The sequence below is a fragment of the Pseudomonas sp. ADAK2 TE3594 genome, assembly GCF_053628675.1.
The window spans coordinates 5,129,083-5,185,454 of sequence record NZ_JBRJGV010000001.1; the positions used below are offsets into that span (position 1 = coordinate 5,129,083).

The window sequence follows — 56,372 nt, forward strand, 5'->3', positions numbered from 1 at the left end:
TCAAGGCGATCAGTTCCGGGCGCTTGCTGTTGAGCGCCGGGGAAATTGCAGTGAGCATTGGCCCGACGCCGGCGAAAATCGAACGCGTGCTGATCATCGTCCATGGTCGATTGCGCAATGCGGAAACCTACCGCCAAACCGCCGAGCATGCAGCCGAGCAAGCCGGGCAAAGCGCGAACACGTTGGTACTCGCCCCGCAGTTTCTCAACGAAACCGACATTGCGAGCCATGCGGTGCCTGACAGTGTTTTACGCTGGCAAGGCAATGACTGGATGGCCGGTGGCTTATCCACCGCGCCATTTACGCTGAGCGCCTATGCGGCACTCGACGAAATCATTGCTCGCCTGGGTGATCGGCGACAGTTTCCGGACGTGAAGCAAATCGTCATCGCCGGTCACTCCGGCGGCGCTCAGGTGGTTCAGCGTTATGCCTTGCTGGGTCACCCTCAGCCAGCCCTCGACACGGAGGGTGTGAAAGTGCGCTATGTGATCGCCAACCCTTCGTCATACGCCTACTTCAATGAGCAACGACCCGTGGCGTTCAGTCACGCGGGGTGTCCGAATTTCAATCGCTGGAAGTACGGGCTGGCGGACCTGCCCGCCTATGCCAATGGGCAAACACCTGCGCAACTTGAAGAAAACTATGTCAAACGTGACATCGTTTATTTACTCGGGCAGCAGGACATCGACCCGAATCATCCAGCGCTGGACAAGAGTTGTGAGGCCAAAGCCCAGGGCGCTTCTCGATTGATTCGTGGGCGCAACTATTTCAATTATCTGAAACGGCGCCATCCGCAAGGGTTGAGTCAGCAGCTGATCGAAGTGCCTGGGGTTGGGCACAATGGAGATGGGATGTTTACCTCGCCCGAGGGGCAGAAGGTGTTGTTTGGTCAGTGAGTTTTTGTGGTGTCTGATCTGACGCTTTCGCGGGCAAGCCTCGCTCCTACAGGATGGCGGTGCGAGCAAGGAGCGTCACATCACCTGTAGGAGCGAGGCTTGCCCGCGAAGAGGCCCTCAAGCCGAAAGCATCTGCCGCAACGCCACGCAATCGGCAGCATGCCAATCAGTCAATTCCGGCCACGGATTATCCGGCAAATTCACCAGCACCGTCCGCGTCCCCGCCGCACGCCCGCAATCCAGATCGAAGCGGTAATCACCAACCATCACCATTTCGCTCGCCGGCACCTTCCAGGCTTCGGCCAGTTTCAGCAACCCACCAGGATGCGGCTTGGGCGGTGCCTCATCGCGGCCCAGTACATCCTCCACCGCAAAGCAGTCGGCCAGGCCAATGGCCTTCAGCGTGACATGCGCCAACTCGCGAGCATTGCGCGTGAGAATGCCCAGGCGATAACCGCGCCCGGCCAACTCACGTACCAATTCCACCGCGCCCGGCGCCGGTTTCGAACCCAACGCCAGATCCCGCTCGTGCTCCAGCAACCACGCGTGTTTGGCCGCGGCTTCATCGGCCGGCAGTGCCGCGAGGTGGGTGAGGATGTCGTCTTCGGCGGGAATCGCCAACGCCACGCGAATCGCCGCGAAGTCATGCACCGCTACCGTCAGGGTGCCGTCCATATCGAACACCCAATGCCGCACCTCAGCCAGGCTCATGCCCAATCCTTGCGATGGCGAATCAGGCCTTCCTGAGTGACCGAAGCCACCAGTTGCCCGGCACGGTTGAACACGCTGCCCCGGGAGAATCCGCGCGAATTGCCGGCCCACGGGCTGTCCATGGCGTACAGCAACCAGTCATCAGCGCGCAGGTCGGCATGGAACCACAATGCGTGATCGAGGCTGGCAACCTGCATGTCTTTCTGCCAGACCGATTTGCCGTGGGGCAGCATCGAGGTGGTCAGCAGACCGAAGTCCGAAGCGTAGGCCAGCAGGTATTTGTGCAGCGCCGGGGTATCAGCCAAGGCACCGTCGGCGCGGAACCAGACGTATTTGATGGGATCGGCAGGCTGCGGGTTGTAGGGGTCTTTTTCGGTCACCGGCCGGACTTCGATCGGTTTCGGGCACAGCAGTTTTTCGCGCATGTGTTCAGGGATCAGGTGCGCGCGCTGCTGGGTGAGTTCCAGCTCCGACGGCAAGTTTTCCGGGCCGACTACTTGCGGCATCTCAGTCTGGTGCTGGAAGCCTTCTTCGTCGTACTGGAACGAGGCGCTGCAGGTGAAAATCGGATGGCCCTTCTGGATCGCCGTCACCCGGCGCGTGCTGAAACTGCCGCCATCGCGCACCCGATCGACCTGATACACCACCGGCAATTTGGCATCGCCCGGGCGCAGGAAATAACCGTGCATCGAATGCACATGGCGCGCCGCCTCGACTGTCTGACTGGCCGCCGACAGGGACTGGCCGAGTACCTGGCCGCCGAACAACTGACGAAACCCCAGGTCCTGGCTGCGGCCACGGAACAGGTTTTCTTCAATCGGTTCCAGGGTCAGCAGGTCTACCAGATCTTCCAACACTTGGCTCATTCAGACTCTCCTCACACAACGCAATGCCGCGCAGTCTTGGCTGCGGCGGTCGATTCAGTTTATGGCCGGTTCAACATGAGGGCCATTGTAAACGTCCGCGCCTGCTTATCCATGCAAGGTTTGCAGCCATTGCTCACGGGTGATGCGGTACAACACATGCGGGCGCAGCGGATGATCGGCTGCAAGCCGCGGGTGCTCGAAGTCATCGCAAGGGGCATGGTGCATGCCGATCGCTTGCATGACTTTCTCGGAGGGCAGATTGGTCTTGGTGGTGAATGCCACGACCTCTTGCAGCGCTAACCGATCAAACCCGCAGCGCAGAGCGGTCCACGCCGCTTCGCCGGCATACCCCAGCCCCCAGTGCTCACGCGCCAGGCGCCAACCGATTTCGATGGCCGGCGTGAATGGCGCATCGAAGCCGACCACGCCGAGGCCGGTAAAACCAATAAAGGCGCCGGTGTCTTTACGTTCCAACGCCCAGAGGCCGAAACCATGCTCGGCAAAATGCCCGCGAATCCGCCCGATCAACGAGGCACTTTCCAGTCGACTCAAGGGTGCCGGAAAATAACGCATCACCTGTGGATCAGCGCACATCGCCGCAAACGCCGGCAAATCCTCATCACGCCACTGCCGTAACAACAGTCGTGCGCTTTCGAGTTCCAGTATCGGCTCCATCGTGCCTCTCCCCTCCCCTCGGTTTCCATGCCGCAAGTCTACATCGCTGGTAGGATCGTTCACTCATTCCTACATGCCTTCCTGTATAAATCAGCCATGCCCCTGCCATTGATCTACCACGAAGACTACAGTCCCGAGTTTCCGGCGGATCACCGTTTCCCCATGGACAAGTTTCGCCTGCTGCGCGATCACTTGGTGGACAGTGGCCTGGCCCGCGACACCGACCTGCTGCGCCCGGACCTCTGCCCGCCAGAGATTCTCGCCCTCGCCCATGACCCTGCGTATATCGAACGCTACATGGGCGGCGAATTGTCCCGCGAAGACCAGCGACGCCTCGGCTTGCCCTGGAGCGAAGCGCTGGCCCGGCGCACGGTGCGGGCGGTTGGTGGCTCGCTGCTGGCGGCAGAACAGGCACTGGAGCATGGTTTGGCCTGTCACCTGGCTGGCGGCACTCACCACGCGCATTACGATCATCCCGCCGGGTTCTGCATCTTCAATGACCTGGCGGTGATCAGCCATTACCTGCTGGAAAGTGGCCGAGTGAACCGGGTGCTGATCTTCGACTGTGATGTGCATCAGGGCGACGGGACTGCAAGGATTCTGCACAACACCCCAGAGGCGATAACCGTTTCCCTGCACTGCGAGAAGAATTTTCCTGCACGCAAAGCCGAAAGTGATTGGGACATTCCGTTGCCGATGGGCATGGGCGATGCCGATTACCTGAAAGTGGTGGACGACGCGCTCAACTATTTGCTGCCGCTCTACCAACCGGACCTGGTGCTGTACGACGCCGGCGTCGATGTGCATAAGGACGACGCCCTGGGTTATCTGAAGCTGACAGACGAAGGCGTCGCCGCTCGCGATGAAAGCGTGATGCGTCATTGCCTGGGCCGGGATATTCCGGTGGTCGGCGTGATCGGTGGCGGTTACAGCAAAGACCGCATGGCCTTGGCGCGCCGCCATGGAATCCTCCATCACAGCGCCCAACGGGTCTGGCAGTCATCAGGCTGTCACTGAGTTATGGATCTTTACCCACAATGCCTGTGGAACCGCCTGTGGATAACCTGAGTGAAAGGGCCTGCAGCCCATGCGGGGTATAGGCCACAGAGCGGTGGTTGTTTTTTAACCAGCGCTCGAATCCACCCTCAATCCTGTGGGAGCGGGCTTGCCCGCGATGAGGCCGGCACATTCAACATCTTTGTTGCCTGACAGCCCGCTCCCACAGTTATCGTGCACTGGTAGAATGCCCGGCTTCATTCCGCCAAACCGCAGCGCATTCCATGACCCAGCCCTCCACTTCCCTCCCCCCTCACGTCGCCATCATCGGCGGCGGCCCTGCTGGTTTGATGGCGGCTGAAGTGCTGAGCCAGGCCGGGATCAAAGTCGATCTGTACGACGGCATGCCTTCAGTGGGGCGAAAATTCCTCCTCGCCGGGGTTGGCGGCATGAACATCACCCATTCCGAGGCCTACCCGGCGTTTCTCTCACGCTATGCCGAACGGGCACCGCAGATTGCGCCCTTGTTGCGGGCCTTCGGCGCCGACACCTTGTGCCAATGGATTCATGACCTGGGCATCGAAACCTTTGTCGGCAGCTCCGGCCGGGTGTTTCCTACCGACATGAAAGCCGCGCCCCTGTTGCGGGCCTGGCTCAAACGCCTGCGCGATGCCGGCGTAGTTATCCACACCCGCCATCGCTGGCTCGGTTGGGATGACAACGGTGACTTGCGCATCGACAGCCTCGAAGGCGAAAAAACTGTTCAAGCCGACGCGACCCTGTTGGCCCTCGGTGGCGGCAGTTGGTCGCGCCTCGGTTCGGACGGTGCCTGGATGCTGCCGCTGGAACAGCGCGGTGTAGGACTGGCGCCGTTACAACCGAGCAATTGCGGCTTCGAGGTGCAGGCCTGGAGCGAATTGATGGTCAGCAAATTCGCCGGCAGCCCGCTGAAAAACATCGCCATTGGCCTCAATGACGATGTGCCGCGGCTCGGAGAGTGTGTGATCACTGCCACGGGGATTGAAGGCAGTTTGATCTACGCCCTGTCGGCGCCGATCCGTGAAGCGATCAATCAGCATGGTTCGGCAACCATTCATCTCGATCTGTTGCCGGGCAAGCCTGTGGATAAAATTCAGTCTGCGCTGAGCAAACCACGCGGCTCACGTTCCATGGCCAAACACCTGCACAGTCAGCTTGGGCTTGATGGGGTGAAAGCGGCGCTGTTGCGAGAGCTGACACCGGCCGACTGTTTTACCGATCCGGCGCTGCTGGCCAAAGCGATCAAGGCATTGCCGCTGATGTTGGTGAAAACCCGACCGTTGGACGAGGCCATCAGCAGCGCAGGGGGCGTGATGTTCGAGTCGATGGATGAACGTTTGATGCTCAAGCAACTACCTGGCGTGTTCTGCGCGGGAGAAATGCTCGATTGGGAAGCGCCGACCGGCGGCTATCTGCTGACCGCGTGTTTCGCCAGTGGGCGAGCGGCGGGGATGGGGATGGTGGAGTGGTTGCAGCGCAAAGGCTGAAGACCGCGGCGCGCCGATCGCGAGCAGGCTCGCTCCCACAGGTGACCGAGTTCTTTCATAGGAATACGGTCAATGTGGGAGCGAGCCTGCTCGCGATCGGCGACCTAACAGGCGCCGCAGATAATCAAGGCTTACGCTTACGTGGCCCGGTATTGAATACTGGCACTTTACGCACAGGCTTGATCGAAGGCTCCGGCGCCGAGGCATCACCGCTCTCGACCCATTTACCCAGGTTGCGCTTGCCACCACTGGAGGTCTTGGGCTTCTTCGGTTTTTTCGGCTTCTTGATCACCTGACCGCTGGCATCAGTATCCGGCACGCGGTGCTCAGGCTCGAAATCCTGCTCCATCTGGCGAGTCAACGTCTGACGGGTCAACGTCTCGATGGCCGACAGCAAATTCACCTCATCAGCACACACCAGCGAAATAGCCTGCCCGGTTGCGCCCGCACGGCCGGTACGACCGATGCGGTGGATGTAGTCCTCCGCCACGATCGGCAGGTCGAAATTGACCACCAATGGCAAATCTTCGATATCCAGGCCACGCGCTGCCACGTCGGTGGCGACAAGGATCTGCACTTCACTGGCCTTGAAACGATCCAGTGCCCGCTGACGGGTCGCCTGTGGTTTGTCGCCGTGGATGCCGTCGGCATTGATGCCCAGGCCCTGGAGTTTTTCCACCAACGCATCTACGCCGTTACGGGTCTTGGCGAACACCAGCACCTGCTTCCACTTGCCCTTGCGCATCAAGTGAACGAACAGCTCCGGCTTGCGCTTCTTGTCCACCGTCACCACCCATTGCTTGACGGTGTTGGCGGCGACGTTGCGCGGGCTGACTTCAATGCTCAGCGGGTCGTTGAGCATTTGTCCGGCCAGGGTGCGGATGGCGTCGGAGAAGGTCGCGGAGAACAACAGCGTCTGACGTTTCTTCGGCAGCGCTTTGTAGATATTCCCCAGCTCTTCGGAAAAGCCCAGATCGAGCATGCGATCGGCTTCGTCCAGCACCAGGGTTTGCAACTGGTTGAACTTGAGCGCGTTCTGACGGAACAGGTCGAGCAAGCGGCCCGGAGTCGCCACCAACAGGTCGACGCCTTTGCGCAGCTTCATCATTTGCGGGTTGATGCTGACACCGCCGTACACCGCGTACGTGCTCAACGGCAGGTTCTCGGCGTACTGGCGCACGGCTTCGTGAACCTGTTCGGCCAGCTCGCGGGTTGGCACCAGGATCAGTGCGCGCACGGAGTTGGCACTGACTTTCGGCCCTTCCATGGCCAGCAATTGCAGCAGCGGCAGGGCGAAACCGGCAGTTTTGCCAGTGCCGGTCTGGGCGGCGGCCATCAGGTCGCGACCGGCCAGCACCGCCGGAATGGCTTGCGCCTGGACCGGCGTAGGTGTCTGGTAGCCCAGCGTCTCGAGGGCGCGCAGCAAGGGTTCGATCAGGCCAAGGGTGGCGAAAGTCATGGGAGTACCGTAGGAAAATTCAGCGCGGGTTTTTCAAAACAAGTGTGCAAAACAAGATGCAATGGCGCGCAGTTTACCCTAATTCGCGCGGGATTCTGTCGGCAGCACTACGGCAGGTCGATCCGCACCTCGGCGCCACTGCGGCAACCCGATCAACACCACGGCGCTGATGATCACCGCCATGGCCAACGCTTCTTCGATACCAATGGTCTCGCCGACAAACACGATACCCAGCAACACCGCCACCGCCGGGTTGACGTAGGCATAACTGGTGGCCGCCGCCGGACGTACATGTTTCAACAAATACATGTAGGCGTTGAAGGCAATGATCGAACCGAAGACGGTCAGGTAGGCCAGCGCCGCCCAACCCTCAATCGGCGGCAGTTGCTCCAGATGCTCGCCACTCACCGCGCTGCCGATCAACAACACCACGCCGCCCACCAGCATTTCCACGGCACTCGCCATCGCGCCCTGCGGCAACGGCAAGTGTTTGCTCCACACCGAACCGAAAGCCCAAGACGCTGCCGCGAACACCAGCAACGCCGCGCCCAACGGGCTCGATTGCAGATTGGAACCGAGGTTGAGCATGGCGATACCGATCAGCCCGAGCACAATCCCGGCCCATTCGAGACGGGTATTTCGCGCGCCCCAGAAATATCCGCAGAGCAAGGTAAACAGCGGTACCGTTGCCACCGCCAATGCGGCAACACCGGAGGCCACGCCCGTGTGCTCGGCCACACTCACCGCGCCATTACCGCACGTCAGCAGCAGAATCCCGATGATCCCCGCCGCTTTCCATTGCGCCCACGTCGGTGCCGGTGCCCCGCGCCAGCGCAGGAACGCGTACATCAACGTACCCGCGATCACGAAGCGGATACCGGCGAGCAACAACGGTGGCCAGTACTGCACGCCGATTCGAATCACCAGGTAGGTCGACCCCCAAATCACGTACAGCGCAAAAAAAGCAGCGATCAGCGGTAAGGAAAAACGGCGTATGCCAGGCATGGGCAGCTCGAGAACAAGACAAAGAGAGCAGCTATTCTAGAAAGGCCAGCAGCGGAAAATAAGTTACAAAACCTGTTTATAGCGCCGGTACACTTTTCAAAACACGGAGTTCAGCGCTATAAACCGTGCTTTCGAAAGTCAGCCTTTTTTCAGGAACACCACGATGGACAAATACGACCGCATGCTCCTCAGCGCCCTGTTGGAAAACGGTCGTGCGTCCTACGCCGATCTGGCGCGCAAGGTAAACCTGTCCGCTCCGGCGGTGGCCGAGCGCGTCGCCAAACTTGAAGCCTGCGGGGTGATCACCGGCTACCAGGCGAAAGTCGACATGGCCAAACTCGGCCTACCGATCCAGTGCGTCATCGAACTGCGCCTGAACCAGCACGGCAACCAGAAAACCTACGACGAACTGATCAAAATCCCACAGCTCACCGAATGCCATCGCGTCACCGGCGACCCGTGCGTGATCATGCAAGCGGCAGTGGGCTCGATGCCGGAGCTTGAAGAGTTGATCAACCGGATCGCCACGTTCGGGTTCAGCAAAACCTCGATCGTGCTGTCGAGCGCCATCGAGAAGCGCGTGCCGTTGGGGCAGTTGGAAGGGAATGGAAAATCGTGATGCGGTGTCTGCTCTGACGCCTTCGCGGGCAAGCCTCGCTCCTACAGAACTGCACCTAACTTGTAGGAGCGAGGCTTGCCCGCGAAGAGGCCTGTAGAAACACTACAAAACCTTAAAACCCGCGATACCGCTTCAGATGCTCATTGATCTTCGCCGCCGGCACTTTCTGCAAGCTGCACAGCAGATCATGCGACAACTCACGCAACCCATGCTTGCGCCGCAACTCTTCAGCCAAGTGCGCCGTCAGGTTGGCCGCCATTTCGGCATCCGCCATGGCCCGGTGAGCCTTGCCGGTATTGGGCAAGCTGGCGAAAGTGGTGAGGGTGCCGAGTTTGTGGTTCGGCGCGGCGGGCATCAGGCGGCGGGCGAGTAACAGCGAGCAGGCAAAGTTCTGCAAGCGTGTGCGTTTGATTCGCCCGAGCTCGTAGTCCCAGAACTTCTGGTCGAACGCAGCGTTGTGCGCCAGCAGAGGCGTGATACCGACGAATTCATTGACCTCGTTCATCACCTGCTCGGCCGAGGGTGCGGTGCGCAGCATGGCGTTGCTGATGCCGGTGAGTTGTTCAATGAAGGCTGGCACTCGCACGCCGGCGTTCATCAGGCTTTGGTAACGCTCGACGATGCGCCCCTGTTCAAGAATCACCACGGCAATTTCCGTGGCCCGGCAGCTGCTGCTCGGGGAGATCCCGGTGGTTTCAAAGTCGATGACTGCTATGCGTTCCAAACCTGTTTCAACTCCGTAAAAATCAATTCTTGAGCAGCAATGCGCCTTCGATCGGCACGTAACGGCTGGCAGCGCGGATCAGCGAGTTGGCCGTGAGACCGGGCACGCCATAGGCCACCGCTTGCACCCCGTGCTTGCTGATGATGCGTTCCAGCAGCATGTCGAAATCACCGTCGCCGGAGGCCAGCACCACTTCATCGACATGGTCGGCGGCATCCATGATGTCGAGGGTGATGCCCACGTCCCAGTCGCCTTTGGCCGAACCGTCGCTGCGCTGGATGTAGGGCTTGAGCTTCACGATGAAGCCGAGATTGCGCAGGATCTGCTGAAACTGCTGCTGCTTGCTGTCGCCACGATCGATCGCATAAGCGTAGGCCTCGACGATCTGCCCCTGTTTGCTGACATCAGCCCACAGCGCGGCGTAGTTGAAGTGGCAACCATAAGCCTGACGCACGGTGTAATAGAGGTTCTGGACATCGGCGAACACTGCGATTTTTTTCACCGTACATCCTCTTTGGCGTGCCGAAGCGCGGACAGGATCAGGCACCGGGCCCGAAAAGTTGCCCAGTATGCCAGCCTGAAGGATTGTTCCGCGAATAATCGGCCATGTGGCGAGGGAGCAACCTCCCTCGCCACGGAGGTGTCAGACGAAGGAATCGTCGTCGCCACCGAAGAACGATGAGCTGTCATCGTTATAGTCGGCGTCGGCGAATCCGCCTTGATCGCTGGAATTGTCAGCCACGCGCTGATCGTCGCCCCAGCCATTGCCGCCGTCACTCTGATCGTTGACCTGAGCCGGTTCTTCCTTGATGACTTCAACCACTTCCGGCTGCTGATTGTGATGGAACAGGCTGCTGATGCCTTGCGCCAGCATGACGCCACCGGCCACGCCCGCGGCCGTTTTCAACGCGCCACCGAGGAAACCGCTGCCGGCAGGCTGTTGTGGTGCGTAGTTTTGCTGGGGCGGCGCTCCGAAGTTCTGCTGAGTAGCCGGCGCACCGAAGTTTTGCTGCGGCGGTTGCGAGTTGAACGATGGCCGCCCTGGTTCACGCCAGCCGCCATTCGACGGGGCTGCGCTTTGAGTCGGAGCAGGCTGTGGATCACGGGAAGCGCCACCGAAGATGCTCGACAAAAAGCCACCGCTGCTCGGTGCCGGCGCCGCCGTCTGAGCCTTGGCCGATTGCAATTCAGCCTGCAATTGCTGGATTTGTTGAGTGAGTTGTTTGTTCTGTTCGTCGAGGCTCTTGATGGCTGCCTCTTGCACCAGAATCGCCTGGGTCATGAAATAGCCCGCTGCTGGCTGGCGAGTCAGGTGTTCCTTGATCCGCGTTTCGGCCTGGGCGTCACGCGGGGCTGAGTCCGTTTCGGCCTGTTGCAGCCGGGAAAACAGTCCATCGATCAGGGTTTGTTCTTCGCTGTTCATGGCGACCTCATAGATTGCCGGGAATATCGTCGCCCTCATCCACGGTGGATAAGGTGCTCACCAGTAATGGGGCTGATACAGGATGTTTCAATGACCTTTACCGAACGTTTACGTTTGCGCCCCAAAGGGTTTCATCGGTTAAAGTGAGGCACCTGCTTTCAACCAGCGATACCGACTGATGAATCCGTTCGATGTACTGCGTGACTCTCTGTATTTCTTCAAGCGCAATTTGCGCCAGATCGTGCAGCTGTGCCTGCCGCTGGTGATTGTCGAGGCGCTGCTGCAACAAGTGGTCGACCACTCCACGGAGCCGGACAGTTTCCCCGGCATCAGTGTGATTGTCGGCCTACTGGTGTACCCGCTATACACCGCCGCGCTGATCCTGTTTCTCGATGCCCGCAGCCGTGGCGAATCGCCGCGCACCCGCGACTTGCTGGCGACCTCCGCGACCCTGTGGCCGCGCTTCGCCGTGCTGACCGCCCTCAATACACTGCTGATCCTGATTGGCCTGTCGCTGTATTTTCTGCCGGGGATCTGGCTGATGGTGACGCTGGCGTTCGGCGAGTACCTGCTGGTGCTGCGTGGCCTGGCACCGCTGGCGGCGATGAAGGAAAGCCTGCGTCTGACCCGCGGGAATTTCCTGCGCATTCTGGTGTGCATTCTGTGCGTGATGGGGCCGTTGTGGGTGCTCAAGGGTGCAACACTGGCGGTTTACCCTGACCCGCAGAACCCGGTGATCTCGCTGCTGATCGACAGCGCCCACAGCTTCCTGCAACTGTTCACCAGCGTGGTGCTGTTCCGTTTGTTCATGCTGATCAGCGACGCGCCCGAGAAATCTGAAGAGCGTCTCTGAACGCTCTACCCTTGGGCCTGGGCGCGGCTCTCGGTTATGCTCGGGGTCAATTTTGTAACGCTATAAGCCGAGCCATGACCCGTCTACTGCGCTACACCCTGCCAGGCCTGCTGATTGCCATTGGCCTGATTGCATTGATGATCTACAGCCTGACCTGGCGCCCCGAGGCCAAGGAGGCCCTGCCGGTCAATTGCAACGCCAAGGCGCCGACGCTGGTGCCCGGCCAGGCGCTGAAGGTGATGACCTGGAACGTCCAGTACCTGGCAGGCAAGCGCTACGTGTTCTGGAACGACCTGGCCGCAGGAAACGACGAGAGCCCTACACCTGAAGACATGGCCTTCAGCCTCGACGAAGTGGCGCGGGTGATTCGCGACGAGCAACCGGACATCGTGCTGTTGCAGGAACTCGATGACGGCGCCAAGGCCAGTGGCTACCAGAACCAGTTCAAATTGCTTCAGGATCGAGTCACCGACCTGTATCCGTGCAGCGCGCAGGCCTTCGACTGGAAAGCCGACTTCGTGCCTGAACCACCCATCTACGGCAGCGTTGGCCGGCAATTGGCAACCCTGAGCCGCTACCGGATCGACCACGCCGAACGCCTGCAATTACCGGTCGCACCGGCCAATTTCATCAGGCGTCAGTTCAGGCCGAAAAACGCCTTGCTGGTCACTCACCTGCCATTGAGCAACGGCAGCCAGATGGCCGTGTTCAACACCCATCTGGACCGCGCCACCACCGCGCTCGACGAAACCTTGCAAAGCCAGGTGACAGCCGTGGCCAAGGTCCTCGACAAGTACGAAAGCCGCGGCACGCCGTGGTTGATCGGTGGCGACTTCAACCTGTTGCCGCTGGGCCAGTATCGACGCCTGCCCGACGAACAACGAACGCCCTACTCCGCCGACAGCGCGCTGCATGTGCTGTGGGACAAATACCCGATGATCCCCACCAACAACGAAGCCAGCGGTATCGACCGGGCCCAATGGCTGACCCATTACCCGAATGACCCAGGCTTGAACGGCCCGGACCGGACCGTCGACTACCTGTTTTACAGCCCGCACATCAAACGGGTTGAGGCGAGGGTGAGGCAGGACGATACGTTGCGCATTTCCGATCATTTGCCGGTGATTGCGCGGTTTCTGTTGCCGGCCGCGCCTTAGCGCATGACGCCAGGCAAATGCAAAACCTGTGGGAGCCGGCTTGCCCGCGATAGCAGTGTGTCAGGCAACATAGATGTTGAACGTGACGACCTCATCGCGGGCAAGCCAGCTCCCACAGGGTTCTTCGTTGTCTGAGGAAGATTATTTTCGGGGTTTGATCCGAGCCGTAGCCTCGGCCACCAGCGGATCATCCGGCCAATAATGCTTCGGGTATCTACCCTTCAAATCCTTCTTCACCTCGGCATAGGTGCTGCGCCAGAAGTTCGCCAGGTCCTGCGTCACCTGCACCGGCCGCCGCGCTGGAGACAGCAGATGCAGCTTGACCACCTGCCGGCCACCGGCAATGCGCGGGGTCTCGGCCAGGCCGAACAACTCCTGCAACCGCACCGCCAGAATCGGCGGCTGCTCGCTGTAATCCAGACGAATCGATGAGCCCGACGGCACGCTCAAATGATGTGGCGCCAGCTCTTCGAGCCGTTGTGGCAGCGGCCACGGCAACAAGTTGTGAACGATGCTCGACAGGTCCAGATTGGCGAAGTGACTGAGCCGCGAGACTTTGCCCAGATACGGCATCAACCAGTGTTCGAGACTTTTGAGCAGTGCAGCGTCGCTGACATCCGGCCATTCGCTCTGCTCCTTACTGCCGAGATCCAGCTGCCGCAACAACGCCACCCGCGCCTGCCACTGACGCAGCTCCGGAGTCCACGGCAACAACTCCAGACCTTTGCGCCGCACCAGATTCACCAGCGCCTGACTGCGAGCGCTTTCGTCGAGCCCGGTCAGCGGTTCGCGGCTGAGGATCAATTCGCCGACCTTGCGCTGACGCTCGGCCCGCAGCACGCCTTCACGCTCATCCCAATCCAGTTGATCGACGCAACGCACTTGTTCGGCCAGTACCGAATCGAACAGCGCAGGATCAAAATCCGTCGCCAGATAAATCCGTTCCTCACGCTGGCCCTGACGACTGCCCAGATCAGCGATCACCAGCCACGGTTGCTTCATCAGGCTGTCCGCCTCGGCGAACAACGCCGCACGACCGTTGGCCAATCGATATTCCGCGCCACCGGCCCGCCGCTGTTGGGCGACCCGATCGGGATACGCCAACGCCAGCAACGCGCCAAGCCAGCGCGGATGCTCGGGATCGCTGACCGGCTCCAACGCTTTGCCCCGCAGATAACCGCGATACTGCCGCGCCAGTTGCCGGGCCCGCTGAACGCCGCCCTGAGCACCGCGTGCAGCCCGCTCTTCGCCGGACAGCAGCACCAGTCGACTGTGCAGATCCGCGCCAGCACCACGCAAAATATCCCGCTCACCAAGCAATGCCGCAACATCGCAGGCCATGTCGGCCAGGCCGAGCGCCTGACCACGCAACAGCAAATGGGCGATCCGTGGATGGGCCGGCAGTTCGGCCATGGCCTGACCGTGCCGAGTCAGAGCCTCGCCGTCCAATGCACCCAAGCGCTCCAGCAAATCCTGAGCCTGTGCATAAGCCGCTGCGGGCGGGATATCCAGCCAAACCAACTGACCCGGCGTCACGCCCCAACGACCGAGTTGCAAGGCCAGCCCGGCAAGGTCCGCCGAGAGAATTTCCGCACTGGCGTAAGCCGCCAGTTGCTCATGCTGATCCTGCGACCACAAGCGATAACACACGCCGGGCTCCAGACGCCCTGCCCGGCCCGCGCGCTGCGTGGCGCTGGCTTTTGAAATCCGTTGAGTATCCAGGCGGGTCATGCCGCTGCCGGGATCGAAACGCGGCACTCGCGCCAGCCCGGCATCGATCACCACGCGCACGCCGTTGATGGTCAGGCTGGTCTCGGCGATGTTGGTGGCCAGCACCACTTTGCGTTTGCCGGCGGGCGCCGGATCAATCGCCGCACGCTGCGCCGCCAGGTCCAGTTCGCCATGCAACGGGCAAAGCAACACCGGCGTGCCCTCACCCAGCGTATCGGCCAATTGTTGATGCACCCGACGGATCTCCGCCTGCCCCGGCAGGAACACCAGCAGGCTACCGGTCTCATCGTTCAGCGCGTCGAGAATGGTTTGCACCACCCGTGGCTCGATGAATTCACCGGGCTGAAACGGTCGGCCCCAACGCATCGCCACCGGGTACATGCGACCTTCGCTGCGCAGGATCGGCGCATCATCGAGCAACCCGGCCAGGCGTTCACCTTCCAGGGTTGCCGACATCAACAGAATTTTCAGCGGTTGGTCGTCGCGAAACAACTCGCGGCCATTGAGGCTCAGGGCCAACGCCAGATCGGCGTCGAGGCTACGCTCGTGGAATTCGTCAAAGATCAACAGGCCCACGCCTTCGAGCGCCGGATCGTCTTGCAAACGCCGGGTGAGAATGCCTTCGGTGACCACTTCGATGCGGGTATTGGGGCCGACTTTGCTGTCGAGACGAATGCGATAGCCAACGGTTTCGCCAACCTTCTCGCCCAGCTCACTGGCCAACCGCTCCGCCGCCGCCCGCGCCGCCAACCGGCGCGGCTCGAGCATCAGAATGGTCTGCCCGGCCAGCCATGGCTCATCGAGCAAGGCCAAGGGCACGCGGGTGGTTTTACCGGCGCCGGGCGGTGCTTCGAGCACAGCTTCGTGGCGTGTAGCGAGGGCTTCACGCAGGGCGGGTAAAACTTCATCAATCGGCAAAGAAATCATGCTGGCACCACAGGGCGTGCCCACAGTAAATTGCGAGTCGCGTTGAAGCTGTGGGCGTGCCAGGCAAGGCGCGGGACGCCGGTAAGGGTCGTTTCCTTGCCAAGTCCCGCAACGCAGCATGGCGCGCCCACAGCTTCAGCCCGGAGGGCCGAACCCCGATAACATCCATCAGTCGTTACGCGTTGTCGATCTGGAAAAAACAACTTCAATCCTCAACCATTCCAGTGGGGGGTGAGACGCGACCGCAATTTACTGTGGGCACGCCCTGCCGCCGCGAGTATAACGGCGTTCGGCGCGGTCCTAATTCATATCGACGATGCTTCGTTTCCAGATAACCCAGGAGATTTCAAATGCGTGCTCCCTTTCGCTTGATCGGCGGTGTACTGGTCGCGACCTTGCTGACCCAGGTAACGGCCTGCGGCTCGATTTTCTACCCGGATCGTCGCGGCCAGATCGATGGCAAGATCGACCCGGCCATCGCCGCGCTGGATGCCGTGGGCCTGCTGTTTTACATCATCCCAGGCCTGATCGCCTTTGCGGTGGACTTCGCCACGGGCGCCATTTACTTCGAACCGGGCCGCACTGCTCAGGTGGCGCCTGAAAAACTCAAGGAAGCCATCGGTGCCGACGGCAAGGTCGATAACCACAAGTTGCAGACTATTCTGGAAAGTGAACTGGGCCGCAGCTTCCCACTGGACGATCCACGTCTGATCCAGCACAAGGGCAGCACCCAGCAACTGGCCATGTTCGGCCTGCAACCCGCCGCGTAATCGGTGCACTAAAAGGAAAAGCCGCACCTATGACCACCAGTACCGAACACGCCCGCCTGCTGCGGTTGGCGACGCGCGCCTCGGTGGCGGTGGCGTGCACGTTGATCGTCGCCAAAGCCATCGCCTGGTGGCTGAGCGGTTCGGTGAGCATGCTCGCCGGGCTGACCGACTCGGCACTCGATGGCGTCAGCTCGCTGCTCAATCTGCTGGCCGTGCATTACGCCTTGCGCCCGGCCGACGACGATCATCGTTACGGGCATGGCAAGGCCGAATCATTGGCGGGCATGGCTCAGGCGCTGTTTATTGGCGGCAGTGCGGTGCTGATTGCCTTGCAGGCGATCGAACGGTTGAAACATCCGGAGCCGATAGGCGCAGCGTGGCTCAGCATCGGGGTGATTGTGTTCTCCCTCGCCCTGACCGTGGCCCTGCTGATGTTGCAACATCGGGTGATCAAGGCTACCGGTTCCAACGCGGTGAGTGCCGACTCCCTGCATTACCGCTCAGACCTGCTGCTCAACGGCAGCATTTTAGTGGCGCTGGTGCTGGCCGGGTTTGGCTGGCATCAAGTCGACCCTTGGTTCGGTTTGGGGATCGCTGTCTACATCCTCTGGAGCGCCATTCATATCGCCCGGGAAAGCTTTGCGGTGCTGATGGATGAAGAGCTGCCGCTGGAAGTCAGCCAGCACATGCTTGAACTGGCCTGCAGCGTACCGGGGGTTTTGGGTGCCCACGACCTGCGTACACGAATCTCCGGCAACCAGTGGTTCGTGCAGTTGCACCTGGAATTGCCGGGGGAGCTGACTCTGTCAGTCGCCCACGGCATCAGCGATCAAGCCGCCGATGCGATTCACACAGCCTACCCGCGAGCCGAAGTGCTGGTGCACGCCGACCCGCAGGAAGTGGTGAAAGCCGCCAGGGCTCAGTAGCTCACCTGATAACCGCGACTGCTCAGGCAGTTGCCCTGGGCCTGTCGGTAGGCTTGCACCACCGACGGATCCGGTTGATAGGTAACGGCGCGCGGATCGAAACCGCTCTGCTCCACGGCCCAGCGATAACACTCGTAACCGTCCCGACTGACCTCCTCTGGCGACTGGCCGTTGGCGGGATACGCCACCACGTCATAACCACTGCTCACCGGTTGCGGCTGCACGGGCGGTTCGACCACGACGTAATCCCGAGTGCTCTCCTGGTAGGCGTAATACGAGCCAGCCGCCAGGAACAACAGCGCGCCGCCAATCCACACTTCACGCGCGTAATCGGGCAAGTAGCTGACCCGAATCCCGCGCGGCGGCTGAACCACCACGTAACGCGGGCCTTGCGGACGATACCAATAACCACCGGAATAGAAATAATCCTGGCCGCGATACGGTACGCGGTAGTTGCGGTCCGGGAAGCGGTCGATCACGTACCCCGGACGATACTGCGGGCCTGGGCCCCAGCCATTGCCGTGCCCATCCGGGCGACCGGGCCAACGACGATCATCATGACGTGAGCCCTGTCCGCCAGTCTGCCAGCGCTGGTAGTCATTGTTGCGCCGTGGTTCGTCCTGATAGTAGCCACGCCGGGGTTCCTGGGTCTGGCGCACGGTGTCGGGCCGGCCCTGGATCGGCAGATTGTTACTGGGTTGTTGCGGTGCTCGCTCCTGAACGTTGGAGTCGTGCTGTACACGGTTCTGCCACTGGCCACCTTGAGTATTGGGATCGTGCGCGGGCCGGTTTTGCCGCTCGCCGCCCTGATTCTGGTCGTGGAGCTCGAACTGGCGGCTGTTGTCGCCACGAATGATTTCGTTGTTCTGCCGGTGTGGCTGATTGTTACCGTCATGACCCTGACCTTGGCCCGGATGATCCGCTCCACGCTCCCCGCTATCGGGACCACGATTTTGCGGCTCATCGGCCAGCGATTGCGCAGTGACACTCACACACAGCAAACCAACACCGGCCAAACGCCAGATGCGCGACTTCATGCTTTTCCTCACTGCGGGTTAGGGCCTGTACATAAGACTGGGAAAGCACAGGCCGGTTCTGCAACAGGTTATCAGTCACGCAACTTATTTATTGAGGGTCGCCCATAAATTCCGGGCAATAAAAAAGGGAGACCCGTCGGCCTCCCCTTGAGAACTTCGTCCGTGCTCGACGCTTATGACGTCGGCTCACCTCACGCCGTCTTCTGGACAGTGTGTAGCTCGGGGGCCGACACATCCCCGGTGGGGGTGGCGACCGCAGCTGGCCTGATTGGGCGAGCCGCACTGGACTGTTTGTCCGAGCAGTGATTCTGGTGATAAGAATAGGCCCGGAGCGACGACAGAGGATTGCGAATATTGCTCAAATAAACATCACTTGCGCAATTTTTAACTCAGGATAGATAATCCTCCGCAATAGTTATGACAAAGGCCTGATTGATGAGCAAACTCGACCGATACGACTTGAGCATTTTGGCGGAATTACAGCGCGACGCGCGCATCTCCAATCAGGAGTTGGCCGAACGTATAGGCCTGTCGCCTTCGCCTTGCTCGCGGCGGGTCAAGCAACTGGAAGACGACGGTTACATCACCCGCCAGGTCGCCTTGCTGGACCGCAAGATGCTCGGCCTGAGCCTGACAGCCTACGTGCTGATCGGCATGGACCGCCATACACCCGAGCGGTTCGAGAACTTCGAAGCCGCCATTCGCACCTTGCCGCAGGTGCTGGAATGCAGTTTGGTGACGGGGATGGATGCGGACTATCAGCTCAAGGTAGTGGTGCCGGACATGGATCACTATCAGAAACTGCTGCTGGGACACCTGACACGGATTGAAGGGGTGACCAGTGTGCGGTCGAGTTTTGTGTTGAACCAGGTGCTCAACAGCACCGAGTTGCCGCTGACTCATCTGCGCAGCTGAGAATGCCTTCGCGGGCAAGCCTCGCTCCTACAGGATTTGTGTCGGTCACGTTATTACAGTCGACACAAAACCCGTAGGAGCGAGGCTTGCCCGCGAAGAGGCCTGCACAGGCGATGAATAGCTGCGGCACACTGCCGCAGGTCAATGCCCCGCCAATCCCCCATGGCGTATAATCCAGCGCCTTTTAGCCCCACCCACGCTGGAGATGTCCGATGGATCCTGCAGTACTCGAAGAGTGGATGATGACTGGTCTGGTCAGCATCCTGATCATTTTCATGGGTTTCATCGTCTGGGACCTGGCGAAAAAATCCAAGGCCGGACGCTTCGGCTCGTTCATTCTGTTCTTCGTACTGGGGCTGGGCGTGGCCGCGTTCGTGATCAAAAGCGTGGTGATCGGCCTGATCGAATCCGGCACTCTATAAGCGTGCCGGTACTTCCTTCCACTGGCCCTGATCGAGCCCTTCGATCGACCAGTCACCGATTCTGACCCGCACCAGACGCAACGTCGGCAAGCCGACCGCCGCGGTCATGCGCCGTACCTGACGGTTGCGGCCTTCGCGAATCACCAGTTCCAGCCAACTGGTGGGCACGCTTTTACGAAAGCGCACCGGCGGGTTGCGCGGCCACAGTTGCGGCTCATCCAGTTGTCGCGCTTCGGCCGGCAATGTCATGCCGTCGTTCAACTCGACGCCATCGCGCAAGCGCCGTAACTGCTCGGCGCTTGGTTCGCCTTCCACTTGCACCCAGTAAGTCTTGGCCAGTTTGTGTTTCGGGTCGGCAATTCGCGCCTGAAGCTGGCCGTCGTTGGTCAGCAACAGCAAGCCTTCGCTGTCACGGTCCAGCCGCCCTGCCGGGTAGATTCCCGGAATCTCGATGAAGTCCTTGAGCGTCGCCCGCCCTTCTCCGTCGCTGAATTGCGTCAGCACATCGAAAGGTTTGTTGAACAGAATCAGCTTCGGCTCGGCCGGCGGCGCTTTGGCGACACGGCGCGGGGCTGAAGAGGATGGCGCGGGCTTCACGCCTGGACGGCGGGAGGCAGGACGAGGTGGACGAGGCATGGCGAAAAGAACATCTAACGGTCAGGGCTGCTAATGCTAGTGCCCTGACCGCCAAATGACCATGACAACTCTCGATCAGCGGAACGGCGGCTCATCGAAGCTGCGCAGTTTGCGCGAGTGCAGCGAGTTGAGCTCGGTGCGCAACAGATCCACCGCTTCGATGCCGATCTTCAAGTGCTGGCTGACCGCGCGCTCATAGAAGGCGTTGGCCGAACCCGGCAGTTTGATTTCGCTATGCAACGGTTTGTCCGATACGCAGAGCAACGTGCCGTACGGCACCCGCAAGCGATAACCCTGGGCGGCGATGGTGCCACTTTCCATGTCCACCGCCACGGCTCGGGACAGGTTGATCAGCGGACGTTCCTGCGCCCAGCGCAGTTCCCAGTTACGGTCGTCGTAGGTCAACACGGTACCGGTACGCAGACGCTTCTTCAGCTCGTCGCCCTTCTCACCAGTGATGTTGGCCGCCGCTTGCTGCAACGCCATCTGCACTTCGGCCAAGGCCGGAATCGGAATGTTCGGCGGCACGACCCGGTCGAGAATCCCGTCGCGGCGCATGTACGCGTGGGCCAGCACGTAGTCGCCAATGGTCTGCGACTGACGCAAGCCGCCACAGTGGCCGATCATCAGCCAGCAATGCGGACGCAGCACCGCCAGGTGGTCGGTGATGTTCTTGGCGTTGGACGGGCCGACACCGATGTTCACCAGGGTCACGCCATGGCCGTCGCTGGCGATCAGGTGATAGGCCGGCATCTGGTAACGATGCCAGACCACGCCCGCGGCAATCGCCGACGCTTCGCCGTGGTCCATGCCCTTTTCGATGATCACGTTACCCGGCAACACCATGCGCACAAAACGCGGATCGTTGCGCAGTTGCTCAAGACCATGAACGATGAACTGGTCGACGTAGCGGTGGTAGTTGGTCAGCAGAATCCACGGCTGTACATGGCGCCAGTCGCTGCCGGTGTAATGCACCAGCCGGCGCAGGGAGAAATCCACCCGCGCGGCGTCGAACAGGGCCAGCGGCAGCGGGTCGGTGTTTTCCCAATCGTACAAGCCATCGGCAATGCCATCGGTGGCGGCCGACAAGTCCGTACTCGGGAACACTCGCGCCAGCACCGCCGCCGTGACACCGGAGCCGGCCAGTTCATCGCCCTGCTCGACCACGTACGGATAAGGAATGTTCTGCTGACTGACGCCGACTTCCACGGTCACGGTGAAGTCGTGCATCAACGGGACGAGTTGTTCCAGCAGGTACTTACGGAAGGCTGCCGGATGAGTGACGGTGACACTGTAGGTCCCCGGCAATTGAACCTTGGCATAGGCGCGAGTGGTCTGTGGGACTTCGCCCTGGCAAAGGTAGGTCAGACGCAACTCGGGATAACGAAACAGTGCACGCTGTTCAGCGTCCGGCTCGACGCGGTCCTTGAGATAACGCTTGAGCGCCTGATTCAGCGCTGTGGTTGCACGCTCGTGCAAGGCAGCAAGCCGATCCACGGCTTGCTCGGCGGTTTGAACGACAATAAACGCTTCGGTCACGATCAGCTTCCTGTGTTCTGACTTGCAGACCTTCATCTTGCCTGCATCATCGCTTCACGGGAACAGTGACGTGTTGGCTGCACATCAATTCTGAGACACAGATAAACCCTGTGGGAGCGGGCTTGCCCGCGATAGCGCTCTATCAGCCAACATCTCTGTTGAATGTATAACCGCTATCGCGGGCAAGCCCGCTCCCACAGGTTTCAGTGCTGTTGATCAAATTGCGATCAAAACCCTTGCGGCGTCGACCGGGCCACAATCGCTTCCACATCCAGCCCGCGCGGCAATGTTCCATACACCCGACCGGCCGAACCCAGGCGACTGGCGATAAAAGCATCACTGACCGCCGCATTACCGGCCTCCAGCAATAACTTGGCCTGAAGCCCCAAGGCAATGTCTTCGGTGAGTTGGCGGGCGCGGTATTGAATGTCGTCGGTGTCCTTGAACGCCGCCTGCAATTGGCTGATATGCGCAGCCAGGCGTTTGTCGCCATGACCGTCGCCCAACTCGCTGAACAACACATCGAGCACGCCCGGCTCTTTCGACAGCGCTCTCAACACGTCGAGGCACTGCACGTTGCCGGAACCTTCCCATGTCGAGTTAACCGGGGCCTCACGGTACAGACGCGGCAGGATGCTTTCTTCGACATAACCGGCGCCGCCCATGCATTCGGCAGCCTCATTGATCATCGCGGGCGCGCGTTTGCAGATCCAGTATTTGCCCACCGCTGTCACCAGTCGGGCGAATTTCGCTTCGTGGTCGTCATCCAGATGATCCAGCGCCCGGCCCATGCGCAGGCTCAGCGCCAGGGCGGCTTCGCTTTCCAGGGCGAGGTCAGCCAGCACGTTTTGCATCAAGGGTTGCTCGCTGAGCAATTTGCCACCGACCTTGCGATGGGCGCAGTGATGGCTGGCCTGGGTCAGGGCCTGGCGCATCAGCGCGCTGGAGCCGACCATGCAATCGAAGCGGGTCATGGCGACCATTTCGATGATGGTTGGAACCCCCCGGCCCTCTTCGCCGACCATCCAGGCCAGGGCGCCACGGAATTCCACCTCGCTGGAGGCATTGGACCAGTTGCCGAGTTTGTTCTTCAGCCGCTGGATGTAGAACTGATTGCGCGTGTCGTCCGGGCGATGGCGCGGCAGCAGGAAACAGGTCAAACCCTTGTCAGTCTGGGCCAGGGTCAGAAAGGCATCGCACATCGGCGCCGAACAAAACCACTTGTGGCCCACTAGTTCATACGCTTGACCGGGACCACTGGCGCCGACCGGATAAGCCTTGGTGGTGTTGGCCCGCACGTCGGTGCCGCCCTGTTTCTCGGTCATGGCCATGCCGATGGTGACCCCGGCCTTGTGGGCCATGCCGACGTTGCGCGGATCGTATTCGATGGCGAGGATTTTCGGCAGCCATTGTTTGGCCAGATCCGGTTGCAGGCGCATCGCCGGGACGCTGGCGAAGGTCATGGTCAACGGGCAACCGCTGCCGGCTTCAGCCTGACTGTGTAAATAGGTCATGGATGCACGGGCAACGTGGGCGCCCGATTGCGGGTCGGTCCAGGGCAAGCCTGTCAGGCCATGCTCCACCGCCGTGCGCATCAATTCGTGGTAGGCCGGGTGAAATTCAACCAGGTCGATGCGATGGCCGTAACGGTCATGGCTGACGAATACCGGTTTGTTCTGATTGGCCGCAAACCCCGCCTCCATCAGCGGCCCGCCAGCCAAGGCGCCGTAAGCGTCGATCCGCGACTCGGCCCAACCGGCATCGAAGCGCCGCGACCACTCCTGCAAAGGCAGGTCGATGCGATAGAGGTTGGCACCGTCCAGCGACGGTGGCTGGTTGGTGACTTCGTGGGTTTCGGCGAACTGATGCAGGTTCATGACGGGGCTCCTTTGGTCAGCCAAGGGATTTTCAGTTAAGCACCACCCCGAGGTTGAACAAAGTGGCATATCTGCCTAACTGTCGGCGCTTTCGCCTTGCCCTGGACAGAGCACACGCCGATAGAGCGCCGCCTGCAAATCTTCGAATTTCACCGGTTTGCTCAGGTAATCGACCAAGGTGTCGCTCGGGCAATAGGCCCGGTCCGCACTCAGGGCAATCATGAACACGGGTAATTCGGCGCAACCGGACAAGGCGCGGATTCGGCAGCAGATCGAGACACCGTCCAGTGGCGGCAGCTGACAGTCGAGCAGCACAGCGTCAACGGCTTCATGCTGCAAGTGATCGAGCGCGGCCACGCCGCTGTCGGCGGTGCGCACCCGGAACCCAAGCTTGAGCAACATGCCACGCATCACCAGTTGATTGATGCTGTTGTCATCGACCAGCAACACCGTGCAATCCTGCGGCAAACGCAGGCCGGTGGTTTGCCGGGGGATTGCGGGCGCAGATTCCACCACCGGCAGCGGCAGCTCGAACTCGACGTCCAGTTGAAAGCGACTGCCGCGCCCCGGTTCCGAGCGATGACTCAGGCGCCCGCCGAGCAATTCGACCAGTTGCCGACAAATGGCCAGGCCAACGCCCAAACCACCGTATTCACGGGTCATCGAGCCGTCGACCTGAAAAAAGCGTTGATACAGCGTTGCCTCGTCCAAATCGGTAAAGCCAATGCCGGTATCGATCACCGCAAAGGACAACGCCAGCCGATCGGGCGCCACCGGTTTGCCCGTCACCCGCAGCGCCAATCCGCCGACCCGGGTGAATTTGATTGCGTTGTCCAGCAGGCACTCCAGGCATTGCGCCAACTTGTCGCTATCGCCGTACAAACGATCCGGCAGCCCGGATGTAACCTCGACCTTGAAGTCCAGCGACTTGCTCGACGCATTGCCATCGAACTGCAGGCGCAAGGCCTCGACCACACCGCGCAAACTGAACGCGTCCAGATAGACCTTGAGCTTGCCGGCCTGCAATTCGGTCAGGGTGAGGATGCCATTGACCATGCGCATCATGTCCCGCGCAGAACCGGCGGCCGTTTGCTGATATTGCTCCAGTTCCGGGTTCATCTCGACGGTCTGCATCAGCTCCAGCGAACCGATCACGCCATTCATGGGCGTGCGCAGTTCATGGGTCAGGGTGGCGAGGAATTCGTCCTTGAGCTTGTTACTGTGAGCCAGTTGCTGGTTCAGTACTTCGAGCTTTTGCCCGGCATCGAACAACGTCTGTGCCTGTTGCTCGCGCATGGCGTTAATACGATCGGCCAGGGCCAGGGACAGCAGCGCCACTTCGATTGCCGAGCCGATCTGGCTGGCGTACATGGTCAGGAATACGTTGGACAAATAACCCAGCACCATCATCGTGTTGACGACGCCACCGAGCAGGAACGCCGACCAGGCAATGATGAAATACCGAGCGACCCGCAAGCCACGCCACCAGGCGAAAATCCCGGCGGCGAAAATCACTACGGTAAAGACCAGCGCCAGCAACGTCGCCAGGCGCAGGGCCAAGGCGTAACTGGTCATCAATGACAACCCGACCACCAGCGCACTGAACGCAATCAACGCCAGCAACAATCGGTCGAGCCAGCGACTGTGAGTGGCCGTCTGCAAGAAGCTGCGGGCGAACTGGCTCCCGAACAATCCTGAACAGCCGATGAAGAACGGCGTCGCAGCGTTCGCCCACCAGGGATTGTTCGGCCAGAAATACTCCACGGCCGCACCATTCACCGACAGCTGATACAAGCCGAACGAGGCGATATAGACGATGTAATAGAGGTAGCTGGTGTCGCGCACGCTGAGAAAGATGAACAGGTTGTAGACCAGCATCCCCAGCAACACACCGTAAATCAGCCCCAGCACATAGAGCCGGACCGGCTGCTCTTCGAGGTAAGCGGTGCTCGACCACAAGGTGACAGGCGCCTGAACCGACCCTTCGCTTTGCAGGCGCAGGTACACCGTTTGCGCCTGCTCGGGCGTAAAGTTCAGATCAAACAGATAGTTGTGCTGGCGGATCTGGCGAGTGGCGAACGGCAACGCATCGCCGGTCTGTCGCACCAATTGATAGTCACCGCCAGCATCGGGCAAGTAGAGATCAAGGTGATCGAGGGGCGGATAAGCCAGTTCCAGCAACCAGGTCCGTTGTGCCGACGGGTTGGTCGGGCGGTACTGCAGGTCGATTTTCAGCCAGAACGCCGAACGCGAATAACCGGCGTTGAGGGTGGCTTTATCATGGGGTTTGAAGTGCCCGGCCGCCGCTTGCGCACGGACATCGGCGATGGTCGCCTGACCGCCCGTGTCTTCATAAACCTGCATCGTTCGGCCCAGGGGAAGGCTCTGGGTGAACTCGTCGAATTCGACGGCGCTCGCCAGGAGGGGCAAGCACAACAGCAACATCAGCAAATAGCGCATTTAAGCCCCAGCGTAGCCTGTCCGGTTCTGTCAGGAAGCCCCCCATTCCTTTTGAGTAGACGTAAAACCGGTATTACCTGTTATTGGTTTGGATCCACTCTAGCATAGCCGTTGCTGGCCATTGAGCACCATTGAAATTTTTCCTACAAAGGCTCTAGAACAAGCGTTCCAGCTCTATACATTGAGTTAGAGCTGTTGGCTTGGTCAGGTTGTGAAAATGCCTCAGTGCATAGCGATTCCTTGTGGCGAGGGGGCTTGCCCCCGTTCGGCTGCGGAGCAGTCGTAAATCTGCCGATGGGGTGTTCCAGACAGAAGGCAAAGGGGGCAAGCCCCCTCGCCACAATGTATCGGCCGCGATGACTGCCACAACACCCGAAAAACATGTTTGGTGGTAAGCTCGCGCACCATGAATATCTACAGCTCTCGCCCCGTTGTCCTCTGTCTCTCCGGCCACGACCCTAGTGGTGGCGCCGGCTTGCAGGCAGATATCGAAGCCCTGCTCGCTCAGGGTTGCCATGCGGCTCCGGCCGTCACCGCCCTGACTGTGCAAGACACCGTCAACGTCACTGACTTCCGCGTTCTCGATCGCGAGTGGGTGCTGGCCCAGGCCAACGCCGTGCTCAATGATTCCGAAGTCGCCACCGTCAAACTGGGCATGCTCGGTTCCCTGGAAATGGTCGACACCGTGGTCGAACTGCTTTCAGCGCACCCGCATTTGCCGGTGGTCTGCGACCCGGTGCTGCGTGCCGGCGGCGGTGGACGACTGGGCAAGGACGAAGTCGGCTACGCCATGCGCGAACGCCTGTTGCCGCTGTCGATCATTGCCACCCCCAACCTTCCCGAAGCTCGCATTCTCGCCGAACTGCCCGAAGGCACCGCGGACGAGTGCGCTGAAAAACTTCTGCCATTCGTCAAACACCTGCTGATCACCGGCGGTCATGGCGACGAACACGAAATACACAATCGCCTGTACAGCCGCGACGGTCGCCGCGAAACCTTTACCTGCCAGCGCCTGCCCGGCAGTTATCACGGTTCCGGTTGCACGCTGGCCAGCGCCCTCGCCGGCCGCCTGGCCCAGGGCGAACACCTCGCCAGTGCCGTAAAGAGCGCGCTTGACTACACTTGGCGCACCTTGCGTGATGCGGAGCAGCTGGGCAAAGGCCAGTTTGTGCCGCGCCGCTTGCCACTGGACTTCTGTTCGTAACGCCATGAGGCTTGTCCGATGAAACTACGTGGCCTGTACGCCATTACCGACAGCCAGTTACTGGCCGGTAAATTTCTTTCGTACGTGGAGGCGGCGCTCGAAGGCGGCGTCACCCTGCTGCAATACCGCGACAAAAGCAGCGACGAGGCCCGTCGCCTGCGTGAGGCCGAAGCCCTGCGCGATCTGTGCGAACGCTACAAGACTCATCTGATCATCAACGACGACGCCGAACTGGCTGCGCGCTTGAATGTCGGCGTGCACCTGGGCCAGACCGATGGCCCGCTGATGCCGGTTCGCGCACTGCTCGGTCGTCAGGCGATCATCGGTTCGACCTGCCACGCGCAACTCGAACTCGCCGAACAAGCCGCCAAAGAAGGCGCCAGTTACGTCGCCTTTGGCCGCTTCTTCAATTCCAACACCAAGCCCGGCGCACCGGCCTGCAGCCTTGAACTGCTTGATCAGGCCCGCAGCAAATTGCACCTGCCGATCTGCGCGATCGGCGGCATCACGCTGGACAACGCAGCGCCGCTGGTGGCCCACGGGGTCGACTTGCTGGCGGTGGTGCATGGCCTGTTTGGCGCCGAGAGCACGGCTGAAGTGACACGCCGCGCCCGCGCCTTTAACGAATTGTTCAAATCCTGATTTTTTGAGAGCCCGATCATGTCTCGTTCCGAAACCCTGTTTGCCAATGCCCAGAAACACATTCCTGGAGGCGTGAACTCGCCTGTTCGTGCGTTCAAGAGTGTTGGCGGTACGCCGCTGTTCTTCAAACACGCCGAAGGCGCCTACGTCACCGACGAAGATGACAAGCGTTATGTGGATTACGTCGGTTCCTGGGGGCCGATGATTCTCGGCCACAGCCATCCGGACGTGCTGGACGCGGTGCGCAAACAGCTGGAACACGGCCTGTCCTACGGTGCCCCGACCGCGATGGAAACCGAAATGGCCGACCTGGTCTGCTCGATCGTGCCGTCAATGGAGATGGTGCGCATGGTCAGCTCCGGCACCGAAGCGACCATGAGCGCCATCCGCCTGGCCCGTGGCTTCACCGGCCGTGACAGCATCATCAAGTTCGAAGGCTGCTACCACGGCCACTCCGACAGCCTGCTGGTCAAGGCCGGTTCCGGCGCCCTGACCCAAGGCGTGCCGAGTTCGGCCGGTGTACCGGCGGCGTTCGCCAAACACACCCTGACCCTGCCGTTCAACGACATCGACGCGGTAGAAACCATGCTCGCCGAAGTCGGCGAGGACGTGGCCTGCATCATTGTCGAGCCAGTGGCCGGCAACATGAACTGCGTACCGCCGGCACCGGGCTTCCTCGAAGGCCTGCGGACCCTGTGCGACAAGCACGGCGTGGTGCTGATTTTCGACGAAGTGATGACCGGTTTCCGTGTCGCCCTCGGTGGCGCCCAAGCCCATTACGGCGTCACGCCGGACCTGAGCACCTTCGGCAAGATCATCGGTGGCGGCATGCCGGTTGGCTGCTTCGGTGGCAAACGCAAGATCATGGAACAGATCGCACCACTGGGGCCGGTCTACCAGGCCGGCACATTGTCGGGGAACCCACTGGCGATGGCGGCTGGCTTGACCACTCTGCGCCTGATCAGTCGTCCTGGGTTCCACGCCGAGCTGAGCGACTACACCAGCCGTCTGCTCGATGGTCTGCAACAGCGCGCGGACGCCGCCGGCATTCCGTTCGTGACCACTCAGGCCGGCGGCATGTTCGGTCTGTACTTCAGTGGCGCCGACGACATCGTGACCTTCGATGACGTGATGGCCAGCGATGCCGGCCTGTTCGGGCGTTTCTTCCACCTGATGCTGGAAGGCGGCGTGTACCTGGCGCCAAGCGCCTTCGAAGCCGGTTTCACCTCGATCGCCCACGGCGAAACCGAGTTGAAACTGACACTGGACGCCGCCGAACGTGCATTCGCCGCACTGAAATAAAGCGGTAACGCTGACGTTGGCGATTGCCAGCGTCAGCTTTCACCTACATTCGCGCCCTTTTTCCTACTCATCTGCCAATAATCCCCCGCAAAGTGGGCGATATATTCCCCGTGCAGCAGAAAAACGAGTAAAGACTTTGTAAGGTTGGCCCTGCTTATTTCATAATGCGCGCTTATTGGATCCCTCGATGGGTCCACGCGCCCCTCAGAGGTAAGTCGATTCCCATGAACCGCACCGGCCGCACCCTTGCATTGGGCTGCCTGTTGCTCCTTCAGCCCCTGCTCGCGCTCGCACAAGCAGGCGGCAACTCGTTGTTGATCCCGGCGATGGGTCGCTGCCCCCTCAATACTCAGCCGCAAGACCTGACGCAAGCGCTCGCCGCCTGTCAGAAAGCGTCGGATGAAGGGGATGCGCAAGCGCAATACGAGTTGGGTGAGTTCTACTACGACGGCAAAAACGCGCCGCGCGACCTCAATAAAGCCCTGAGCTACTTCGAAAAGGCCTCGCTGCAAGGCCACGCCCAGGCGCAATTCAAACTTGGCACCATGTTCTTCCACGGTGAAGGCGTACCGGCCAATAATGTTCAGGCGTATATCGTGCTGAAAATGGCCGCAGTCAACGGTGCCGAAGAGGCGCTGGACACCGCCGACGAAGTCGCCGAAAAAATGCCCCGCGAAGATCTGGAAGTCGCTACCCAGGTACTGGGGCAAATTTTCCGTAAATACCTGATGGAATTGCAGAGCGCCGATGGGCGTACGCCTTTCTCGCCACTGCCTTGAATTCTGCGTTGGTCTTTCTGGCCTCTTCGCGGGCAAGCCTCGCTCCTACAAGGGCAGCGCTGGCCTGTAGGAGCGAGGCTTGCCCGCGAAGGGAGCGACCCGGTTTCGAAGACTACTTCTCAGGCATCGGCATCGGAAACGGCATGACATTGCCGACCGCGCCGCGGGCTTCGCTGATTTTCGGGGTGCCGAGGCGCTCGACCTCGTCGATGCGCACGATCGAATGCATCGGCACAAAACTGCGCACAACGCCTTCGAACTGAGCCTTGAGCTTCTCTTCGCTCGGATCGACGACCACTTGCGTGCGCTCGCCAAAGACGAACTCTTCCACTTCCAGGAAGCCCCACAGATCACTTTGATAGATCTGCTTGGCGTACATTTCGTACACCTGGCCCTGATTGAGGAAAATCACCTTGTAGATTGGAGCTTCACGTTTGGTCATGGTGGGCGGGTAACACATCGGGGATAAAAATGAGGGCGCGAACTATAGCATAGCCGCCGGACGCGCAACGGTAGGAACCTTGGTGCATGTTCCCTATAATGCGCGGTTCTTTGAATCACGTGATGACTCTATCCATGGCCAAGAAGCTTTACATCGAAACCCACGGTTGCCAGATGAACGAGTACGACAGCTCGCGCATGGTCGATCTGCTGGGTGAACATCAGGCCCTGGAAGTCACCGCTCGCGCTGAAGACGCCGACGTGATCCTGCTCAACACCTGCTCGATCCGCGAACGTGCCCAGGACCGGGTGTACTCCCAGCTGGGTCGCTGGCGCGAATTGAAACTGGCTAACCCGGAAATGGTCATCGCCGTCGGCGGCTGCGTGGCCAGCCAGGAAGGCGCGGCCATTCGTGACCGCGCTCCGTACGTGGACGTGGTATTTGGCCCGCAAACCCTGCACCGCCTGCCGGAAATGATCGACGCCGCGCGCCTGACCAAGCTGCCGCAAGTCGATGTCTCGTTCCCGGAAATCGAAAAATTCGACCATTTGCCCGAGCCCCGCATCGATGGGCCGAGCGCTTACGTGTCGGTCATGGAAGGCTGCAGCAAATACTGCACGTTCTGTGTAGTGCCTTATACCCGCGGTGAAGAAGTCAGCCGACCGTTCGACGACGTGATTGCCGAGATCATTCACCTCGCCGAAAACGGCGTGCGCGAAGTGACTTTGCTGGGGCAGAACGTCAACGGTTATCGCGGCACCACTCACGATGGTCGCCTGGCCGATCTGGCGGAATTGATCCGCGTAGTGGCCGCTGTCGATGGCATCGACCGGATCCGCTACACCACCTCGCACCCACTGGAGTTCTCTGACAGCCTGATCCAGGCCCACGCCGACGTGCCGGAGCTGGTGAAACACCTGCATTTGCCGGTGCAATCGGGTTCCGACCGGATCCTCGCGGCGATGAAGCGCAACCACACCGCGCTGGAGTACAAATCCAAGCTGCGCAAGTTGCGGGCCGCCGTGCCGGGAATCTGCATCAGTTCTGACTTTATCGTCGGTTTCCCGGGCGAAACCGAGAAAGACTTCGAACAAACCATGAAGCTGATCGAAGACGTCGGTTTCGACTTTTCCTACTCGTTCGTCTATAGCCAGCGCCCGGGCACGCCGGCCGCCGATCTGGCCGACGAAACACCGGAAGAACTGAAAAAAGAACGTTTGAACGCCCTGCAACATCGCCTCAACCAGCAAGGTTTCGAGATCAGCCGACAAATGGTGGGCTCCATTCAGCGGATTCTGGTAACCGATTATTCGAAAAAAGACCCCGGTGAACTGCAAGGCCGGACCGAGAATAATCGTATCGTCAACTTCCGCTGCGACGATCCGACCCTGATCGGCCAGTTCGCCGATGTGCACATCGATGCCGCGCAACCGCACTCGCTGCGGGGCTCGCTGCTGTAAGAGCGAGGCTTGCCCGCGAAGGCCGCACCGCGGTCAGTCTGACGGACCGCGTTATCGTTCTTCGCGGGCAAGCCTCGCTCCTACAAGGACGGTGTTCAACATTGGTCCGTATAAGAGCTTTCGTACCCAGGCGACTGGCGCTATCCTTTATTCATCATAATTGCCCCAGGGCGGCTAAATACGACCTTGAACGCACCCATAGAACCACATCGTTTCATCCTCGAGCCTTTTGAAGCTCGCCGCTTCGCCAATCTGTGCGGGCAATTCGACGAGCATCTGCGCTTGATCGAACAGCGCCTCGCTATCGAGATCCGCAACCGCGGAAACCAGTTCGAACTGATCGGCGAGCCCAAGCACACCACCTCCGCGGAAAACCTGCTGCGCCGCTTGTACCGGGAAACCAAAGGTACCGAGCTGTCGCCAGACACGGTTCACCTGTTCCTGCAGGAATCGGCCGTCGAGGAACTGGACAACCACTCCCCCGCCGAACCGTCCGTCGCCTTGCGCACCAAGAAAGGCATGATTCGCCCTCGCGGCTTGAATCAGCTGCGCTATGTGAAGGAAATCCTCGGTAACGATATCAACTTCGGCATCGGCCCGGCCGGTACCGGCAAGACCTATCTGGCCGTTGCCTGCGCGGTAGACGCGCTGGAGCGCGAGCAGATTCGCCGCATTCTGCTGGTCCGTCCGGCGGTTGAAGCGGGCGAAAAGCTCGGCTTCCTGCCCGGCGACCTGTCCCAGAAAATCGACCCGTACCTGCGCCCGCTCTATGACGCGCTCTACGAAATGCTCGGTTTCGAATACGTCGCCAAGCTGATCGAGCGTCAGGTGATCGAAGTCGCGCCGCTGGCCTACATGCGCGGTCGTACGCTGAACAACAGCTTCATCATCCTCGACGAAAGCCAGAACACCACCGTCGAGCAGATGAAGATGTTCCTGACCCGGATCGGCTTCGGCTCCACTGCGGTCATCACCGGTGACATCACCCAGGTCGACCTGCCGAAAGGCACCAAGTCCGGGCTGCACCATGTGATCGAAGTACTGAAAGACGTACCGGGTATCAGCTTTACCCATTTCATGCCCAAGGACGTGGTGCGCCATCCGCTGGTGCAGCGCATCGTCGAAGCCTACGAGCGCTTCGAAAATCGCGCGGCCGACGAACCGGCGAAGTTCTCTTCCAAGGACACTCGCCCCGATGCTTGAGCTTGATCTGCAACTGGCTACCGAAGCGTCTGCCCCGAGTGAAGCCCAATTCCGTCAATGGTGCGAACTGGCCCTGCGCCAGCGTACTGCCGACTCCGAAATGACCATCCGCTTGGTCGACGAAGAAGAAGCCCGCGAACTGAACTTCACCTGGCGGCAGAAAGACTACGCCACCAACGTTTTGTCATTCCCGGCCGATGTCCCCGATGAGTTTCTCGACATTCCCTTGCTCGGCGATCTGGTGATCTGCGTAGCAGTGGTCGAGCGCGAAGCGGCGGAGCAAGGCAAGGAATTAAAGGCCCACTGGGCGCATCTGGTCATTCACGGCTGCTTGCATCTGCTTGGTTACGACCATATAGATGATGACGAAGCCGAAGAAATGGAAGCACTGGAACGAACGTTGCTTGCAGAGTTGGGTCATCCGGACCCTTATGCGGACGACGAAACAGACACATCCCCAATCGTAACAACAAAGGATTCAGAGTAATCGCTATGAGCGAAGATCGATCGAGCAACGGGCAGAAGTCATGGCTGGGTAAGCTCACCCAGGCTTTTGCCCACGAGCCGAAGAACCGCCAGGAGCTGCTGGAGCTGCTGCGCGATGCACATCAAAACAAGTTGCTGGACAGCGAAGCGCTGGCCATCGTCGAAGGCGCCATCCAGGTTGCAGACCTGCAAGTACGGGACATCATGGTCCCGCGCTCGCAGATGATCAGCATCAAGGCGACCCAGACACCCCGCGAGTTCCTGCCCGCAGTGGTCGACTCGGCCCACTCCCGCTACCCGGTGATCGGCGAAAGCCACGATGACGTGATGGGCGTGTTGCTGGCCAAGGACTTGCTGCCATTGATCCTCAAGGAGAACGGCGACAGCTTCAACATCAAGGACCTGCTGCGCCCGGCCACGTTCGTGCCCGAGTCCAAGCGCCTGAATGTGCTGCTGCGCGAGTTCCGCGCCAACCATAACCACATGGCCATCGTCATTGACGAATATGGCGGCGTGGCCGGTCTGGTGACCATCGAAGACGTGCTGGAACAGATCGTCGGCGACATCGAAGACGAGCACGACGTCGAAGAAGACAGCTACATCAAACCGCTGCCCAGCGGTGACTTCCTGATCAAGGCCCTGACGCCGATCGATAACTTCAACGAGTTCTTCGACAGCGAATTCTCCGACGATGAATTCGACACCGTCGGCGGCTTGGTGATGAGCGCGTTCGGGCACTTGCCAAAACGTAACGAAATCACTGAAATCGGCGCCTATCGCTTCCGCATCCTGAACGCCGACAGCCGTCGGATTCACTTGCTGCGTCTGACACCTATTGCCCGTTAAGGATTGACATGCTCCGCGTAACCCGCCCCGGCTGGCCCGGTAACCTGCTGGCCGTGGCGGCCGGTGCACTCACCACTCTGGCCCTGGCGCCGTTCGATATCTGGCCGCTGGCATTGCTGGCGGTCGGTTTCTTTTACGCCGGTTTGCGCGAACTGAGCCCCCGTCAGGCCTTGGGCCGTGGCTGGTGTTTCGGTTTCGGCCTGTTTGCCGCGGGCACCAGCTGGATCTACTACAGCATTCACAACTTCGGCGGCGCATCTGTACTGTTGGCCGGGTTCTTGATGCTGCTCTTCACTGCGGCGATCGCCTGGTTCTTCGCTTTGCCCGCCTGGATTTGGGCGCGCTGGCTGCGCCGTAACGAAGCGCCGCTGGCCGATGCTTTGGCATTTGCGGCGTTGTGGGTGGGTCAGGAAGCCTTTCGCGGTTGGTTCCTTACCGGCTTCCCATGGCTCTATTCCGGCTATAGCCAGCTCGATGGCCCACTGGCCGGGCTCGCGCCGGTCGGCGGAATGTGGCTGATTTCCTTCACCCTGGCCCTGACGGCTGCGCTGATCTACAACGCTATGCGACTGGTGCGCACTGGCCGTAAAGGCTTCATCGCTGTCGGCGTGTTACTGCTGGCTGGCCCTTGGGTGGCCGGCATGGCGCTCAAGGAACATGCCTGGACCAGCCCGGCGGGCGCACCACTGAGCGTTGCGGCGCTTCAGGGCAACATCGAACAAAGCATGAAGTGGGATCCGTCGCAGCTCAATGCGCAGCTGGCGCTGTACCGCGACATGAGCTTCAGCTCCAAACGCGTCGACCTGCTGATCTGGCCGGAAACCGCAGTCCCGGTGCTCAAGGAGTCCGCCGAGGGCTACCTGAACATGATGGGAAGCTTCGCCGCCGAGCGTAAATCCGCGCTGATTACCGGCGTGCCGATTCGCCAGGAAGTCCATCACGAGAAGCGCTTCTTCAACGGTATTACCGTTGTTGGTGAAGGCGATGGCACTTACCTGAAGCAGAAACTGGTGCCGTTCGGCGAATACGTTCCATTGCAGGAAGTCTTGCGCGGCCTGATCGCGTTCTTCGACCTGCCGATGTCCGACTTTGCCCGAGGGCCGGCCGATCAAGCGCTGCTGCAAGCCAAGGGTTATCAGATTGCGCCGTTCATCTGCTACGAAGTGGTCTACCCGGAATTCGCCGCCGGCCTCGCCGCCCGCAGCGATTTGCTGCTGACCATCAGCAACGACACCTGGTTCGGCACCTCGATCGGCCCGCTGCAACATTTGCAGATGGCGCAGATGCGCGCACTTGAAGCCGGCCGCTGGATGATCCGCGCCACCAACAACGGCGTGACCGGCCTGATCAACCCGTTTGGCCAGATCACTGCGCAGATCCCGCAGTTCGAACGAGGCATTCTGTATGGCGAAGTGGTGCCGATGCACAACCTGACGCCCTACCTGGAATGGCGTTCGTGGCCGTTGATCATCAGTTGCGTGTTGTTGTTTGGCTGGGCGTTGGTTGCGAACCGGATGGCGAAGACCGTTTAAAGCTTCGCGAGCAAGCCCGCTCCTGCATTGGATCTCGAGTGTTCACACATACGGTGTTCACGGCAGATCTACTGTGGGAGCGGGCTTGCTCGCGAAGACGGCATCACAGGCGCAATATCAATCAGGGTCGACATCGCCTCGATAAAACAACGAATACCCGACCTGCCCCACCGCCTCATTCATCAACTGCCCGCTCTGCCAGATCGATTTGAATTCCGGCATCCAGCCGCCCAGCGGCCGGGCATTGTCCACGCCTAAAAACCCCACTGGCGCGGGCACCACCTCAAATCCCGCCTGCTGGAAACTCCAGACCGCTCTCGGCATGTGCCAGGCCTGAGTCACGACCACCACCCGCTTGATCCCTTCCGGCAACAATACCTGGGCGCTGAATTGCGCATTTTCCCAAGTCGTGCGGCTGCGCCCTTCCTGCCAGCGCACCGTCACACCAAAATCATCGAGCAATGAGTCCGCCATCAGCTTCGCTTCGGTCGGTGGCGAGCCGTAATGCAGGCCGCCACTGGTCAGAATCGGCAAACCGGACGCCTTGGCCAGGCGCGCGGCATAGCGCTCGCGCCCCAGGCCTACGCCGGTCGGCTGGTCAACGCCCCAGGCCGGGTCGCCACGCTCACGCCCTGAACCCAGCACCACGATTGCGTCCGCCCGTCGGCCCAAGGTTGGCCATTCCTCGCGTGCCAGCGCCGGCTCGCGCTCCAGGGCCTTGGCACTCCACTCCACCATCACTGGCAGGCTCATCAACCAGAAACCGCCCACGCCCAGGATGAAACACAACCCCGCCAGCCTCGGCCTTGAGCGGCGCCACCACCAGGCAAGCACCAGCAACAGCAATAAAATGCCGGGAGGCAATAGAAGTTGTTTAATGAAATAACGAAAAGGCATCGGGCATCTCCATAGATGCCCGAAGCCTAGGTGGATTGACGCAATGCGACAACAAATGCGGAAGGACTTTGCTTCAAAAAAGCATATCCAACGGCTTCAAGTGCTCTTACTTGAATTGCAAAGACCGGACCTTTACCGCGCCTTTGCCGGGTGCCTTATCCTTGAGCCAGATGATATTGGCCGAACGTGGCGCCTCGAGTTGCTTCATTGCTGCTGACAAGCATCCGTGCGTCTCACGTTCACTACGGTCCAGATACGCCTTGACCAGTTCAAACTCTGCGGGGCTCAAACCACGCAGCTCCAGCTCCAGGGGACGCTCATCGCGAAGCCGACCGGCAGTTTTGGCCACATCCAGGGCCATTGCGAGACGGTCTATCAGTCTTTCGTACAGCTCCGGTTTTGTAGCTTTTTGCTGTGACTCAACCATCCATCACCTCATTGAAGATAAGACTCACTCCCCTTTTAGAGCTTAGCCTCGCTGAAAAAACCGGCTGAGTGCCGCGACCAACGGCCCTCGGGGCGGGTATTGGCCGCGTCCTTGCGTGTAATCAGGGTTTCCCTCGGTAGAGTGCGGTCATGTATGCTACGGCGCTTCCTGTAACTCCACTTCCAGCTCGTCTGGGCACCGAAACGTCGATTTGGCGTTCTCACCGTCCAGCGTTGCATTGAAGAGGATTAGGCCACCCCTATTCAGTTCAAAAGTAGCCATGCACGAACAATATCAGCCCCGTGAAATCGAAGCCGCCGCCCAGTCGTTCTGGGACGAGCAAAAGTCCTTTGAAGTCAGTGAACAGCCAGGCAAGGAGACGTTCTACTGCCTGTCGATGTTCCCTTACCCCAGCGGCAAGCTACACATGGGGCACGTGCGCAACTACACCATCGGCGACGTGATCTCCCGCTACCAGCGCATGCAAGGCAAGAACGTCCTGCAACCCATGGGTTGGGACGCCTTCGGCATGCCGGCGGAAAACGCCGCGATGAAGAACAACGTAGCGCCCGCCAAGTGGACCTACGAAAACATCGCCTACATGAAAAGCCAGCTGCGCAGCCTGGGCCTGGCAGTGGACTGGTCGCGCGAAGTGACCACCTGCAAGCCGGATTACTACCGCTGGGAACAATGGCTGTTCACTCGCCTGTTCGAAAAAGGCGTGATTTACAAAAAAAGCGGCACCGTGAACTGGGACCCGGTCGACCAGACCGTTCTGGCCAACGAGCAAGTGATCGACGGTCGCGGCTGGCGTTCCGGCGCGCTGATCGAAAAGCGCGAAATTCCGATGTACTACTTCAAGATCACCGCTTACGCGGATGAGCTGCTGGAGAGCCTCGACGAACTGACTGGCTGGCCTGAACAGGTCAAGACCATGCAGCGCAACTGGATCGGCAAGTCCCGCGGCATGGAAGTGCAGTTCCCGTACGACGTCGCTTCCATCGGCGAAGCCGGCGCGTTGAAAGTGTTCACGACCCGTCCGGACACCCTGATGGGCGCGACCTACGTTGCCGTAGCCGCCGAACACCATCTGGCGACCCTGGCCGCGCAGAACAACCCAGAGCTGCAGGCGTTCATCGCTGAATGCAAGGGCGGCAGCGTCGCTGAAGCCGACGTCGCCACTCAAGAGAAAAAAGGCCTGCCGACCTCGCTGTTCGTCGAGCATCCGCTGACCGGTGAGAAACTCCCGGTGTGGGTCGCCAACTATGTACTGATGCACTACGGCGACGGCGCGGTAATGGCCGTTCCGGCGCACGACGAACGTGATTTCGAGTTCGCCACCAAGTACAACCTGCCAATCAAATCCGTGGTGCGCACAAGTTCCGGTGACACCAACCCGGCCCCTTGGCAGGATGCGTACGGCGAGCACGGCACGCTGATCAACTCCGGCGAATTCGACGGCCTCGACTTCGCAGGCGCCTTCGACGCCATGGAAGTCGCGCTGATCAAGAAAAACCTCGGCGCCTCGCGCACCCAGTTCCGCCTGCGCGACTGGGGTATCAGCCGTCAGCGCTACTGGGGCTGCCCGATTCCGATCATCCACTGCAACGCCTGCGGTGATGTGCCGGTCCCTGAAGATCAGTTGCCAGTCGTGCTGCCGGAAGACGTCGTACCGGACGGCGCTGGTTCGCCATTGGCGCGCATGCCTGAGTTCTACGAGTGCGCTTGCCCGAAATGCGGCGCACCGGCCAAGCGTGAAACCGACACCATGGATACCTTCGTCGAGTCCTCGTGGTACTACGCCCGTTACGCCTCGCCGCACTATGAAGGCGGTCTGGTGGAAAAATCGGCAGCCGACCATTGGTTGCCGGTTGATCAGTACATCGGCGGTATCGAACACGCGATTCTTCACCTGCTCTACGCGCGCTTCTTCCACAAGCTGATGCGCGACGAAGGCCTGGTGAGTTCCAACGAGCCGTTCAAGAACCTGCTGACCCAGGGCATGGTCATCGCCGAAACTTACTATCGTCGCGAAGCCAACGGGGCCTATACGTGGTTCAACCCGGCGGACGTGGAGCTTGAGCGTGACAGCAAGGCCAAGGTTATTAGCGCCAAGCTGATCGCGGACGGCCTGCCGGTGGAAATCGGTGGCACCGAGAAGATGGCCAAGTCAAAAAACAACGGCGTCGACCCACAGTCGATGATTGACCAGTTCGGCGCAGACACCTGCCGCCTGTTCATGATGTTCGCCTCGCCACCCGACATGAGTGCGGAATGGTCCGATTCCGGCGTAGAGGGTTCGCACCGCTTCCTCAAGCGCGTCTGGCGCCTGGCTCAAGCGCACGTCACTCAGGGCCTGCCGGGCAAACTGGACGTCGCCAGCCTGAACGACGAGCAGAAAGCCATTCGCCGTTCGATCCACCAGGCCATCAAGCAGGCCAGCCACGACGTCGGCCAGAACCACAAATTCAACACCGCCATCGCCCAAGTGATGACGCTGATGAACGTGCTGGAAAAAGCCGCGCAAGGCACCGAACAGGATCGCGCACTGATTCACGAAGGTCTGGAAACCGTAGTCCTGCTGCTGGCACCGATCACCCCGCACATCAGCCACGAACTGTGGCATCGACTGGGCCATGCTGACCCGGTAATCGATGCCGGTTGGCCGGTGCTGGACGAAAGCGCCCTGGTACAGGACAGCCTGCAGCTTGTCATTCAAGTCAACGGCAAGCTGCGCGGCCACATCGAAATGCCGGCCAGCGCCAGCCGCGAAGAAGTCGAAGCGGCTGCACGGGCCAACGAAAACGTCCTGCGCTTCGTCGATGGCCTGACTATTCGCAAAGTGATCGTAGTGCCCGGGAAACTGGTCAATATCGTCGCCAGCTAAATTGGATCAGGCGCCAGGTCATGCCTGGCGCCGAGTAAAACCTTTCGGGCCGCTTGACCGGCCCACATGGTTTCAAGGGGAGCAACAAGATGATCAAACGCAATTTGCTGGTGATGGGCCTTGCGGTCCTGCTGAGCGCCTGTGGTTTCCAGCTGCGCGGCACCGGCACCACCGAACTGGCGATCAAGGAACTCGACCTGAGCGCCCGCAACGCCTACGGCGAAACCGTGACGCAACTGCGTCAGGTGCTGGAAAGCAGCGGCGTCAAGGTCTACAGCGGCGCGCCTTACAAGCTGTATCTGGCCGATGAGCAGGAAAGCCAGCGCATCCTCAGTTATGCCGGTGCCGGCCGGACTGGCGAGTACCAGGTGAACACTGTGCTGAACTACGACATCCGGGGCCAGGGCAACCTGCCACTGTTGAGCGACAAACTCGAAGTACAGAAAGTCTTCATCCATGACGGCAACAACCTGGTGGGTTCTGACCAGGAAGCCAACGATGCCCGCAAGGAAATGCGTCGTGAACTGGTGCAACGCATGATGCTGCGTCTGCAACAGCTGACCCCGACTCAGCTTGAACAGATGCAACAGACCGCTGAAGCCAGGGCCAAGGCTGACGCCGACGCATTGGAAGCGGCGCAGAAGACTGAAGCGGAGACGCCGCGTCAGTCGCCTGTCGAACTGCCGCAGCAATAAGCCTTACGGGGCGCTCACGCGCCCCGTTCGCCTCTTCTTATGAAACTCGCCCCCGCCCAACTCGGTAAACACCTGCAAGGCGCCCTCGCGCCGGTCTACGTCATCAGTGGCGATGACCCATTGCTGTGTCAGGAAGCCGCCGACGCCATTCGCGCGGCTGCCCGCCAACAAGGTTTCGATGAACGCCAGGTCTTCGCCGCCGACGCCAGTTTCGACTGGGGTACGCTGCTGCAGGCCGGCGCCAGCATGTCGCTGTTCGCCGAAAAACGTCTTCTGGAATTGCGTCTGCCCTCCGGCAAACCCGGAGACAAAGGCGCCGCAGCATTCATTGAGTATTGCTCGCGCCCGGCCGAAGACACGGTGCTGCTGATCAGCCTGCCCAAGCTTGACGGCAGCGCGCAGAAAACCAAGTGGGGCAAGGCGCTGATTGAAGGTCCGCAAACCCAGTTCGTGCAGATCTGGCCCGTGGACACCAATCAGTTGCCGAGCTGGATCCGTCAACGCCTGTCCCAGGCCGGGCTTTCAGCCAGTCAGGACGCCGTCGAACTGATCGCCGCTCGGGTCGAAGGCAACTTGCTGGCTGCCGCTCAGGAAATCGAAAAGCTCAAGCTGATGGCCGAGGGTGGCCAGATCACCGTCGAAACCGTGCAAGCGGCAGTGGCCGATAGTGCGCGTTTCGACGTCTTCGGCCTGACCGATGCGATTCTTAATGGCGAGGCTGCTCACGCGCTGCGCATGCTCGAAGGGTTGCGCGGCGAAGGTGTCGAACCGCCGGTGATTCTCTGGGCGCTGGCCCGAGAGCTGCGCCTGCTGGCCAACCTGTCGCTGCAATACAGCCAGGGCGTGCCGCTGGACAAAGCCTTCAGCCAGGCCCGACCGCCGATCTGGGACAAACGCAAACCACTGATGAGCAAGGCGCTGCAACGCTACTCGGCGCAACGCTGGGCGCAGTTGCTGCTCGAAGCCCAGCGCATCGACGCACAGATCAAAGGCCAGGCGGCGGGTTCGCCGTGGATGAGCCTTAGTCGGTTGACGCTGTTGATGGCTGGCCAGAGATTGTCGCTGCCTGCCGAGTAATGTTTTTGTGGCGAGGGGGCTTGCCCCCGTCCGGCTGCGCAGCAGTCGTAAATTCGATCAACGCGTTTTACCTGTTGTACCTCCACAGCCGGTTTGGGGGCTGCTTCGCAGCCCAACGGGGGCAAACCCCCTCGCCACAAAAACCAATCTCACTACAAAGAATGCCGAAAGGTCCTACACAATGTAGGGGCTAGACAGAATCCTTGCTTCGGCAGATTATTCCCCCCGCAAAACCCACTCACTTGCGAGAGACCATCATGAGCAAAAAGCCATCCAAACATGGCCCCAACAAGGCCAAATCCATCATCGCCCAGCCACTGTTCCGCAGCCGTCAGGAACGAGCCGGCAAGGGCAAAGGCAGCTACCGCCGCGAAGCCTTCCAGTCTAATAGCTGGGAGGCTTCTTACTTTCTGGCGGCCTGAAAGGCAAGCCATCGCTCAACATGTTAAGGTCTGCACCTGATTCGTATCCTCTGGACCTGTGCATGCCCCTTTGTCTTTCCCGTCGTTGGCACCTTAGCCAACTGATAGCTGCCTCCAGCCTCGTTCTGCTTGTCGCCTGCGCGGAAAAACCCACCGCCGCCGACGCCCAACCGCTTCAGACCCGCACCGTTGCGACGGCCCCTGCGATCATTCCGCCGGTGGTTCCGAACGGTGAGAATCTCGACATCCAGCCTACCCAGACCTTTGCCGAATGGCAGGCGGGTTTTCGTAAAGACGCCCTCGCCGCCGGTATTCGCGCCGACCTGTTCGATCGTGCTTTTGCCAATGTCAGCATGGACGACAGCGTGATCCGTGCCGATCGCAGCCAACCGGAATTTACTCGTCCGGTGTGGGAGTACCTCGATGGCGCACTGTCGCCGCTGCGAGTACGCAAAGGTCAGGCACTGGTCAGCCAGTACGCCGACATCCTGCAAAGCATCGAGCAGCGCTACGGCGTCGACCGCCAGGCATTGGTCGCGGTGTGGGGCATGGAGAGTAATTTCGGGCAGTTCCAGGGCAACAAGTCGGTGATCAACTCCCTGGCGACCCTGGCTTATGAAGGTCGACGTCCGGGCTTTGCCCATGCGCAACTGATCGCTGCCCTGCAAATCCTGCAGCAGGGTGATATCGAGCCGGAGAAAATGCTCGGTTCATGGGCGGGCGCCATGGGTCAGACCCAGTTCATTCCGACCACCTACAATACCCACGCTGTGGACTTTGACGGCGATGGCCGCCGCGACATCTGGAACAGCTCCGCTGATGCATTGGCCTCGACCGCGCACTATCTGCAAAGCTCCGGCTGGCAGAAAGGCCAGCCCTGGGGCTTCGAAGCGCAATTGCCAAGCGGCTTCAATTACGCCCTGGCCGATGGCACGATTCGCAAGAGCGTTGCCGAGTGGCGACAACTGGGGGTGACCCTGCCCAATGGCGGCCAGGTTCCAGCAGGCTCCGAACACCTGTCGGCCGCCCTGCTGCTGCCGGCAGGCTATCGTGGCCCGGCGTTCCTGGTCCTCGATAACTTCCGCGCGATTCTCAAGTACAACAACTCTTCGTCCTATGCCTTGGCCGTGAGTCTGTTGTCCGAGCGCTTCAATGGCGGCGGTTTGATCAGCGGTCTATGGCCAAAAGATGACTTGCCGCTGAGCCGTACCGAGCGAATCGAGCTGCAAAACCTGCTGAGCGCCCAGAACTACGACGCTGGGACCGCCGACGGGATTATCGGCGCCAATACCCGCAAAGCGATCCGCAGTGCGCAACAATCGTTTGGCTGGCCGGCAGATGGTTATCCGACGCACAAGTTGCTGGAAGGGTTGCGTAGCCGCTAGAAGCTTCGCGGGCAAGCCTCGCTCCTACAGGGTTTATGACGACCCGACAATTGCGTAGGAGCGAGGCTTGCCCGCGAAGACTGACTATCAGGCGCTAACGAACTACCGCTTGATCACTACATCCTGCTCCAACACCAACGCCTTTTCCCCCGCATCCAGCCTGACCAGCGCGCCCATCGGCAGCGTCAGATTCGGATCACAATGCCCGCTACGCCATCCGGCCAGCACGGGGATGCGCAACGGCGCAAAGGTCTGCTTGAGCAACTTCTCCAGCGCAATCGCATCAACCCCAGCCACATCCCCCACCAGAACCCCGCGCAGCTTGTGCAGCGTGCCGGCCAGACGCAAATGAGTCAGCAGCCGGTCGATGCGATACAGCGGCTCGTTGATGTCCTCGATGAACAGAATGACGCCCTCGGCATCGATCTCGTAAGGCGTGCCCATGGTCGCGGCAATCATCGACAGATTGCCCCCCAGCAAACGCCCGTGAGCGATGCCGGGCTCGATTGTGGTCAACGGCCAGGCCACCGGGTGAGAAAGCACACTGCCCGCCTTCACCTGCCCGCGCAGTATGTTGAAAAACGAGAACTCGGTGGGTTGCTGCTTGTCACCCAGCAGGTCAGCGTTGAGCATCGGGCCATGGAAAGTCACGAACCCGGCATAACGACTGATGGCCGAGTGCAGTGCAGTGACGTCGCTGTAGCCAATAAACGGCTTGGCATTGTTGCGCAGCAATTCGAAATCGATGCGATCGAGCAAACGCGGCGTACCGTAACCGCCACGCAGACAGATGATGGCATCGACCTCGCTGTCGGCGAATGCACCATGCAGGTCATTGAGCCGCACATCATCACTGCCGGCCAGATAACCCTCTTGCTCATAAACGCCGGGAAACACGCGCAGCGAATAGCCACGAGCGCGCATCCAGCCGATGGCTTTATCGGTGTCCAGCGCTGCGGGCCCGGCAGGCGCGATCACGCCGATCAGCCCTGTAGGCGGCAAGGCCGGAACGGGGGCATGTGGACAAAGGGTGTGGGTCGGTCGAGCAGTCATCCATGATTCTCCCTGTGTGAACGTTTGAGCACACAGTAGTCAGGAACGGGAATAAACAGAAGAGGGTCAGTCGCCCCATGGCTTGCAGGAAAAGACTGAAATGGGTGTGGGCACCGCAAAAAAACGCCCGCAAGGCCTGGAAAGCCTTGCGGGCCTGTTCTTTTTCTTAAAGCAGGATCAGGACGACATCAGCTCGGCCTTGACCAGTTTCGCCTGCTCGTCGGCGTGGTACGAGGAACGTACCAACGGGCCGGAAGCGACGTTCTTGAAGCCCATCTTGTAACCTTCCTCGGCAAACCAGGCGAAGGTGTCCGGGTGCACGAAGCGCTGGACCGGCAAGTGGCTGCGGGACGGCTGCAGGTACTGGCCCAGGGTCAGCATGTCGATGTCGTGTTCGCGCATGCGCTTCATGACTTCGATGACTTCTTCGTCGGTTTCGCCCAGGCCCAGCATCAAACCGGACTTGGTCGGAATGTGCGGCATCATCTGCTTGAAGCGTTGCAGCAGGGTCAGCGACCACTGGTAATCCGAACCCGGACGCGCGGCCTTGTACAGGCGCGGCACGGTTTCCAGGTTGTGGTTGAACACATCAGGCGGCTCGGCGGCGGTGATTTCCAGCGCGACGTCCATGCGGCCACGGTAGTCCGGGACCAGGGTTTCGAGCTGCACGTTCGGCGAGAGTTTGCGGATTTCGCGGATGCAGTCGGCAAAATGCTGGGCACCGCCGTCACGCAGGTCGTCGCGGTCTACCGAGGTGATTACGACGTACTTGAGTTTCAGGTCGGCGATGGCAATGGCCAGGCTTTCCGGCTCGTTGACGTCCAGTGGCTTCGGACGACCATGGCCAACGTCGCAGAACGGGCAGCGACGGGTGCAGATGTCACCCATGATCATGAAGGTCGCGGTGCCACCGGAGAAGCACTCGCCCAGGTTCGGGCAGGACGCCTCTTCGCAAACGCTGTGCAGCTTGTGTTTACGCAGTAAGGCCTTGATGCGGTCGACTTCCGGGGAAACCGGGATGCGCACGCGAATCCAGTCAGGTTTCTTCGGCAGTTCAGTGGTCGGGATGATCTTCACCGGGATGCGTGCAACCTTCTCGGCGCCGCGCAGCTTGACGCCGGCTTCAACCTTGGCACGCGGGGCCGGACGCTCGGTGACATCGAGCGTCGGGATCATGGTTTGCACTGCATCAGTAGTCATATCAGTCGATTCCGCCCGTTAGGGTCGTCTGCTCAGCATAGTCGAGGTGTTTGACGAGCTGCGCGCGCAGCCGGGCACTTACCTCGGCAAATTCAATCGATCCTGCGTGATCGCGCAGCTGGGTCATTGCCAGCCCGGCGTAGCCGCAGGGATTAATCCGTCGAAACGGTTCCAGGTTCATATCCACGTTCAAGGCCAGGCCATGAAAGGAGCAACCGTGGCGGATCCGCAGACCCAGAGAAGCGATTTTCGCGCCATCGACATAGACACCCGGTGCATCCGGCTTGGCCACCGCGGTCACGCCGTAGCTGGCCAGCAGCTCGATCAGGCATTGCTCCATGCGGCTGACCAGATCACGCACGCCGAACCCCAGCTTGCGCACGTCCAGCAACAGGTAGGCCACCAATTGGCCGGGACCGTGGTAAGTCACCTGACCACCGCGGTCGACCTTCACCACCGGAATGTCCCCTGGCAGCAGCAAGTGTTCAGCCTTGCCGGCCTGGCCCTGGGTGAACACCGGCGGGTGTTCCACCAGCCAGACTTCGTCGGCGGCATCGCTGCCGCGTTCGTTGGTGAAGCGCTGCATGGCATGCCAGACCGGCTCGTAAGCCATCTGACCGAGTTCGCGAAAGCCCAGCGTGCCAGGCATCACAACACCATGTGCACGAAACCGGTAGCCCGCAACTCGCTGTTGATGTCGTACAGCTGTTCCTGGCCGGTGGCGATGATGTGCAACTGGATGGTCGTGTACTTGCCGTTGGTACTCTGCCGTTCGGCAAAGGTGTTGTGGTCAACGGTCGCGTGTTTCTCAAGGATCGCGATGATCTTGTCCTTGAAACCCACGCCGGTGTCGCCGATTACCTTGATCGGGTAATCCGCGCAGGGGAATTCGATTTTTGGCGCCTTTACTTCAGTGTCTGTCATGGCGTAACGGCCTCGTAAGCCGTGGCAACGGACATGGCCCCGCTCCGGATTGGAACGAGGCCATGCAGGTCCACACTAATTCAGTTGAACAAGCCGTAGAAGAATAGACGGATGCTATCCCACATGCGGCGGAAGATACCACCCTCGTCGACTGCGTCCAGAGCGATCAGGTCGGCGCTGTGCACCACTTTGTCGTCCAGTTTCACTTCGACTTTACCGATCACATCGCCCTTGGCGATTGGCGCGACCAGTTGCGGGTTCATGGTCATGCTGGCGGCGAGCTTTTTCAGCTGGCCTTTGGGCAGGGTCATGGTCAGGTCTTGAGCCAGGCCGGCCTTGACTTGATTGGTGCTGCCTTTCCAGACAGGGGCCTGAGCCAGCTCGGCGCCTTTCTGATAGAAGGTCTGGGTTTCGAAGAAGCGGAAACCGTAGGTCAGCAGCTTCTGGGTTTCAGACGCGCGAGCCACTTCGCTGTTGGTGCCGAACACCACCGCGATCAGGCGCATGCCATCACGTACAGCCGAAGACACCATGCAGTAGCCGGCTTCGTCGGTGTGACCGGTTTTCAGACCGTCGACGGTCTTGTCACGCCACAGCAGCAGGTTGCGGTTAGGTTGCTTGATGCCGTTCCAGAAGAACTCTTTCTGCGAGTAGATCGCATAGTGAGCCGGGTCTTCGTGGATGATCGCGCGAGCCAGCACGGCCATGTCGTGAGCCGACGAGTAGTGCTCAGGGTTTGGCAGACCGGTCGGGTTCATGAAGTGGCTGTTGGTCATGCCCAGGTCGGCCACGGTTTTGTTCATCATGTCGGCGAACGCGTCTTCGCTGCCGGCGATGTGCTCGGAGAGCGCAACACTGGCGTCGTTACCCGACTGAATGATGATGCCGTGCAGCAAGTCGCTGACAGTAACCTGCGAGCCAACCTTGATGAACATCCGCGAACCGCCGGTACGCCAGGCGTTTTCGCTGACGGTCACCGGATCGTTTTCACCGATCTGGCCACGACGGATTTCCAGGGTCGCGATGTACGCGGTCATCAGCTTGGTCAGGCTGGCCGGCGGCAGACGCTGGTCACCGTTGTTCTCGACCAGCACGTTGCCGCTGCTGGCGTCCATGAGTACGTAGGCTTTGGCGGCCAGTTGCGGTGGCGACGGCATCATCTCGACCGCGAATGCGGCAGGCGAGAGGAGCAGCGGGACTAGCAGGCACAGGCGTTTGGCAAAGGTGGTGATGTTCATCCGTCTCTCGAAATCGCTAATGGAAACTGCCCGAGGGCAAAACTAATCAGACAGCTTTCTAAAAAGCTGTCGCGTGTTCAGTTGCTCACTCTGTAACCCTTGCCGGGCTTTTGTTCTTCACGAGCCAACAACCCGGTTCGCCCCCCAAACCGCAAGCGAACCGTCAATCAAGTACTACGTGTTACTCGGCGCTGACCAGGCTCGGCGAACCGAGATTGGCCAGCCGCACGCTGTTCTGCACCTGCTGGATTTCACCCGGCGAGCCGATCGGCCCCAGGCGCACCCGATGCAGTGTCTGTTGGTTACGCACGATCGAGCTGATGAACACCGGAGCGCTCACCATCCCGCTGAGCTTCGATCTCAGGAGTTCTGCAGCGTCCGGGTTGGCGAACGCGCCCACCTGCAGATACTGGCCAGAGGCTGGTACAGAAGCGTTTTTTTTTGCATCGATCTGCACGGGCACAACGGCCGCGGCGTGTTGCTGCGGCGGTGGCGTCCACTGCTCGACGGTGCCGGTGGAGGCCGTCACGGTCGGCGCGGCATTTTGCGCCACTTGCGGCTCGTTAAGCATCAACGGTGCCGGACGGCCTTTCTGTGCCCACCATTGCTGCGGGTCGATGCCTTCGACCTTGACCCGCGCCGTACCGGTTTCGGCATAGCCGAGCTTCTTGGCCGCTGCATAGGACAAGTCGATGATCCGGTCCGAGTAGAACGGCCCACGGTCGTTGACCCGCAGGATCACGCTCTTGTTGTTGTCCAGGTTGGTCACCCGAACGTAACTGGGCAGTGGCAAGGTCTTGTGCGCGGCGCTCATACCGTAAAGGTCATAGACTTCGCCGTTGGCGGTGTTCTGGCCATGGAACTTGGTGCCGTACCAGGACGCCGTGCCCGAGGCCACATAGGTCTTGGATTCTTGCAGCGGGAAGTAAGTCTTGCCCAGCACGGTATACGGGTTGGCTTTATAAGGACCGCTGTGCAGGGTCGGCGTGGCATCCGGGATGCGCGATACGTCGACGTCCCACCAGGGTGCACCATCCTTGTGAGCCCGGTTGATATCCAGGCCAGGTGCCGAACGAACGGCGGTCGGAGACTTCTGAGCCGGCGCGCGGCTGGTCGAACAACTGGCGACCAGGACCGTCAACGCGGCGAACGCCATGAGCTTCAGGGGTTTATTCATAGGCAATGCCCGCATTACTTGACGCCCCGTGCTTGGACCAGCTGTTCAGACAGTTGATGTACGGCCATGGCGTACATCACGCTGCGGTTATAACGCGTGATTGCGTAAAAATTCGTCAGGCCCATCCAGTATTCGGGGCCATTGTCACCTTCCAGGCGAAAAGCCGTGACCGGCATATCATCGCGCAGCGCATCATGACTCGACCAGCCCAGCGCCCGCAACTCCCCGACGGTTTTCGTCGGCTCGATGCCGGCGGTCAAACCCTCGTCTACCTGATCGCCACGCACATCGGCGCGGCTGACCACAGGTTCACCGGCGACCCAGCCGTGACGCTTGAAATAACTGGCGACGCTGCCAATGGCATCAACCGGGTTGGTCCAGATATTAATGTGGCCGTCACCGTCGAAATCCACCGCATAGGCGCGAAAACTGCTCGGCATGAATTGCGGCAAGCCCATGGCCCCGGCGTAAGAGCCTTTGAGGGTCAACGGGTCGACCTGCTCCTCACGGGCCAGCAGCAGGAATTCACGCAATTCCTTGCGGAAGAATTCGGCACGGGGAGGATAGTCGAAACCCAGGGTCGACAAGGCATCGATTACCCGGAAATTGCCGGTATTGCGACCGAAAAAGGTCTCGACGCCGATGATCGAGACGATCACCTGCGCCGGCACGCCGTATTCCTGCTCGGCACGAGCCAGGGCCGCTTCGTGCTGGCGCCAGAAGTCCACACCACGGGCGATGCGCGCATCGGTGATGAACATCGGGCGATATTCTTTCCACTGTTTAACCCGTTCGGCGGGTTTGGAGATCGCGTCCAGAATCGACTGTTTGCGCTCGGCTTCGCGGAACACGCCCATCAGCTGTTCACCGGCAAAGCCATAGTCGCGGGTCATTTCACCGACGAACTCGGCCACCTGGGGTGAGCCTTCGTAATCGCCGGCCAACGCTTCCTGCGCTGTGCCAAGGATGCTTACCAGGCCGACCCATGGCGCGTATCGAGTCGCCCAGCCACGCATTACTTGCATTGAAATCTTCACCTTATTCAAACCTGTGCGATCCACTTACGATGGGTATGGATCGACATCAAAACCCCAAACGCTGACAGTAGCGTCACCAGCGAAGTTCCTCCGTAGCTAATGAACGGCAACGGCACCCCTACAACCGGCAACAGGCCACTGACCATACCGATGTTGACGAAAACGTAAACAAAAAACGTCATGGTCAGGCTGCCCGCGAGCAATTTGCCGAACAATGTCTGAGCCTGGGCGGTAATCACCAGCCCGCGACCGATCAACAACAGATAAATCAGCAACAGTGCGCAGATGCCCACCAGGCCGAACTCTTCGCCCATCACCGCAATAATGAAGTCGGTGTGGCTTTCCGGCAGGAAGTCCAGGTGCGACTGAGTGCCAAGCAACCAGCCTTTGCCGAACACGCCGCCGGAACCGATGGCCGCTTTCGACTGAATGATGTTCCAGCCCGTGCCCAGCGGATCACTCTCGGGATCGAGGAAGGTCAGGATTCGCTGCTTCTGGTAGTCGTGCATGATGAAGTACCACATGCCGACCGCCACCGGCACAGCCGCGGCAATCACGCTGAGGATCCAGCGCCAGCGCAGGCCGCCCATGAACAGAACGAACGCGCCACCGGCGAGGATAAGCAGCGAAGTGCCGAGGTCGGGTTGACGCACGATCAGGATGAACGGCAACCCGATCAGAAACAGACTGACGCCCACATGCTTGAGCTGCGGTGGCAAGGTGCGCTTGGACAGATACCAGGCGATGGTCGCCGGCATCAGGATCTTCATGAACTCCGAGGGCTGGAAGCGGATCACCCCGGGAATGTTGATCCAGCGCGTGGCGCCCATGGCGTTGTGGCCCATGACATCCACCACCACCAGCAACAGCACGCCGACCACATAACCGACCGGCACCCAGCGGGCCATGAAGCGCGGCTCGAATTGGGCGATGACGATCATCGATACCAGGCCGATGCCGAAGGAAGTGGCTTGCTTGGCCAGCAGATCCCAGCTTTTGCCGCTGGCCGAATACAGCACAAACAGGCTTCCGGCAGCCAGGGTCAACAGCAGGATCAGCAACGGGCCGTCGATGTGCATGCGTTGCAGCAGCGTCGCACGGCGACGCATCACATCCTCGCTGGAGAGGATGCGATCGAAATTACTCTTCACGGGCCGTAGCCTCCGCACTGATAGGGCTGGCGTATTCGGCTTTCAGTCGGCCGTCCTGGTCCAGGAGCCAGGCGTCCATGATTTGACGCACCACAGGCGCGGCGACGCCGGAACCGGACTCGCCGTTTTCGACCATCACCGACACCACGATTTGCGGGTTGTCGGCCGGCGCGAAACCGACGAACAAGGCGTGGTCGCGGTGACGCTCCTGAACCTTGGAGCGGTCGTACTTTTCACCCTGCTTGATCGCGACCACCTGAGCCGTACCACTCTTGCCGGCAATCCGGTATTGAGCACCGATGGAGGCCTTGCGCGCCGTACCGCGGGCACCGTGCATCACCTGCTGCATGCCGTGGTTGACCTTGGTCCAGTCCGACGGGTCACGCAGGACGATGTCCGGCATGGGGTTTTCGTCCTTCGGCCGCTCGCCTTCGACAGTCTTCGCCAGGTGCGGACGATTCCAGACGCCTTTGTTGGCCACCAACGCTGTGGCCTGCGCCAGTTGCAGCGGAGTCGACTGCATATAGCCTTGACCGATCCCCAGAATCAGCGTCTCGCCCGGGAACCAGGCCTGACGACGGGTCGCGCGCTTCCATTCCCGGGTCGGCATCAACCCCGGCGACTCTTCGAACATGTCCAGGGAGACTTTCTGGCCAATGCCGAACTTGCTCAAGTACGCCGACAGCCGATCGATCCCCAGCTTGTGGGCCAGGTCATAGAAGTAGGTGTCATTGGAACGCATGATCGCCGTGTCCAGATCCACATAGCCGTCGCCGGTGCGGTTCCAGTTACGGTATTTGTGATCGTAGTTGGGCAATTGGTAATAACCGGGGTCGTAGACCCGGGTCGACGCCGTAACCACGCCCGCATCCAGACCGGCAATCGCCACCGCCGGTTTAATCGTCGAGCCCGGCGGATACAGACCGCGCAACACGCGGTTGAACAGTGGCCGGTCGATGGAATCGCGCAACTCGGAATAGGCTTTGAAGCTGATGCCGGTGACGAACAGGTTCGGGTCGAAACTCGGCTGACTGACCATCGCCAGCACTTCGCCGGTTTTCGGGTCCAGCGCCACCACCGCGCCACGGCGACCGCCCAGTGCGGCTTCGGCGGCTTCCTGCAGTTTGATGTCCAGGCTCAGGACGATGTCCTTGCCGGAAATCGGTTCGGTACGTTTGAGCACCCGCAGCACGCGGCCACGGGCGTTGGTCTCGACTTCTTCGTAACCGACCTGACCGTGCAATTCCGGCTCGTAGAATCGTTCGATGCCGGTTTTGCCAATTTGATGGGTACCGCTGTAACTCACCGGGTCCAGAGACTTGAGCTCTTTCTCGTTGATCCGCCCCATGTAACCCACCGAGTGCGCAAAGTGCGCGCCCTGCGGGTAATGCCGCACCAGCTGCGCGACCACTTCCACACCAGGCAGGCGGAACTGGTTCACCGCGATGCGGGCGATCTGCTCTTCGGTCAGCTCGAACAGGATTGGCACCGGCTCAAACGGTCGGCGCCCCTGACGCATGCGCTTCTCGAAGATCACCCGGTCCTCGGGCGTCAGCTCCAGCACCTCGACGATCACGTCGAGCACTTGCTGCCAGTCACCGGAGCGTTCGCGGGTCATGCTCAGGCTGAAGCTCGGCCGGTTGTCGGCCACCACCACGCCATTGCGGTCGAAGATCAACCCGCGAGTCGGCGGAATCGGCTGTACATGGACGCGGTTGTTTTCCGAAAGGGTCGAGTGGTACTCGTACTGGATCACTTGAAGGAAATACAGCCGCGCGATCAGCACGCCAATCAGCGCCACCACTGCAATGGCCCCGAACACGACGCGGCCACGCACCAGACGGGCGTCTTTTTCGTGGTCCTTGATACGGATCGGCTGGGGCATGAGGGCAGAACTACTTGTGGTAAGGGTGGCCGGACAACACTGTCCAGGCACGATACAGCTGTTCGCCGATCAGAATCCGCACCAGCGGGTGCGGCAACGTCAACGGTGACAACGACCAGCGTTGATCCGCCCGGGCACAGACTTCCGGCGCCAGCCCTTCGGGGCCGCCGACCATGAAATTCACCGTGCGCGAGTCCAGCCGCCAGCGATCGAGTTCGACCGCCAGTTGCTCGGTGCTCCAGGGCTTGCCGTGGACTTCGAGGGTGACAATGCGCTCGTTCGGCCCGACCTTGGCCAGCATGGCTTCGCCTTCCTGACGGATAAAGCGCGCCACGTCGGCGTTCTTGCCGCGAGTGTTGAGCGGAATTTCCACCAGTTCCAGCGCCAGCTCGGACGGAAGACGCTTGGCATATTCATGCCAGCCTTCTTCCACCCATTTGGGCATGCGTGAACCGACGGCGATCAGTCGCAGTCGCACAGCGTTCCCTTATTGCTGGTCTTTGTTGAGCTTGATGAAATGCTCGTGGGTGTTTTCCGGGCTGTGGTGAGCCGCGTTCAGAGCACGGCTCTGTTCTGCACCAGACCACAGACGCTCCAGGTCGTAAAACTGACGAGCCGAAGCAGTCATCATGTGCACGATGACGTCATCCATGTCCAGCAACACCCAGTCGCTGTCGCCCTTGCCTTCTTCACCCAGCGGCTTGACGCCCTGAGCCTTGACGGCCTCGCGGACCTTGTCCAGCATCGCGCCGATCTGGCGGTTGGAAGTACCGGTCGCGATGATCATGAAGTCCGTGATGCTCTGCTTTTCACGAACGTCGATCACCTGAATGTCCTGGGCCTTGACGTCTTCCAGGGCTGCTACGGCAACCTTGACCAGCTCTTCGCCGCGCAGCTCCGGTCCGGTGGGTGCCTCTACTGGCAGCGGGGCGCTCTTGAACGTGCCTTTGCGCTTTACTTTGCTTACGTCTTTGTCAGTCATATAAAACTCGTTTTGCTCGTATGTTCGGGCGCTTCGATACACGCATTCACGTGCCTTGAAGCGCACCCTTCTTCAGTTCGACGCACGGTAAAGTCCGTGCGCATCGATGTAGGCCAGGACCGCGTCGGGCACCAGGAAACGTACCGACTTACCGCTGGCCAGCAGTTGACGGATCTGGGTGGCGGATACCGCGAGCGGCGTCTGCCAGACGAATGCAATCTGTCCGCTCGGCCCTTTGAGGGCCAGCGGGTCGCTCACCGAGCGTGCCGCCAACAGATTGCGCAAGGCATCCGGCGGTTCGCTGTCGGCATCCGGGCGTTGCAGCACCAGGATGTGGCAATGCTGGAGCAACTCTTCCCAGCGGTGCCAAGTGGGCAGGCCGCAAAATGCGTCCCAGCCCAAAAGTAGAAAAACCTGGTCTGGGGCGGCCAATTCGGCGCGCATCAGTTCCAGGGTATCGATAGTGTAGGACGGTTTGTCCCGCTGCAATTCGCGGGCGTCCACCACCAACGGCGGCACACCGGCCACCGCGCACTTGACCATCGCCAGACGGTCCTTCGCCGACACCTGCGGCGTGCCGCGATGAGGCGGCCGGGCACTGGGCGTCAGACGCAATTCATCGAGCGCCAGCGATTCGGCGACTTCCAATGCACCGCGCAAATGGCCGATGTGCACCGGGTCGAAGGTCCCGCCCAGCACGCCAATGCGTCGAGGCTGGGGCTCGCTGGCGGTCACTTGGGCTGACGGGTCGAAGTCGCCCAAGTCAGACCGACTCCTGGCCGCGCAACTGGCCGTCACCGACCACGATGTACTTCTCGCAGGTCAGCCCTTCGAGGCCCACCGGGCCGCGGGCGTGCAGCTTATCAGTAGAAATGCCAATCTCGGCACCCAATCCGTATTCGAAGCCATCGGCGAAGCACGTCGGGGTGTTGATCATGACCGAAGACGAATCGACTTCAGCCACGAAACGCCGGGTGTCGGCCAGGTTTTCGCTGACGATCGAATCGGTGTGATGGGAGCCGTACTTATTAATGTGCTCGATGGCCTGATCCAGACCGTCGACCACGCGGATCGAGAGAATCGGCGCCAGGTATTCGGTAAGCCAGTCATCTTCGGTGGCCGCAACGGCCTCGATGATTGCCCGGGTGCGCTCGCAACCGCGCAGTTCGACGCCTTTTTCGCGGAACCGGGCAGCCATCGACGGCAGGAACTCATTGGCGACTGCCTGATCCACCAGCAGGGTTTCCATGGCGCCACAGATACCGTAACGGTAAGTCTTGGCATTGAACGCAATGCGCTGGGCTTTCGGCAGATCGGCGTGGGCACTGACGTAGACGTGACAGATGCCGTCCAGGTGCTTGATGACGGGCACGCGGGCATCGCGACTGACCCGTTCGATCAGGCCACGGCCACCACGGGGCACGATGACATCGACGTATTCCGGCATGGTGATCAACGCGCCGACGGCCGCACGGTCGGTGGTTTCGACCACTTGCACCACGGCGGCCGGCAGATCGGCCTCGGCCAGGCCGCGCTGGATGCAGGCGGCAATGGCGCGGTTGGAATGAATCGCCTCGGAACCGCCACGCAGGATGGTCGCATTGCCGGACTTCAGGCACAGGCTGGCGGCATCGATGGTCACATTCGGCCGTGATTCGTAGATGATCCCGATCACGCCCAATGGCACGCGCATCTTGCCGACCTGGATACCAGACGGGCGATAACTCATGTCGCGGATCGCACCCACCGGGTCCGGCAGTGCCGCGACCTGACGCAAACCGACGATCATGCCGTCGATGCGCTCCGGGGTCAGTGCCAGGCGTTCCAGCAGAGCAGGCTCCAGACCGTTGGCGCGGCCAGCGGCCAAATCCAGTTCATTGGCAGCCGTC

54 protein-coding genes (2 of these 54 only partly in view) are annotated in these 56,372 nt (G+C 60.5%); 24 read left to right on the forward strand and 30 right to left on the reverse strand.

Going from position 1 to position 56,372, the window contains the following annotated elements; all coding sequences use genetic code 11:
- On the forward strand, positions 1–896 hold the 3' portion of the coding sequence (locus tag AB7M22_RS22960) for an alpha/beta fold hydrolase (protein ID WP_454187873.1). It extends 64 nt beyond the left edge of the window; 896 of the gene's 960 nt are visible here — the last part of the coding sequence; the start codon falls outside the window, past its left edge; it ends in the stop codon at positions 894–896.
- A 117-nt stretch (positions 897–1,013) separates the two neighbouring features.
- Here the strand turns inward: AB7M22_RS22960 and AB7M22_RS22965 are convergent, their stop codons facing one another.
- From AB7M22_RS22965 to AB7M22_RS22975, 3 genes are all read right to left on the reverse strand, one after another.
- Positions 1,014–1,607: an HAD family hydrolase gene (locus AB7M22_RS22965; protein ID WP_454187874.1), complete on the reverse strand. Its 594-nt coding sequence runs from the start codon at positions 1,605–1,607 to the stop codon at positions 1,014–1,016.
- Positions 1,604–2,473, reverse strand: coding sequence for an acyl-CoA thioesterase II (gene tesB, locus AB7M22_RS22970; protein WP_454187875.1), 870 nt, complete (start codon positions 2,471–2,473; stop codon positions 1,604–1,606). The genes AB7M22_RS22965 and tesB overlap by 4 nt, the downstream gene beginning before the upstream one ends.
- Positions 2,474–2,578: 105 nt before the next feature.
- A complete protein-coding gene (locus AB7M22_RS22975) occupies positions 2,579–3,148 on the reverse strand; it encodes a GNAT family N-acetyltransferase (protein WP_454187876.1) in 570 nt (189 codons plus the stop codon).
- Positions 3,149–3,244: 96 nt separating this feature from the next.
- Between AB7M22_RS22975 and AB7M22_RS22980 the strand changes: the two genes are divergently transcribed.
- Positions 3,245–4,165, forward strand: a complete 921-nt coding sequence (locus tag AB7M22_RS22980; protein ID WP_454187877.1) for a histone deacetylase family protein — start codon at positions 3,245–3,247, stop codon at positions 4,163–4,165.
- 263 nt (positions 4,166–4,428) lie between these two features.
- On the forward strand, positions 4,429–5,670 hold the full coding sequence (locus tag AB7M22_RS22985; RefSeq protein ID WP_454187879.1) for a TIGR03862 family flavoprotein: 1,242 nt from the start codon (positions 4,429–4,431) through the stop codon (positions 5,668–5,670).
- A gap of 124 nt (positions 5,671–5,794) precedes the next feature.
- Here AB7M22_RS22985 and AB7M22_RS22990 read toward each other — a convergent pair whose 3' ends face one another.
- Both AB7M22_RS22990 and yedA read right to left on the reverse strand, forming a co-directional pair.
- Positions 5,795–7,129 (reverse strand): DEAD/DEAH box helicase, encoded by a 1,335-nt coding sequence (locus AB7M22_RS22990; RefSeq protein ID WP_007895361.1) that lies wholly within the window; start codon positions 7,127–7,129, stop codon positions 5,795–5,797.
- 78 nt (positions 7,130–7,207) lie between these two features.
- Complete coding sequence (yedA, locus tag AB7M22_RS22995) at positions 7,208–8,134, reverse strand: drug/metabolite exporter YedA (protein ID WP_454187880.1); 927 nt, start codon at positions 8,132–8,134, stop codon at positions 7,208–7,210.
- A 163-nt stretch (positions 8,135–8,297) separates the two neighbouring features.
- Here yedA and AB7M22_RS23000 point away from each other — a divergent pair, with 163 nt between their 5' ends.
- The gene (locus AB7M22_RS23000; protein ID WP_008012657.1) at positions 8,298–8,753 is read left to right on the forward strand and encodes an Lrp/AsnC family transcriptional regulator; all 456 of its coding nucleotides are present in this window, start codon (positions 8,298–8,300) and stop codon (positions 8,751–8,753) included.
- A gap of 112 nt (positions 8,754–8,865) precedes the next feature.
- On the opposite strand, the gene AB7M22_RS23005 is transcribed toward AB7M22_RS23000, so the two are convergent.
- The 3 genes from AB7M22_RS23005 to AB7M22_RS23015 all read right to left on the reverse strand — a co-directional run bounded on the left by AB7M22_RS23005 (position 8,866) and on the right by AB7M22_RS23015 (position 10,900).
- Positions 8,866–9,477: a 3'-5' exonuclease gene (locus tag AB7M22_RS23005; RefSeq protein WP_008012655.1), complete on the reverse strand. Its 612-nt coding sequence runs from the start codon at positions 9,475–9,477 to the stop codon at positions 8,866–8,868.
- Between the two features lie 22 nt (positions 9,478–9,499).
- Entirely contained in the window at positions 9,500–9,979 is a 480-nt protein-coding gene (locus AB7M22_RS23010) for a LabA-like NYN domain-containing protein (protein ID WP_008012653.1), read from the reverse strand.
- Positions 9,980–10,120: 141 nt separating this feature from the next.
- Positions 10,121–10,900 (reverse strand): DUF2076 domain-containing protein, encoded by a 780-nt coding sequence (locus tag AB7M22_RS23015; RefSeq protein WP_454187881.1) that lies wholly within the window; start codon positions 10,898–10,900, stop codon positions 10,121–10,123.
- Positions 10,901–11,078: 178 nt separating this feature from the next.
- Between AB7M22_RS23015 and AB7M22_RS23020 the strand changes: the two genes are divergently transcribed.
- Both AB7M22_RS23020 and AB7M22_RS23025 read left to right on the forward strand, forming a co-directional pair.
- A complete protein-coding gene (locus AB7M22_RS23020) occupies positions 11,079–11,753 on the forward strand; it encodes a YciC family protein (RefSeq protein WP_008012649.1) in 675 nt (224 codons plus the stop codon).
- Positions 11,754–11,827: 74 nt separating this feature from the next.
- Positions 11,828–12,910, forward strand: a complete 1,083-nt coding sequence (locus tag AB7M22_RS23025; protein ID WP_454187882.1) for an endonuclease/exonuclease/phosphatase family protein — start codon at positions 11,828–11,830, stop codon at positions 12,908–12,910.
- A 141-nt stretch (positions 12,911–13,051) separates the two neighbouring features.
- Here the strand turns inward: AB7M22_RS23025 and hrpB are convergent, their stop codons facing one another.
- Positions 13,052–15,568 carry an ATP-dependent helicase HrpB gene (gene hrpB / locus AB7M22_RS23030; RefSeq protein ID WP_454187883.1) on the reverse strand — a complete coding sequence of 839 codons (2,517 nt, stop codon included), beginning with the start codon at positions 15,566–15,568 and terminating at the stop codon, positions 13,052–13,054.
- 350 nt (positions 15,569–15,918) lie between these two features.
- On the opposite strand from hrpB, the gene AB7M22_RS23035 reads away from it, so the two are divergent.
- The gene (locus AB7M22_RS23035) at positions 15,919–16,338 is read left to right on the forward strand and encodes a polyribonucleotide nucleotidyltransferase (protein WP_192345325.1); all 420 of its coding nucleotides are present in this window, start codon (positions 15,919–15,921) and stop codon (positions 16,336–16,338) included.
- Positions 16,339–16,367: 29 nt separating this feature from the next.
- The gene (locus AB7M22_RS23040; RefSeq protein ID WP_454187884.1) at positions 16,368–17,264 is read left to right on the forward strand and encodes a cation diffusion facilitator family transporter; all 897 of its coding nucleotides are present in this window, start codon (positions 16,368–16,370) and stop codon (positions 17,262–17,264) included.
- Here the strand turns inward: AB7M22_RS23040 and AB7M22_RS23045 are convergent.
- On the reverse strand, positions 17,258–18,301 hold the full coding sequence (locus tag AB7M22_RS23045; RefSeq protein ID WP_454187885.1) for a DUF6515 family protein: 1,044 nt from the start codon (positions 18,299–18,301) through the stop codon (positions 17,258–17,260). The genes AB7M22_RS23040 and AB7M22_RS23045 overlap by 7 nt on opposite strands.
- A 435-nt stretch (positions 18,302–18,736) precedes the next feature.
- On the opposite strand from AB7M22_RS23045, the gene AB7M22_RS23050 reads away from it, so the two are divergent.
- Both AB7M22_RS23050 and AB7M22_RS23055 read left to right on the forward strand, forming a co-directional pair.
- Positions 18,737–19,216, forward strand: coding sequence for an Lrp/AsnC family transcriptional regulator (locus AB7M22_RS23050; RefSeq protein ID WP_007894448.1), 480 nt, complete (start codon positions 18,737–18,739; stop codon positions 19,214–19,216).
- Between the two features lie 212 nt (positions 19,217–19,428).
- Positions 19,429–19,638 carry a DUF2788 domain-containing protein gene (locus tag AB7M22_RS23055; protein WP_007894445.1) on the forward strand — a complete coding sequence of 70 codons (210 nt, stop codon included), beginning with the start codon at positions 19,429–19,431 and terminating at the stop codon, positions 19,636–19,638.
- On the opposite strand, the gene AB7M22_RS23060 is transcribed toward AB7M22_RS23055, so the two are convergent.
- The 4 genes from AB7M22_RS23060 to AB7M22_RS23075 form a co-directional block, all read right to left on the reverse strand.
- On the reverse strand, positions 19,633–20,274 hold the full coding sequence (locus tag AB7M22_RS23060) for a pseudouridine synthase (protein WP_454187886.1): 642 nt from the start codon (positions 20,272–20,274) through the stop codon (positions 19,633–19,635). The two genes, AB7M22_RS23055 and AB7M22_RS23060, sit on opposite strands and share 6 nt — an antisense overlap.
- Positions 20,275–20,349: 75 nt before the next feature.
- Positions 20,350–21,849 carry an AMP nucleosidase gene (gene amn, locus AB7M22_RS23065; protein ID WP_162130612.1) on the reverse strand — a complete coding sequence of 500 codons (1,500 nt, stop codon included), beginning with the start codon at positions 21,847–21,849 and terminating at the stop codon, positions 20,350–20,352.
- A gap of 191 nt (positions 21,850–22,040) precedes the next feature.
- Positions 22,041–23,690, reverse strand: coding sequence for an acyl-CoA dehydrogenase family protein (locus tag AB7M22_RS23070; protein WP_454187887.1), 1,650 nt, complete (start codon positions 23,688–23,690; stop codon positions 22,041–22,043).
- Between the two features lie 75 nt (positions 23,691–23,765).
- Entirely contained in the window at positions 23,766–26,150 is a 2,385-nt protein-coding gene (locus tag AB7M22_RS23075) for a 7TM diverse intracellular signaling domain-containing protein (RefSeq protein ID WP_454187888.1), read from the reverse strand.
- 406 nt (positions 26,151–26,556) lie between these two features.
- On the opposite strand from AB7M22_RS23075, the gene AB7M22_RS23080 reads away from it, so the two are divergent.
- The 4 genes from AB7M22_RS23080 to AB7M22_RS23095 all read left to right on the forward strand — a co-directional run bounded on the left by AB7M22_RS23080 (position 26,557) and on the right by AB7M22_RS23095 (position 30,077).
- Positions 26,557–27,354 carry a hydroxymethylpyrimidine/phosphomethylpyrimidine kinase gene (locus AB7M22_RS23080; protein ID WP_454187889.1) on the forward strand — a complete coding sequence of 266 codons (798 nt, stop codon included), beginning with the start codon at positions 26,557–26,559 and terminating at the stop codon, positions 27,352–27,354.
- Positions 27,355–27,372: 18 nt separating this feature from the next.
- Complete coding sequence (thiE, locus tag AB7M22_RS23085; protein WP_008070084.1) at positions 27,373–27,996, forward strand: thiamine phosphate synthase; 624 nt, start codon at positions 27,373–27,375, stop codon at positions 27,994–27,996.
- Positions 27,997–28,014: 18 nt separating this feature from the next.
- On the forward strand, positions 28,015–29,298 hold the full coding sequence (hemL, locus tag AB7M22_RS23090) for a glutamate-1-semialdehyde 2,1-aminomutase (RefSeq protein WP_454187890.1): 1,284 nt from the start codon (positions 28,015–28,017) through the stop codon (positions 29,296–29,298).
- Between the two features lie 224 nt (positions 29,299–29,522).
- Complete coding sequence (locus tag AB7M22_RS23095) at positions 29,523–30,077, forward strand: tetratricopeptide repeat protein (protein WP_454187891.1); 555 nt, start codon at positions 29,523–29,525, stop codon at positions 30,075–30,077.
- Positions 30,078–30,189: 112 nt separating this feature from the next.
- On the opposite strand, the gene AB7M22_RS23100 is transcribed toward AB7M22_RS23095, so the two are convergent.
- On the reverse strand, positions 30,190–30,519 hold the full coding sequence (locus AB7M22_RS23100) for a DUF1820 family protein (protein WP_007894425.1): 330 nt from the start codon (positions 30,517–30,519) through the stop codon (positions 30,190–30,192).
- 134 nt (positions 30,520–30,653) lie between these two features.
- Between AB7M22_RS23100 and miaB the strand changes: the two genes are divergently transcribed.
- The 5 genes from miaB (at position 30,654) to lnt (ending at position 36,046) form a co-directional block, all read left to right on the forward strand.
- Positions 30,654–31,979: a tRNA (N6-isopentenyl adenosine(37)-C2)-methylthiotransferase MiaB gene (gene miaB, locus AB7M22_RS23105; protein ID WP_454187892.1), complete on the forward strand. Its 1,326-nt coding sequence runs from the start codon at positions 30,654–30,656 to the stop codon at positions 31,977–31,979.
- 186 nt (positions 31,980–32,165) lie between these two features.
- On the forward strand, positions 32,166–33,182 hold the full coding sequence (locus AB7M22_RS23110; RefSeq protein ID WP_008012629.1) for a PhoH family protein: 1,017 nt from the start codon (positions 32,166–32,168) through the stop codon (positions 33,180–33,182).
- Complete coding sequence (ybeY, locus tag AB7M22_RS23115; RefSeq protein ID WP_007894420.1) at positions 33,175–33,669, forward strand: rRNA maturation RNase YbeY; 495 nt, start codon at positions 33,175–33,177, stop codon at positions 33,667–33,669. The genes AB7M22_RS23110 and ybeY overlap by 8 nt, the downstream gene beginning before the upstream one ends.
- Before the next feature lie 5 nt (positions 33,670–33,674).
- Complete coding sequence (locus tag AB7M22_RS23120) at positions 33,675–34,514, forward strand: HlyC/CorC family transporter (RefSeq protein WP_007894419.1); 840 nt, start codon at positions 33,675–33,677, stop codon at positions 34,512–34,514.
- An 8-nt stretch (positions 34,515–34,522) separates the two neighbouring features.
- Positions 34,523–36,046, forward strand: coding sequence for an apolipoprotein N-acyltransferase (gene lnt / locus AB7M22_RS23125; RefSeq protein ID WP_454187893.1), 1,524 nt, complete (start codon positions 34,523–34,525; stop codon positions 36,044–36,046).
- Between the two features lie 117 nt (positions 36,047–36,163).
- Here the strand turns inward: lnt and AB7M22_RS23130 are convergent, their stop codons facing one another.
- Both AB7M22_RS23130 and AB7M22_RS23135 read right to left on the reverse strand, forming a co-directional pair.
- A complete protein-coding gene (locus tag AB7M22_RS23130) occupies positions 36,164–36,943 on the reverse strand; it encodes a YdcF family protein (RefSeq protein WP_454187894.1) in 780 nt (259 codons plus the stop codon).
- Positions 36,944–37,049: 106 nt separating this feature from the next.
- Positions 37,050–37,370, reverse strand: a complete 321-nt coding sequence (locus tag AB7M22_RS23135) for a hypothetical protein (protein ID WP_305424997.1) — start codon at positions 37,368–37,370, stop codon at positions 37,050–37,052.
- A 280-nt stretch (positions 37,371–37,650) separates the two neighbouring features.
- On the opposite strand from AB7M22_RS23135, the gene leuS reads away from it, so the two are divergent.
- From leuS to AB7M22_RS23160, 5 genes are all read left to right on the forward strand, one after another.
- Positions 37,651–40,257, forward strand: a complete 2,607-nt coding sequence (gene leuS, locus AB7M22_RS23140; protein WP_454187895.1) for a leucine--tRNA ligase — start codon at positions 37,651–37,653, stop codon at positions 40,255–40,257.
- Positions 40,258–40,346: 89 nt separating this feature from the next.
- Positions 40,347–40,952 (forward strand): LPS-assembly lipoprotein LptE, encoded by a 606-nt coding sequence (locus AB7M22_RS23145; RefSeq protein WP_008009080.1) that lies wholly within the window; start codon positions 40,347–40,349, stop codon positions 40,950–40,952.
- Between the two features lie 39 nt (positions 40,953–40,991).
- Positions 40,992–42,029 (forward strand): DNA polymerase III subunit delta, encoded by a 1,038-nt coding sequence (gene holA / locus AB7M22_RS23150; protein ID WP_007894408.1) that lies wholly within the window; start codon positions 40,992–40,994, stop codon positions 42,027–42,029.
- Between the two features lie 257 nt (positions 42,030–42,286).
- Positions 42,287–42,451: an alternative ribosome rescue factor ArfA gene (gene arfA / locus AB7M22_RS23155; RefSeq protein ID WP_003176285.1), complete on the forward strand. Its 165-nt coding sequence runs from the start codon at positions 42,287–42,289 to the stop codon at positions 42,449–42,451.
- Between the two features lie 62 nt (positions 42,452–42,513).
- Positions 42,514–43,836, forward strand: a complete 1,323-nt coding sequence (locus AB7M22_RS23160) for a lytic murein transglycosylase (RefSeq protein ID WP_454187896.1) — start codon at positions 42,514–42,516, stop codon at positions 43,834–43,836.
- Between the two features lie 102 nt (positions 43,837–43,938).
- Here the strand turns inward: AB7M22_RS23160 and AB7M22_RS23165 are convergent, their stop codons facing one another.
- The 13 genes from AB7M22_RS23165 to AB7M22_RS23225 form a co-directional block, all read right to left on the reverse strand.
- On the reverse strand, positions 43,939–44,889 hold the full coding sequence (locus tag AB7M22_RS23165; RefSeq protein ID WP_454187897.1) for a S66 peptidase family protein: 951 nt from the start codon (positions 44,887–44,889) through the stop codon (positions 43,939–43,941).
- A gap of 177 nt (positions 44,890–45,066) precedes the next feature.
- Positions 45,067–46,089, reverse strand: coding sequence for a lipoyl synthase (lipA, locus tag AB7M22_RS23170; protein WP_007946663.1), 1,023 nt, complete (start codon positions 46,087–46,089; stop codon positions 45,067–45,069).
- A gap of 1 nt (position 46,090) precedes the next feature.
- Complete coding sequence (lipB, locus tag AB7M22_RS23175; protein WP_007894394.1) at positions 46,091–46,738, reverse strand: lipoyl(octanoyl) transferase LipB; 648 nt, start codon at positions 46,736–46,738, stop codon at positions 46,091–46,093.
- Positions 46,738–47,013: a DUF493 domain-containing protein gene (locus AB7M22_RS23180; RefSeq protein WP_008009062.1), complete on the reverse strand. Its 276-nt coding sequence runs from the start codon at positions 47,011–47,013 to the stop codon at positions 46,738–46,740. The genes lipB and AB7M22_RS23180 overlap by 1 nt, the downstream gene beginning before the upstream one ends.
- Positions 47,014–47,093: 80 nt before the next feature.
- Positions 47,094–48,251, reverse strand: a complete 1,158-nt coding sequence (locus AB7M22_RS23185; RefSeq protein ID WP_008009060.1) for a D-alanyl-D-alanine carboxypeptidase family protein — start codon at positions 48,249–48,251, stop codon at positions 47,094–47,096.
- Positions 48,252–48,432: 181 nt separating this feature from the next.
- Entirely contained in the window at positions 48,433–49,443 is a 1,011-nt protein-coding gene (locus AB7M22_RS23190; RefSeq protein ID WP_123720531.1) for a septal ring lytic transglycosylase RlpA family protein, read from the reverse strand.
- Positions 49,443–50,453 (reverse strand): lytic murein transglycosylase B, encoded by a 1,011-nt coding sequence (mltB, locus tag AB7M22_RS23195; RefSeq protein WP_454187898.1) that lies wholly within the window; start codon positions 50,451–50,453, stop codon positions 49,443–49,445. Before mltB ends, AB7M22_RS23190 begins: the two co-directional genes overlap by 1 nt.
- 17 nt (positions 50,454–50,470) lie before the next feature.
- On the reverse strand, positions 50,471–51,574 hold the full coding sequence (gene rodA / locus AB7M22_RS23200; RefSeq protein WP_046048707.1) for a rod shape-determining protein RodA: 1,104 nt from the start codon (positions 51,572–51,574) through the stop codon (positions 50,471–50,473).
- Positions 51,575–51,605: 31 nt separating this feature from the next.
- Positions 51,606–53,501, reverse strand: a complete 1,896-nt coding sequence (gene mrdA / locus AB7M22_RS23205; RefSeq protein WP_454187899.1) for a penicillin-binding protein 2 — start codon at positions 53,499–53,501, stop codon at positions 51,606–51,608.
- Between the two features lie 10 nt (positions 53,502–53,511).
- A complete protein-coding gene (rlmH, locus tag AB7M22_RS23210) occupies positions 53,512–53,979 on the reverse strand; it encodes a 23S rRNA (pseudouridine(1915)-N(3))-methyltransferase RlmH (protein ID WP_003185785.1) in 468 nt (155 codons plus the stop codon).
- A gap of 9 nt (positions 53,980–53,988) precedes the next feature.
- The gene (rsfS, locus tag AB7M22_RS23215; protein WP_007894356.1) at positions 53,989–54,483 is read right to left on the reverse strand and encodes a ribosome silencing factor; all 495 of its coding nucleotides are present in this window, start codon (positions 54,481–54,483) and stop codon (positions 53,989–53,991) included.
- 72 nt (positions 54,484–54,555) lie between these two features.
- Positions 54,556–55,245: a nicotinate-nucleotide adenylyltransferase gene (nadD, locus tag AB7M22_RS23220; protein ID WP_008009047.1), complete on the reverse strand. Its 690-nt coding sequence runs from the start codon at positions 55,243–55,245 to the stop codon at positions 54,556–54,558.
- Position 55,246: 1 nt separating this feature from the next.
- Positions 55,247–56,372: the 3' portion of a glutamate-5-semialdehyde dehydrogenase gene (locus tag AB7M22_RS23225; protein WP_454187900.1), read on the reverse strand. The gene runs 146 nt beyond the window's last position; 1,126 of the gene's 1,272 nt are visible here — the last part of the coding sequence; its start codon lies off the right edge, out of view — the gene reads right to left on this strand; the stop codon is at positions 55,247–55,249.

Excerpts from the sequence above, each read along its gene's own strand:
- AB7M22_RS23035 (WP_192345325.1), top strand. The coding sequence starts at position 15,919 with ATGCGTGCTCCCTTTCGCTTGATCGGCGGTGTACTGGTCGCGACCTTG.
- AB7M22_RS23045 (WP_454187885.1), bottom strand. The coding sequence starts at position 18,301 with ATGAAGTCGCGCATCTGGCGTTTGGCCGGTGTTGGTTTGCTGTGTGTG.
- AB7M22_RS22975 (WP_454187876.1), bottom strand. The coding sequence starts at position 3,148 with ATGGAGCCGATACTGGAACTCGAAAGCGCACGACTGTTGTTACGGCAG.
- arfA (WP_003176285.1), top strand. The coding sequence starts at position 42,287 with ATGAGCAAAAAGCCATCCAAACATGGCCCCAACAAGGCCAAATCCATC.
- AB7M22_RS22985 (WP_454187879.1), top strand. The coding sequence starts at position 4,429 with ATGACCCAGCCCTCCACTTCCCTCCCCCCTCACGTCGCCATCATCGGC.
- AB7M22_RS22980 (WP_454187877.1), top strand. The coding sequence starts at position 3,245 with ATGCCCCTGCCATTGATCTACCACGAAGACTACAGTCCCGAGTTTCCG.
- mltB (WP_454187898.1), bottom strand. The coding sequence starts at position 50,453 with ATGCAAGTAATGCGTGGCTGGGCGACTCGATACGCGCCATGGGTCGGC.
- AB7M22_RS23055 (WP_007894445.1), top strand. The coding sequence starts at position 19,429 with ATGGATCCTGCAGTACTCGAAGAGTGGATGATGACTGGTCTGGTCAGC.
- lipB (WP_007894394.1), bottom strand. The coding sequence starts at position 46,738 with ATGCCTGGCACGCTGGGCTTTCGCGAACTCGGTCAGATGGCTTACGAG.
- lnt (WP_454187893.1), top strand. The coding sequence starts at position 34,523 with ATGCTCCGCGTAACCCGCCCCGGCTGGCCCGGTAACCTGCTGGCCGTG.
- yedA (WP_454187880.1), bottom strand. The coding sequence starts at position 8,134 with ATGCCTGGCATACGCCGTTTTTCCTTACCGCTGATCGCTGCTTTTTTT.
- AB7M22_RS23025 (WP_454187882.1), top strand. The coding sequence starts at position 11,828 with ATGACCCGTCTACTGCGCTACACCCTGCCAGGCCTGCTGATTGCCATT.
- AB7M22_RS23180 (WP_008009062.1), bottom strand. The coding sequence starts at position 47,013 with ATGACAGACACTGAAGTAAAGGCGCCAAAAATCGAATTCCCCTGCGCG.
- AB7M22_RS23160 (WP_454187896.1), top strand. The coding sequence starts at position 42,514 with ATGCCCCTTTGTCTTTCCCGTCGTTGGCACCTTAGCCAACTGATAGCT.
- AB7M22_RS23000 (WP_008012657.1), top strand. The coding sequence starts at position 8,298 with ATGGACAAATACGACCGCATGCTCCTCAGCGCCCTGTTGGAAAACGGT.
- AB7M22_RS23190 (WP_123720531.1), bottom strand. The coding sequence starts at position 49,443 with ATGCGGGCATTGCCTATGAATAAACCCCTGAAGCTCATGGCGTTCGCC.
- AB7M22_RS23095 (WP_454187891.1), top strand. The coding sequence starts at position 29,523 with ATGAACCGCACCGGCCGCACCCTTGCATTGGGCTGCCTGTTGCTCCTT.
- AB7M22_RS23165 (WP_454187897.1), bottom strand. The coding sequence starts at position 44,889 with ATGACTGCTCGACCGACCCACACCCTTTGTCCACATGCCCCCGTTCCG.
- holA (WP_007894408.1), top strand. The coding sequence starts at position 40,992 with ATGAAACTCGCCCCCGCCCAACTCGGTAAACACCTGCAAGGCGCCCTC.
- AB7M22_RS23015 (WP_454187881.1), bottom strand. The coding sequence starts at position 10,900 with ATGAACAGCGAAGAACAAACCCTGATCGATGGACTGTTTTCCCGGCTG.
- hemL (WP_454187890.1), top strand. The coding sequence starts at position 28,015 with ATGTCTCGTTCCGAAACCCTGTTTGCCAATGCCCAGAAACACATTCCT.
- tesB (WP_454187875.1), bottom strand. The coding sequence starts at position 2,473 with ATGAGCCAAGTGTTGGAAGATCTGGTAGACCTGCTGACCCTGGAACCG.
- AB7M22_RS22965 (WP_454187874.1), bottom strand. The coding sequence starts at position 1,607 with ATGAGCCTGGCTGAGGTGCGGCATTGGGTGTTCGATATGGACGGCACC.
- miaB (WP_454187892.1), top strand. The coding sequence starts at position 30,654 with ATGGCCAAGAAGCTTTACATCGAAACCCACGGTTGCCAGATGAACGAG.
- amn (WP_162130612.1), bottom strand. The coding sequence starts at position 21,849 with ATGAAGGTCTGCAAGTCAGAACACAGGAAGCTGATCGTGACCGAAGCG.
- AB7M22_RS23120 (WP_007894419.1), top strand. The coding sequence starts at position 33,675 with ATGAGCGAAGATCGATCGAGCAACGGGCAGAAGTCATGGCTGGGTAAG.
- AB7M22_RS23075 (WP_454187888.1), bottom strand. The coding sequence starts at position 26,150 with ATGCGCTATTTGCTGATGTTGCTGTTGTGCTTGCCCCTCCTGGCGAGC.
- rodA (WP_046048707.1), bottom strand. The coding sequence starts at position 51,574 with ATGCGTCGCCGTGCGACGCTGCTGCAACGCATGCACATCGACGGCCCG.
- AB7M22_RS22990 (WP_007895361.1), bottom strand. The coding sequence starts at position 7,129 with ATGACTTTCGCCACCCTTGGCCTGATCGAACCCTTGCTGCGCGCCCTC.
- AB7M22_RS23080 (WP_454187889.1), top strand. The coding sequence starts at position 26,557 with ATGAATATCTACAGCTCTCGCCCCGTTGTCCTCTGTCTCTCCGGCCAC.
- AB7M22_RS23070 (WP_454187887.1), bottom strand. The coding sequence starts at position 23,690 with ATGAACCTGCATCAGTTCGCCGAAACCCACGAAGTCACCAACCAGCCA.
- AB7M22_RS23060 (WP_454187886.1), bottom strand. The coding sequence starts at position 20,274 with ATGCCTCGTCCACCTCGTCCTGCCTCCCGCCGTCCAGGCGTGAAGCCC.
- AB7M22_RS23100 (WP_007894425.1), bottom strand. The coding sequence starts at position 30,519 with ATGACCAAACGTGAAGCTCCAATCTACAAGGTGATTTTCCTCAATCAG.
- AB7M22_RS23135 (WP_305424997.1), bottom strand. The coding sequence starts at position 37,370 with ATGGTTGAGTCACAGCAAAAAGCTACAAAACCGGAGCTGTACGAAAGA.
- AB7M22_RS23040 (WP_454187884.1), top strand. The coding sequence starts at position 16,368 with ATGACCACCAGTACCGAACACGCCCGCCTGCTGCGGTTGGCGACGCGC.
- AB7M22_RS23130 (WP_454187894.1), bottom strand. The coding sequence starts at position 36,943 with ATGCCTTTTCGTTATTTCATTAAACAACTTCTATTGCCTCCCGGCATT.
- mrdA (WP_454187899.1), bottom strand. The coding sequence starts at position 53,501 with ATGCCCCAGCCGATCCGTATCAAGGACCACGAAAAAGACGCCCGTCTG.
- ybeY (WP_007894420.1), top strand. The coding sequence starts at position 33,175 with ATGCTTGAGCTTGATCTGCAACTGGCTACCGAAGCGTCTGCCCCGAGT.
- hrpB (WP_454187883.1), bottom strand. The coding sequence starts at position 15,568 with ATGATTTCTTTGCCGATTGATGAAGTTTTACCCGCCCTGCGTGAAGCC.
- lipA (WP_007946663.1), bottom strand. The coding sequence starts at position 46,089 with ATGACTACTGATGCAGTGCAAACCATGATCCCGACGCTCGATGTCACC.
- AB7M22_RS23020 (WP_008012649.1), top strand. The coding sequence starts at position 11,079 with ATGAATCCGTTCGATGTACTGCGTGACTCTCTGTATTTCTTCAAGCGC.
- AB7M22_RS23050 (WP_007894448.1), top strand. The coding sequence starts at position 18,737 with ATGAGCAAACTCGACCGATACGACTTGAGCATTTTGGCGGAATTACAG.
- leuS (WP_454187895.1), top strand. The coding sequence starts at position 37,651 with ATGCACGAACAATATCAGCCCCGTGAAATCGAAGCCGCCGCCCAGTCG.
- rsfS (WP_007894356.1), bottom strand. The coding sequence starts at position 54,483 with ATGACTGACAAAGACGTAAGCAAAGTAAAGCGCAAAGGCACGTTCAAG.
- AB7M22_RS23145 (WP_008009080.1), top strand. The coding sequence starts at position 40,347 with ATGATCAAACGCAATTTGCTGGTGATGGGCCTTGCGGTCCTGCTGAGC.
- AB7M22_RS23185 (WP_008009060.1), bottom strand. The coding sequence starts at position 48,251 with ATGAACATCACCACCTTTGCCAAACGCCTGTGCCTGCTAGTCCCGCTG.
- thiE (WP_008070084.1), top strand. The coding sequence starts at position 27,373 with ATGAAACTACGTGGCCTGTACGCCATTACCGACAGCCAGTTACTGGCC.